The 56,127-nt window shown below is 55.2% G+C and carries 64 protein-coding genes (1 of these 64 cut by a window edge); 28 read left to right on the top strand and 36 right to left on the bottom strand.

All coding sequences use genetic code 11. The features are described from left to right. Window positions 1-54: 54 nt before the first annotated feature. From mlaD to P0119_17985, 6 genes are all read right to left on the bottom strand, one after another. Window positions 55-498, bottom strand: a complete 444-nt coding sequence (mlaD, locus tag P0119_18010) for an outer membrane lipid asymmetry maintenance protein MlaD (protein ID MDF0667942.1) — start codon at window positions 496-498, stop codon at window positions 55-57. Between the two features lie 12 nt (window positions 499-510). Further along, on the bottom strand, window positions 511-1,269 hold the full coding sequence (locus P0119_18005; protein MDF0667941.1) for an ABC transporter ATP-binding protein: 759 nt from the start codon (window positions 1,267-1,269) through the stop codon (window positions 511-513). Between the two features lie 2 nt (window positions 1,270-1,271). Further along, window positions 1,272-2,039, bottom strand: coding sequence for an MlaE family lipid ABC transporter permease subunit (locus tag P0119_18000; protein MDF0667940.1), 768 nt, complete (start codon window positions 2,037-2,039; stop codon window positions 1,272-1,274). Window positions 2,040-2,041: 2 nt separating this feature from the next. After that, window positions 2,042-2,827, bottom strand: coding sequence for a hypothetical protein (locus P0119_17995; GenBank protein MDF0667939.1), 786 nt, complete (start codon window positions 2,825-2,827; stop codon window positions 2,042-2,044). A 38-nt stretch (window positions 2,828-2,865) separates the two neighbouring features. Further along, window positions 2,866-5,052: a squalene--hopene cyclase gene (gene shc, locus P0119_17990; GenBank protein ID MDF0667938.1), complete on the bottom strand. Its 2,187-nt coding sequence runs from the start codon at window positions 5,050-5,052 to the stop codon at window positions 2,866-2,868. 627 nt (window positions 5,053-5,679) lie between these two features. Beyond that, complete coding sequence (locus tag P0119_17985; protein MDF0667937.1) at window positions 5,680-5,937, bottom strand: hypothetical protein; 258 nt, start codon at window positions 5,935-5,937, stop codon at window positions 5,680-5,682. A gap of 438 nt (window positions 5,938-6,375) precedes the next feature. Between P0119_17985 and P0119_17980 the strand changes: the two genes are divergently transcribed. Continuing rightward, window positions 6,376-7,314: a cation diffusion facilitator family transporter gene (locus P0119_17980; GenBank protein MDF0667936.1), complete on the top strand. Its 939-nt coding sequence runs from the start codon at window positions 6,376-6,378 to the stop codon at window positions 7,312-7,314. A 91-nt stretch (window positions 7,315-7,405) separates the two neighbouring features. On the opposite strand, the gene P0119_17975 is transcribed toward P0119_17980, so the two are convergent. The 5 genes from P0119_17975 to P0119_17955 all read right to left on the bottom strand — a co-directional run bounded on the left by P0119_17975 (window position 7,406) and on the right by P0119_17955 (window position 9,370). Then, a complete protein-coding gene (locus P0119_17975; GenBank protein ID MDF0667935.1) occupies window positions 7,406-7,777 on the bottom strand; it encodes a HEPN domain-containing protein in 372 nt (123 codons plus the stop codon). 44 nt (window positions 7,778-7,821) lie between these two features. Next, a complete protein-coding gene (locus P0119_17970) occupies window positions 7,822-8,316 on the bottom strand; it encodes a nucleotidyltransferase domain-containing protein (protein MDF0667934.1) in 495 nt (164 codons plus the stop codon). A 308-nt stretch (window positions 8,317-8,624) separates the two neighbouring features. After that, on the bottom strand, window positions 8,625-8,846 hold the full coding sequence (locus P0119_17965) for a type II toxin-antitoxin system HicA family toxin (GenBank protein MDF0667933.1): 222 nt from the start codon (window positions 8,844-8,846) through the stop codon (window positions 8,625-8,627). Continuing rightward, entirely contained in the window at window positions 8,843-9,049 is a 207-nt protein-coding gene (locus tag P0119_17960; protein MDF0667932.1) for a type II toxin-antitoxin system HicB family antitoxin, read from the bottom strand. The genes P0119_17965 and P0119_17960 overlap by 4 nt, the downstream gene beginning before the upstream one ends. A gap of 90 nt (window positions 9,050-9,139) precedes the next feature. Next, on the bottom strand, window positions 9,140-9,370 hold the full coding sequence (locus P0119_17955; GenBank protein MDF0667931.1) for a restriction endonuclease subunit S: 231 nt from the start codon (window positions 9,368-9,370) through the stop codon (window positions 9,140-9,142). Between the two features lie 814 nt (window positions 9,371-10,184). Here P0119_17955 and P0119_17950 point away from each other — a divergent pair. The 14 genes from P0119_17950 to P0119_17885 all read left to right on the top strand — a co-directional run bounded on the left by P0119_17950 (window position 10,185) and on the right by P0119_17885 (window position 21,061). Further along, window positions 10,185-10,538 carry a hypothetical protein gene (locus tag P0119_17950; protein ID MDF0667930.1) on the top strand — a complete coding sequence of 118 codons (354 nt, stop codon included), beginning with the start codon at window positions 10,185-10,187 and terminating at the stop codon, window positions 10,536-10,538. 42 nt (window positions 10,539-10,580) lie between these two features. After that, window positions 10,581-10,901: a hypothetical protein gene (locus tag P0119_17945; GenBank protein ID MDF0667929.1), complete on the top strand. Its 321-nt coding sequence runs from the start codon at window positions 10,581-10,583 to the stop codon at window positions 10,899-10,901. Window positions 10,902-11,322: 421 nt separating this feature from the next. Beyond that, window positions 11,323-11,577, top strand: coding sequence for a type II toxin-antitoxin system Phd/YefM family antitoxin (locus tag P0119_17940; protein MDF0667928.1), 255 nt, complete (start codon window positions 11,323-11,325; stop codon window positions 11,575-11,577). Window positions 11,578-11,583: 6 nt separating this feature from the next. Further along, window positions 11,584-11,841 (top strand): type II toxin-antitoxin system RelE/ParE family toxin, encoded by a 258-nt coding sequence (locus P0119_17935; GenBank protein MDF0667927.1) that lies wholly within the window; start codon window positions 11,584-11,586, stop codon window positions 11,839-11,841. A 571-nt stretch (window positions 11,842-12,412) separates the two neighbouring features. Then, on the top strand, window positions 12,413-12,751 hold the full coding sequence (locus tag P0119_17930) for a hypothetical protein (protein ID MDF0667926.1): 339 nt from the start codon (window positions 12,413-12,415) through the stop codon (window positions 12,749-12,751). Between the two features lie 184 nt (window positions 12,752-12,935). Then, window positions 12,936-15,173 (top strand): phosphoribosylformylglycinamidine synthase subunit PurL, encoded by a 2,238-nt coding sequence (purL, locus tag P0119_17925; protein ID MDF0667925.1) that lies wholly within the window; start codon window positions 12,936-12,938, stop codon window positions 15,171-15,173. A 21-nt stretch (window positions 15,174-15,194) separates the two neighbouring features. Then, window positions 15,195-16,625, top strand: a complete 1,431-nt coding sequence (gene purF / locus P0119_17920; protein ID MDF0667924.1) for an amidophosphoribosyltransferase — start codon at window positions 15,195-15,197, stop codon at window positions 16,623-16,625. Between the two features lie 20 nt (window positions 16,626-16,645). Then, entirely contained in the window at window positions 16,646-16,999 is a 354-nt protein-coding gene (locus P0119_17915) for a PilZ domain-containing protein (GenBank protein MDF0667923.1), read from the top strand. A 159-nt stretch (window positions 17,000-17,158) separates the two neighbouring features. Continuing rightward, window positions 17,159-17,689 (top strand): TlpA disulfide reductase family protein, encoded by a 531-nt coding sequence (locus P0119_17910; protein ID MDF0667922.1) that lies wholly within the window; start codon window positions 17,159-17,161, stop codon window positions 17,687-17,689. Window positions 17,690-17,852: 163 nt separating this feature from the next. Then, entirely contained in the window at window positions 17,853-18,092 is a 240-nt protein-coding gene (locus P0119_17905; protein MDF0667921.1) for a hypothetical protein, read from the top strand. 47 nt (window positions 18,093-18,139) lie between these two features. After that, window positions 18,140-18,742: a hypothetical protein gene (locus P0119_17900; protein MDF0667920.1), complete on the top strand. Its 603-nt coding sequence runs from the start codon at window positions 18,140-18,142 to the stop codon at window positions 18,740-18,742. Then, on the top strand, window positions 18,739-19,563 hold the full coding sequence (locus P0119_17895) for a tetratricopeptide repeat protein (GenBank protein ID MDF0667919.1): 825 nt from the start codon (window positions 18,739-18,741) through the stop codon (window positions 19,561-19,563). Before P0119_17900 ends, P0119_17895 begins: the two co-directional genes overlap by 4 nt. Next, window positions 19,560-19,997, top strand: coding sequence for a hypothetical protein (locus P0119_17890; protein ID MDF0667918.1), 438 nt, complete (start codon window positions 19,560-19,562; stop codon window positions 19,995-19,997). Before P0119_17895 ends, P0119_17890 begins: the two co-directional genes overlap by 4 nt. After that, the gene (locus tag P0119_17885; protein ID MDF0667917.1) at window positions 19,994-21,061 is read left to right on the top strand and encodes a methyltransferase; all 1,068 of its coding nucleotides are present in this window, start codon (window positions 19,994-19,996) and stop codon (window positions 21,059-21,061) included. Before P0119_17890 ends, P0119_17885 begins: the two co-directional genes overlap by 4 nt. A gap of 311 nt (window positions 21,062-21,372) precedes the next feature. On the opposite strand, the gene P0119_17880 is transcribed toward P0119_17885, so the two are convergent. Together P0119_17880 and P0119_17875 are read right to left on the bottom strand one after the other, a co-directional pair. Beyond that, window positions 21,373-21,846 carry an IS630 family transposase gene (locus tag P0119_17880; GenBank protein ID MDF0667916.1) on the bottom strand — a complete coding sequence of 158 codons (474 nt, stop codon included), beginning with the start codon at window positions 21,844-21,846 and terminating at the stop codon, window positions 21,373-21,375. Next, entirely contained in the window at window positions 21,797-22,201 is a 405-nt protein-coding gene (locus P0119_17875; protein ID MDF0667915.1) for an IS630 transposase-related protein, read from the bottom strand. Before P0119_17875 ends, P0119_17880 begins: the two co-directional genes overlap by 50 nt. A gap of 130 nt (window positions 22,202-22,331) precedes the next feature. Here P0119_17875 and P0119_17870 point away from each other — a divergent pair, with 130 nt between their 5' ends. Together P0119_17870 and P0119_17865 are read left to right on the top strand one after the other, a co-directional pair. Further along, on the top strand, window positions 22,332-22,751 hold the full coding sequence (locus P0119_17870) for a DUF393 domain-containing protein (protein ID MDF0667914.1): 420 nt from the start codon (window positions 22,332-22,334) through the stop codon (window positions 22,749-22,751). A 116-nt stretch (window positions 22,752-22,867) separates the two neighbouring features. Next, a complete protein-coding gene (locus tag P0119_17865; protein ID MDF0667913.1) occupies window positions 22,868-23,740 on the top strand; it encodes a hypothetical protein in 873 nt (290 codons plus the stop codon). A gap of 11 nt (window positions 23,741-23,751) precedes the next feature. Here P0119_17865 and P0119_17860 read toward each other — a convergent pair whose 3' ends face one another. Next, complete coding sequence (locus P0119_17860; GenBank protein MDF0667912.1) at window positions 23,752-25,167, bottom strand: hypothetical protein; 1,416 nt, start codon at window positions 25,165-25,167, stop codon at window positions 23,752-23,754. Between the two features lie 132 nt (window positions 25,168-25,299). Here P0119_17860 and recG point away from each other — a divergent pair, with 132 nt between their 5' ends. The 3 genes from recG to P0119_17845 are packed head-to-tail and all read left to right on the top strand — an operon-like array spanning window position 25,300 to window position 30,252. After that, window positions 25,300-27,840 (top strand): ATP-dependent DNA helicase RecG, encoded by a 2,541-nt coding sequence (recG, locus tag P0119_17855; GenBank protein MDF0667911.1) that lies wholly within the window; start codon window positions 25,300-25,302, stop codon window positions 27,838-27,840. Window positions 27,841-27,847: 7 nt separating this feature from the next. Further along, a complete protein-coding gene (locus P0119_17850; protein ID MDF0667910.1) occupies window positions 27,848-28,171 on the top strand; it encodes a hypothetical protein in 324 nt (107 codons plus the stop codon). After that, a complete protein-coding gene (locus P0119_17845; GenBank protein ID MDF0667909.1) occupies window positions 28,168-30,252 on the top strand; it encodes a sugar-transfer associated ATP-grasp domain-containing protein in 2,085 nt (694 codons plus the stop codon). The genes P0119_17850 and P0119_17845 overlap by 4 nt, the downstream gene beginning before the upstream one ends. Before the next feature lie 73 nt (window positions 30,253-30,325). Here the strand turns inward: P0119_17845 and P0119_17840 are convergent, their stop codons facing one another. Next, the gene (locus P0119_17840) at window positions 30,326-31,816 is read right to left on the bottom strand and encodes a methyltransferase domain-containing protein (GenBank protein MDF0667908.1); all 1,491 of its coding nucleotides are present in this window, start codon (window positions 31,814-31,816) and stop codon (window positions 30,326-30,328) included. A 77-nt stretch (window positions 31,817-31,893) separates the two neighbouring features. Further along, on the bottom strand, window positions 31,894-32,271 hold the full coding sequence (locus P0119_17835) for a cupredoxin domain-containing protein (protein ID MDF0667907.1): 378 nt from the start codon (window positions 32,269-32,271) through the stop codon (window positions 31,894-31,896). A gap of 286 nt (window positions 32,272-32,557) precedes the next feature. On the opposite strand from P0119_17835, the gene P0119_17830 reads away from it, so the two are divergent. From P0119_17830 to scpB, 4 genes are all read left to right on the top strand, one after another. Further along, a complete protein-coding gene (locus P0119_17830; GenBank protein MDF0667906.1) occupies window positions 32,558-33,022 on the top strand; it encodes a hypothetical protein in 465 nt (154 codons plus the stop codon). A 293-nt stretch (window positions 33,023-33,315) separates the two neighbouring features. Next, complete coding sequence (locus P0119_17825; GenBank protein ID MDF0667905.1) at window positions 33,316-34,347, top strand: hypothetical protein; 1,032 nt, start codon at window positions 33,316-33,318, stop codon at window positions 34,345-34,347. A gap of 82 nt (window positions 34,348-34,429) precedes the next feature. Further along, window positions 34,430-35,236 (top strand): segregation/condensation protein A, encoded by an 807-nt coding sequence (locus P0119_17820; protein MDF0667904.1) that lies wholly within the window; start codon window positions 34,430-34,432, stop codon window positions 35,234-35,236. Then, on the top strand, window positions 35,233-36,030 hold the full coding sequence (scpB, locus tag P0119_17815; protein MDF0667903.1) for an SMC-Scp complex subunit ScpB: 798 nt from the start codon (window positions 35,233-35,235) through the stop codon (window positions 36,028-36,030). Before P0119_17820 ends, scpB begins: the two co-directional genes overlap by 4 nt. Before the next feature lie 80 nt (window positions 36,031-36,110). Here the strand turns inward: scpB and P0119_17810 are convergent, their stop codons facing one another. The 11 genes from P0119_17810 to P0119_17760 all read right to left on the bottom strand — a co-directional run bounded on the left by P0119_17810 (window position 36,111) and on the right by P0119_17760 (window position 44,688). Beyond that, window positions 36,111-36,989, bottom strand: a complete 879-nt coding sequence (locus P0119_17810; GenBank protein ID MDF0667902.1) for a fatty acid desaturase — start codon at window positions 36,987-36,989, stop codon at window positions 36,111-36,113. A gap of 241 nt (window positions 36,990-37,230) precedes the next feature. Beyond that, on the bottom strand, window positions 37,231-39,189 hold the full coding sequence (asnB, locus tag P0119_17805; protein MDF0667901.1) for an asparagine synthase (glutamine-hydrolyzing): 1,959 nt from the start codon (window positions 39,187-39,189) through the stop codon (window positions 37,231-37,233). Beyond that, window positions 39,186-39,632, bottom strand: coding sequence for a lasso peptide biosynthesis B2 protein (locus P0119_17800; protein ID MDF0667900.1), 447 nt, complete (start codon window positions 39,630-39,632; stop codon window positions 39,186-39,188). The genes asnB and P0119_17800 overlap by 4 nt, the downstream gene beginning before the upstream one ends. Then, entirely contained in the window at window positions 39,604-39,888 is a 285-nt protein-coding gene (locus P0119_17795; GenBank protein MDF0667899.1) for a PqqD family protein, read from the bottom strand. The genes P0119_17800 and P0119_17795 overlap by 29 nt, the downstream gene beginning before the upstream one ends. A gap of 117 nt (window positions 39,889-40,005) precedes the next feature. After that, a complete protein-coding gene (locus P0119_17790; protein MDF0667898.1) occupies window positions 40,006-41,085 on the bottom strand; it encodes a hypothetical protein in 1,080 nt (359 codons plus the stop codon). Between the two features lie 129 nt (window positions 41,086-41,214). Then, window positions 41,215-41,415: a hypothetical protein gene (locus P0119_17785; protein MDF0667897.1), complete on the bottom strand. Its 201-nt coding sequence runs from the start codon at window positions 41,413-41,415 to the stop codon at window positions 41,215-41,217. A 29-nt stretch (window positions 41,416-41,444) separates the two neighbouring features. Continuing rightward, complete coding sequence (locus tag P0119_17780; protein MDF0667896.1) at window positions 41,445-41,759, bottom strand: tetratricopeptide repeat protein; 315 nt, start codon at window positions 41,757-41,759, stop codon at window positions 41,445-41,447. A gap of 90 nt (window positions 41,760-41,849) precedes the next feature. Continuing rightward, window positions 41,850-42,602: a hypothetical protein gene (locus P0119_17775; protein MDF0667895.1), complete on the bottom strand. Its 753-nt coding sequence runs from the start codon at window positions 42,600-42,602 to the stop codon at window positions 41,850-41,852. A gap of 13 nt (window positions 42,603-42,615) precedes the next feature. After that, complete coding sequence (locus tag P0119_17770) at window positions 42,616-43,218, bottom strand: acyloxyacyl hydrolase (protein ID MDF0667894.1); 603 nt, start codon at window positions 43,216-43,218, stop codon at window positions 42,616-42,618. A 194-nt stretch (window positions 43,219-43,412) separates the two neighbouring features. Further along, window positions 43,413-44,177 (bottom strand): tetratricopeptide repeat protein, encoded by a 765-nt coding sequence (locus tag P0119_17765; protein MDF0667893.1) that lies wholly within the window; start codon window positions 44,175-44,177, stop codon window positions 43,413-43,415. 88 nt (window positions 44,178-44,265) lie between these two features. Beyond that, entirely contained in the window at window positions 44,266-44,688 is a 423-nt protein-coding gene (locus P0119_17760; GenBank protein ID MDF0667892.1) for a hypothetical protein, read from the bottom strand. 190 nt (window positions 44,689-44,878) lie between these two features. Between P0119_17760 and P0119_17755 the strand changes: the two genes are divergently transcribed. After that, the gene (locus tag P0119_17755) at window positions 44,879-46,633 is read left to right on the top strand and encodes a SagB/ThcOx family dehydrogenase (GenBank protein MDF0667891.1); all 1,755 of its coding nucleotides are present in this window, start codon (window positions 44,879-44,881) and stop codon (window positions 46,631-46,633) included. Between the two features lie 24 nt (window positions 46,634-46,657). Next, the gene (locus P0119_17750; protein ID MDF0667890.1) at window positions 46,658-47,512 is read left to right on the top strand and encodes a hypothetical protein; all 855 of its coding nucleotides are present in this window, start codon (window positions 46,658-46,660) and stop codon (window positions 47,510-47,512) included. Between the two features lie 35 nt (window positions 47,513-47,547). Here P0119_17750 and P0119_17745 read toward each other — a convergent pair whose 3' ends face one another. Next, entirely contained in the window at window positions 47,548-47,913 is a 366-nt protein-coding gene (locus tag P0119_17745) for a response regulator (GenBank protein ID MDF0667889.1), read from the bottom strand. A gap of 352 nt (window positions 47,914-48,265) precedes the next feature. On the opposite strand from P0119_17745, the gene P0119_17740 reads away from it, so the two are divergent. Beyond that, complete coding sequence (locus P0119_17740) at window positions 48,266-48,838, top strand: DUF882 domain-containing protein (protein ID MDF0667888.1); 573 nt, start codon at window positions 48,266-48,268, stop codon at window positions 48,836-48,838. Window positions 48,839-49,163: 325 nt separating this feature from the next. Further along, a complete protein-coding gene (locus P0119_17735) occupies window positions 49,164-50,504 on the top strand; it encodes an ArsB/NhaD family transporter (GenBank protein ID MDF0667887.1) in 1,341 nt (446 codons plus the stop codon). A gap of 9 nt (window positions 50,505-50,513) precedes the next feature. Here P0119_17735 and P0119_17730 read toward each other — a convergent pair whose 3' ends face one another. From P0119_17730 to purB, 8 genes are all read right to left on the bottom strand, one after another. Next, window positions 50,514-51,980, bottom strand: a complete 1,467-nt coding sequence (locus tag P0119_17730) for a DUF4403 family protein (GenBank protein ID MDF0667886.1) — start codon at window positions 51,978-51,980, stop codon at window positions 50,514-50,516. 296 nt (window positions 51,981-52,276) lie between these two features. Further along, window positions 52,277-52,579 (bottom strand): cupin domain-containing protein, encoded by a 303-nt coding sequence (locus P0119_17725; GenBank protein ID MDF0667885.1) that lies wholly within the window; start codon window positions 52,577-52,579, stop codon window positions 52,277-52,279. Window positions 52,580-52,819: 240 nt separating this feature from the next. After that, window positions 52,820-53,515, bottom strand: coding sequence for a phosphoribosylformylglycinamidine synthase subunit PurQ (gene purQ / locus P0119_17720; GenBank protein ID MDF0667884.1), 696 nt, complete (start codon window positions 53,513-53,515; stop codon window positions 52,820-52,822). Between the two features lie 29 nt (window positions 53,516-53,544). Beyond that, on the bottom strand, window positions 53,545-53,787 hold the full coding sequence (purS, locus tag P0119_17715; protein ID MDF0667883.1) for a phosphoribosylformylglycinamidine synthase subunit PurS: 243 nt from the start codon (window positions 53,785-53,787) through the stop codon (window positions 53,545-53,547). Continuing rightward, window positions 53,784-54,002, bottom strand: a complete 219-nt coding sequence (locus P0119_17710; protein MDF0667882.1) for a hypothetical protein — start codon at window positions 54,000-54,002, stop codon at window positions 53,784-53,786. Before P0119_17710 ends, purS begins: the two co-directional genes overlap by 4 nt. A gap of 154 nt (window positions 54,003-54,156) precedes the next feature. Next, on the bottom strand, window positions 54,157-54,861 hold the full coding sequence (locus P0119_17705; protein MDF0667881.1) for a phosphoribosylaminoimidazolesuccinocarboxamide synthase: 705 nt from the start codon (window positions 54,859-54,861) through the stop codon (window positions 54,157-54,159). Window positions 54,862-54,884: 23 nt separating this feature from the next. Beyond that, window positions 54,885-55,676 (bottom strand): chlorite dismutase family protein, encoded by a 792-nt coding sequence (locus tag P0119_17700; protein ID MDF0667880.1) that lies wholly within the window; start codon window positions 55,674-55,676, stop codon window positions 54,885-54,887. Next, window positions 55,673-56,127, bottom strand: partial view of an adenylosuccinate lyase gene (gene purB / locus P0119_17695; protein ID MDF0667879.1) — the end only. Its footprint extends 886 nt past the window's final position; only the last 455 of its 1,341 coding nucleotides appear in the window; its start codon lies beyond the right edge, outside the window; it ends in the stop codon at window positions 55,673-55,675. Before purB ends, P0119_17700 begins: the two co-directional genes overlap by 4 nt.

The following is a 56,127-nucleotide window of genomic DNA, read 5'->3' as shown; positions in this document are numbered from 1 at the left end:
TCTCTCCTAGGACAACAGACTGGTCTTTTCCGCCACATCCATAGATAGGTCCGGTTAGTTGACCTTCCCGTGGACGTACTGACTCACCAACTCCTCCAAGTCGAGGCCTGATTCCGTGTCACGAATGACGTCGCCCGGCTTCAGCGGATCTCCCCCTCCACCCGGCGAAAGCGCAAGATATTTTTCTCCGATGATTCCTCGGGTCTTGATCGAAGCGATGGTATCGGAATAGAGTTTCGTCCCAGTCTGGACCGCCAGTGATACCATCGCTCGATCCTCTTTCAGACGGATCGTCTTGACCCGACCCACCTCAACACCGGCGACTTCCACAGTTGCTCCGGCTTTCAGCCCTGTGGCTGAATTGAACAGAGCATCCACTTCGTAGACGTCGCCACCGATCAGTTCCAACTTGCCGAGCTTGATCGAGAGATAGCCTAGACAGACAATCCCGACCAGCACAAACACACCGACGATTAATTCGAGCTTACCTTTTTCCACCGAAAGACTCCTCTATGATCCGTCGAACGCCTTCATCATCGGCACCGTCCCACCGACTGAGATGAATTCTCTGATTTCAGAGTCGGTCGTCCGTTGAAATTCAGCCGGCTCTGCCATCGCGGCTATTTTCCCACGTTTTAACATCGCGACATAATCCGAGATCCCGAATATCTCGGGAATCTCATGGCTCACCATCACGGCAGTGAACCCAAACTTCCGCTGCATGCTCGTGATAAGATCGTGAATCGATTTGGCCATCAGCGGATCAAGACCCGTCGTGGGCTCGTCGAACAGCATGATCTCCGGTTGCATCACCAACGCACGTGCCAGGCCGGCGCGTTTCCGCATGCCCCCGCTGAGTTCCGCAGGGAACTTGTGTCCCATCCCGGCCAGACCCACTTGATCCAACTTCTCTTCCACACGGGCGGTCACCTCCTGACCTTTGATCCTGAGCCTTTCTCTAAGGGGGAACGCCACGTTTTCGAAAACAGTCAGTGAATCGAACAGCGCCGCCCCCTGGAACAGCATCGCAAACCGCTTCCGGACCTCGTTGAGCGCATGGCCGCGGAGCCGAGAAATCTCGACCCCATCGACCCACACTTGTCCGGAATCAGGTTGGAGGAGTCCGATCATATGCTTCAGCAGCACACTCTTGCCTTCACCGCTCCGACCGATGATCGTCGTGAGCTTTCCTTTAGGGACAACGAGATCAATGCCCTGCAAGACCAGCTGACCGCCCAACGTTTTCGTGACTCCCTCGAGCTTCAGCATGCTTACAACAGCAACGACGTCAGGAAATAATCCCAGATGAGAATCAAGACCGATGACAACACGACCGCCTCGGTCGTGGCGGTGCCGAGCCCTTCGGCACTCATCTTGGTGTAAAAGCCTTTGTAGCAACAGACCCAGCTTACGATCAGACCGAAACTAATGGATTTGAGAACGCCGCCATAGACGTCTTTCCACTCGACAGCGGCCTCGATGGAATTCCAGTACGAACCGGCGCTGACACCGAGCAGATCCACCCCAACAAGGTGACCACCGTAGATTCCCACCACATCGAAGATCGCGACCAACAACGGCACGCCGATCAAACCGGCGACGAGTTTCGGCGCGATCAGGTATTGGAGCGGGTTGACGGCCATGGTATCGAGCGCGTCGATCTGTTCCGTGATCCGCATAATGCCGATTTCCGCCGTTATAGCGGAACCGGCGCGCGCCGTCACCATGAGTGCAGCCAAAACCGGACCCAACTCGCGAATCATGCTGAGCGCCACCGCGGAACCTAACAGCCCTTCAGAGCCGAACTTTCGCAGCGTGTAGTAACCTTGTAGCGCCAACACCATCCCGGTGAACGCCGCCGTCAACACGACAACAAACGTCGACTTGTAGCCGATGAAGTGGAGTTGCTTGACGAATTGCATGCCCCGCAACGGCGGACGCGCCAACCAGGCGAAGGACGCCGCCACGAAGATCAGCATCCGGCCCATTTCCGCCACAGAGGTAAGAGCCCATCGGCCCACGAGTTCGAGTAGCGTCATGGTCAAGTAGACGAGAAGCCCTTCTTCTGCCGCTCGGTCGCCATCGCCGCCGCATAACTCCGGAAAAAGGCCGTCAAGGCCTCCGCTGCGACCAGACTCTGTCGACGAAGCCGGCCAAGACCCAAGAGGCATGAAGGAGCGGCCACGACGGTACCGATACCTTTGAGCCACCCAGTGGGCCTGAGAAATAGATTGAAGTCAAGCGGAAGATCTTCGTCCAGAAGATCCGAAACGGATCGGATGATCACAAAGGGAACCTGCGCCCGTTGGGCTTGAGCAGCCAAGGCTGAACTTTCCATATCGAGGCCGATGGCCTGAGTGCTAAGCGCAAACCCTCGCTTGTCCCGAGCACTGCCGATCACGCGATCAGTCGAGACAAACCGCCCGAGATGCGCGGAGGGCACCATGGCATCCACAAACGCCAAGACAAGATTGCGTTCATCGCCCGGCACTTCGATCGCCCGTGATGGCGCTTCGCTGCACTCTCCCCTATGCACCACTTCGCGGCCTACCAACAACGCTCCAATATCAGCCGAAATGAGTGCACAGGCAAATCCCGTTGATATCACGAGACTGAAGGATTGGCCGGCAAGTAGTTGAGCGGCGCTTCGCTGTGCCTTCTCCTGACCTACGCCGGTCTGCGCAAGCCAATATTCCCTGTCCACGATGGTGTGTACGGGAACGGAGAGCCCACCGATTCGTCGTTGAACACCGGAAGGGAAGGCCGACTGAATCGCGCCCATCTCCCATGGAGTGGCGGCAAAGATCGCAATTCGCTTAAGCGGCACGGCTCCCGATGCTAGCGAGGAAAAAGAACCGGCGGGCGTCAATGCTTGGACCGGTAAAAGTCAGTTCCTTGAATGTGATGTCGAAGTTCGTCTGCCCGCATCTTCCCACGAGAACGGAGATTACGGTACATCGCCAGAGCCCACAGCGGGAAATACTGACAATACCAATGATACCGAAGATAAAACACGCGCGGAAATCCCGTGCCGGTATGAGCAATTTCTTCCCATGATCCATCCTTCATTTGACGGCGAAGGAGGAATTGCACTCCCCGCGCGACACTGAAGGAATCAATCGCTCCGGCCGACATCAGGGCCATCAACGCCCATGCTGTTTGCGAGGGCGTGCTCTTCCCCGTACCGTGATGCTCCAGACCGTCCGTATAGGAGAGACAGGACTCACCCCACCCACCGTCAGGATTCTGTTTCGATTCCAGCCAAGCAACCGCCCGGCGAATAGAAGGCGTCGAGAGATCTTCACCGATGGCTCTCAACCCAGCCAAGACAGACCAAGTCCCATAAATGTAATTGATTCCCCACCGTCCATACCAACTGCCGTCTTCCTCCTGCTCTTTCCTCAGAAAAGCCAAGGCCGGTCCGGCGGCTGGATGGCTCTTGTCGTATCCTAATGCGCCGAGCATCTCCAGACATCGCCCGGCTAAATCGGAGGTACTGGGGTCCAACAACGCCTTGTGGTCCGCGAACGGAATATAATTAAAGACAACGCGATTGTTGTCTTTATCATAGGCGCCCCAGCCGCCGTCGGAGCCCTGCATCGCCAGCACCCATCGCATGCCACGACGAATGGAATCGTTCAGTCCCCCTTCCTGGCCCGGGATCTTCACTTTCGACAGCGCCATGATGACCACGGCAGAATCGTCAACATCCGGGTACAATTCGTTCTCAAACTGAAAGTACCACCCGCCCGGTTCCGCGTTTGGCGAGGAGATAATCCAATCCCCCACGACCTTGGTTTGCCTGGACATGAGATACCTGCCCGCCTTTTGGAGCGCAGGATGCTCCTGAGACACCCCCGCCTCGACCAGAGCGTTCACGAGCAACGCTGTGTCCCAAACAGGAGAAAAACAGGGCTGGAGATGAAGGGTGGGGACGACTTCACCGTCGATCATCGCGGAATCGTAGACCTCCAATTCTTCGATCTCGCGAAGTGCCTTGACGACCAGTGGGTCATCAGCGTCGTACCCTAAGCATTCAAGCGCCATGATGGAGTTCGCCATCGCCGGATAAATGGCACCGAGTCCCCCGGACCCTTTGAGATGATCCACCATCCAACAAGTTGCTTTATGCAACGCCTTTTCTCGTAACACCCGCATGGGCATCCGGTCATACAGTTTCAACATCGCATCCAATGCCACGAAGAAGTTATGCGGAGTGAACCAGGCCTGATCCTTATTGAATGGAGGGTATTTCCAATAGCGAACCTCTGCGCGCGGATTGGGGTACAACTCGTCAATGCCTTGTTCGCGCGGGATCCGACAGACCGGTCGGTGCGCGAATACAATGAGCAAAGGAATCAGCACGGCCCGCGACCAATAGGAGATCGCATAGATACTGAAGTAGAACTTCTTCGGCAACAACATCAGTTCGACCGGCATATGGGGAACGCCTTCCCAATCGTACTGATCGAATAGGGCCAGCGTGATTTTCGTAAACACGTTGGCCTGTAGGACGCCGCCCATCGCCAGAATCCGTTCTTTGGCCCGAACCATAAACGGTTCATCCGCCGACACCCCACTCAACTTGAGAGCAAAATATGCCTTGACCGATGCGCTGATCTCCGCCGGGCCACCATAGTAGATCGGCCATCCGCCGTCGGGGAGTTGCATCGCCTTGAGGTATCGGACAGCCTTCACCTCTCGATCAGGATCAACCCGATCGAGAAATCGGCGCAGCATCAAGTACTCGGAGGTCAGAGTGGTGTCTGCTTCCAGCTCAGCAACCCAGTACCCTTCGGCATGTTGGCGGCTGAAGAACCATGATTGACTCCGCCTGATCGCGTCATCCACGGCATCGGGTTGACTGACGGCATGGCCGATGGGCCGACGAGCGACGGAGGAAGAATCCAACGAAGGCAGAACAACAGGCTTATCCGAAACCAATCGAAGCGGAGCGACAGGGGTAAACTCCGTCGCGGGATCGAGTCGTCCCTGAACGGTCGAGAGCAGACTGTCAGAGAGTCGGTTGAATAGCGCCTTAATGATATTCATGAATCTTTACGGCTTGCGCGACAGCACTGAGAGGGGCGAAAAATCGACAACTGGCCATAGTCTCCCTGGGTACACCTCTCCAACACTCCCTCGTATATACGGAAGGCTTATAACAAACGATTGGAGGCGAGTCAAGCGAAGGAGCTGGGAAGTGCCTGAAGTATATATATATTTTATCGGTGTATGCGATGAAGAACATCGCCTCGACAACATCCTAAACTGGAGGTCGAGACGTTCCTCTGTCTCGCGATGACTTGTAACAGTTGACCCAGCTCATCATGGATCTATCGGAGGAGGCCGATCGGCAGACGCCAAGACGGACACAGCCGCACAAAGCGACAGAACTCTTGGGGACCCATCTGCTTCATCGTGGGCCTTCCCGCTCCGTATGATTCATTGCACATCCATCAAAATTCCCTTACCCCATGCGGAGCATTCGCTCGCTCTTTCAAAAGGCTTCCGCCCCTTAGAAAGCGACTCTTTCTTTCCATTGCATACAAATACGCGCATAATCACCATGTCGAAAATGAGATTGAGACTACACAAGGCAACAGAAATACACGTCCGGACGGGGAAGAGGCACGCAGTCTGAAGGGGTAAGGGATTTGAGGCTAGATTGGGGGCTGGTTACCGCATCAAGAGGACAACGAGTGCGATGAAGCTCCACAGAGTAACAGCGAGACGCAGCCCATTGCCGATACCTCTGGCAGGCCCCAACGGATCATCATCCAGCTCCTCCTGCAGACCGTCCTGCATCACTCGTAACCGCCCCTCCTCGACTTTGCTGCTGGGCATGAGCAGCGCTTCCAAGGTCACTTGTGCTAGGGCGAGATTTGCGACCGACTGAGGATGTGTTCCTCTGCCCGGGACTTGCGAAAGTGCCATGATCGCATCCTCCTCGATACAGGGTGTGAAGCGGCCTTCACACCCTGTAGAGCAACAACGATACCGTGGATCATTCCCTTCTGATAGCAAAACTCCTTTCTAGTCCAGACCCCATAATTCCCCGATTAGGTCGCGGGTAGGAACACAAGTCATTGATGAATACCGCTTCCTTTCACTAGGAACATCCACGGTCCAGTAGAAATAGGCAGTTCGCGGGTCTACTCATCAACAGCGCTTTCCCGATTGTCGAAACATTTTTTGGCACGGACTCGGACCACTTTTGCACAGTGATGGATCAAATGGTTTACGCGAATCGGCAGCGCGGAGAGAAAAAATGCCGCGTCGGTACTCGAAAGAAGTTGGTCGTCAAACCTGTTCCCTGATAGAAACCTTCGGCAAGGCTTGCTGCCTCGCGTCTCCCGTGCGAAACTGTCATTCATGACGGCATCGGCTTCGTACACACATCTCCGATCGCGGCTCCAGCTCGCCTTGGCTATCAATGCCGTGATCATTGCGGCTGAGTTTGTCGGCGGCTGGCTACTCAATAGCATCGGTCTCATGAGCGATGCAGGCCATAACCTCGTCGATCAAGGGTCGCTCTTCCTCGCCCTCTATGCCTATCTCCTCACCGCCCGGCCAGCATCGGAAACTCGGACTTTTGGTTACCATCGCGCCGGCATCATCGCGGCGTTTCTCAACAGTTTCATCCTCCTGTTGACTGCATGCGGCATCGCGCTCGTCGGCGTAAAAAGACTCCTGCAACCGGTTCCCATCGACGGTGAATGGGTGATGGCTGTCGCAGCCGTCAGTTTCGTGGCCAATCTTGGGATTGCTCTGCTGCTCCAGCACGGAGCGGAAGACGATCTGAACATTCGGAGCGCATTCTGGCACATGGTCGGAGACGCCTGGGTGTCGCTCGGCGTCATTGTCAGCGGTGCGGCCATTTTCCTGACAGGTTGGACGGTCCTGGATCCGCTCGTGAGCTTGCTGGTGGTGGGCGCGATCGTCCGAGGAGCTTGGCCGATCTTCAAAGAATCGATGGAGGTCTTATTGGAATCGACACCGCCGGGCATCAGTGCATCCCATGTCGCAGCCACGATGGAAGCCATCCCCGGCGTCAAGAACGTGCATGATCTGCACATTTGGGCGGTCGAGCCCCGGCTGGTTATGCTGACCAGCCACGTCATGATCGAACATCATCGCACCCCGCTGGAATTGCTACAGTTGATCCAAAACCGGATCACGACGGATTTCGGCATCAAACACATGACCATTCAACTGGAAACCGAGTGCTGCGATCCCGACGACATCCACTGCGACCTTCGGAAGCTGACCGGACACCACCACGAAACACAGACCTTCGCGCACCATCATTGACCCATTCTGATTGCTTCCAGACATCGCCGCTGAAATCAAAATAGTACGAAAGGCCCGCCACCAGTGACGGAGGTGGTCGATAGTGCGGCTGTTATGGCCGAACATACCGCTGAAGCAAATCCGCAACAAAGGTCTCGACCGCTCTGGCGTTCGAAAGGGCATCGACGGCATCCTCTCGGGAAAACAGCTCCGCAGCAGACTGTTCCTCAGACCCATAAAAGGCGTCCTCTCGCGCATCGGCCAATTCATCAGCAATGCGCACGATATCACGAAGCCGTTCTGCAGGAACGACCTGAGACACAGCCGACTCTACGAGCACGCGGCCTACCCGATGAGCTTTCGGGTATTCAATCCCCGCCACCCGCAGCAGCCCTTTCAGCGCCATTTCGACGGACTCCTGGCATTTTCTGACGGTGCGATGGAAGTGGCCTCGTTCCAGGGACGCATCCGCTTCGGCGAGAATGACGCGAGCATCCTCGATTTAGGCGCGTCCGAACTCGCGGTTCGTCATAACTCGATCACCTCGCCGAACCGCAGCCCCGGTTTCAACAACCAATAGTAGCTGCCGTCGTCGAGAACGATCTTTTGAGAGCCCAACGTCTTCATCCGCGCGCGGAGCTGATCCAGCTTTGTCCTGACGGTCCCGTCGTCATGGAGCACCACCGCATCCTCCACCAGATCCAGGAAGATCGGCTTGGTCTTCTGAAACTCTTCAGGGGTGTAGAGAATGGCCGCTATATCCGGCATATACCCGCGTCGAGTCAGTTCCTCGTATGCGGCGCCCTGTCGGAGTCGTTCCAACACCGGACTTAAAAGCTGATGACGCCGATACCGGCTCACCGGCAACTCGCGGATGACCACGCACACATCCACGTCGCTGTCCGGACGTGCGGTTCCCCGCGCCACCGAACCGAACACCAGCAGAGACCGCACCCGCTCGCCGAATTCCTCCCGCAACAACCGAAGAAACTCCTGCATCAGTGGCTCATACTCCCGCTGCATCGCTTCTCCTTTCGTTTCTCTCACGATCCGCCGCAGCGTAGCCGGTTGTTCCCGATGCCTGCATTGTAGCGGATGCGCGAGGGGATGAACAGAACAGACGCGAGGCTGGTGAGACGCACAAGTTGAGTCGGATGCGTAGGGGTGCGTCCTACATCGAGCGTTGCTTACCAGACAAAGATGTTCGACCCTTTTGCTAGAGGCGAATTGTGGAGAGAGAGTATGTTGAGAAACGCCTGGTAGCGAGATTTGGAACAAAAGCCGGGATCGGTCGAGAAGAAAAGGAAACGCTGGTCGCGAGAAGCGTTTTCCTATAGCAACCCAAGGAACTCCTCCACCGTGAGATCGGCCTGACGAATAATCGCACGAAGCGTCCCTCGGTCCAGCTCTTTATGGTCAGGGACAACGAGTTGGCCGAACGGTTGATCGCGCCGAAGAATCACATGGCTGCCTTCCTGTCGCCGGACTGTGAACCTCGCCCGCTCCAGCGCCTTAATACAGGCTCGCCCCGAGATACTCGGCAGTTTGCTCATACCGCTATCAGCACCGCATCAAAGCGCTCTTCAGGTACGGCGAGCTTGTCTTCCTCTAACGCAGCAACGTAACCACGAATGGCCTCACGGATGTTTGTTACAGCATCCTCCTTGGTCCTCCCTTGGCTTAAGCAGCCAGGCAGACTTGGACACTCGGCCACCCAATAGTCATCCTCCCCACGATAAATGATGACCTGTCTCACGATTCACCTCCCTCGCGAACATAGCCTATGTCCATGTACCGCAACTTTACCATCATTGCAACAATAACCAGCAGGCGCTCAGCGTACCCCTCAACTCGCCACCGCCGGAGCCAGCGCCTCGTGCAGCACGGCTTCGAGGAGGCGGCGGCTGTCGGTGTGGGTCGTGGTGAGCTGCGCTTCGAGCTTGTCGCAGATTGCCATCAGTTCATCGACCTTGGCGACGATGCGGTGCTGTTCGGCGAGGGGTGGAAGGGGCAACGGGAGTTGGGCAAAGTCTGAATCGTTTATCGCGGGATAGGCCGCGCATCTTGCCCTCGACACACTCAACCATGAACGGACTTCGCAGTGCGATCCAAAGATATTTTGAGAGCACCAAACCAAATCCGTTGAGGAGCACAAACGCGGTGCTTGCGATAGGCGACGGAATAATGTCGTTCTCAATGACTGCGATGTTCAGAAGATAAGGTCTGACGCAGAAGTATAGGACATCGCCTGTCCTCACCACTTTACGTGCTCGGCTGGGGGCATCGCTTGCTGACAGTATCTTCGGGTCGGCAATGCAACCGACCTCCTTGTTAATCGCAGTCACGTCGATGTAAGTGAAGTTATTGTCAGGCAAATGAAATCTCGTCGTCTTCAACTCTCGGAAAAGGCTTTTCCTTCCTGAGTTCCTTGGTCTTCACTAACCGTTCCTTCTCCACTTGAATATTCTTCAGCAGTTCTGACACCGGTTCGTCCCTCGGATCTTGCTCAACAAGCTTGCCCCGCACAGCGAGATCGAGGATGAATCGGCGCAGGCGCGGGATGGCGTCTTACGAGGCGCCCAACGCTTCGCTGCACACAATCTTTGGTGTGGGGTGAGGGAGGGAGCGAGGAACCTTGGCGATCCATCCAAGATCTCATGTTCTGTTGGGTGAAGTGATTTGCCAGCGTCCTCAAAAGACTCTCGCCGGTTACGCCGTTGCGACGGGTTCAATTCTCATCACTCCTGCCAGGGTTTCCTTTTTCCTAGTGGCCGGTATTCTTTACCGAGCCGCGTAATGCATATTGGGGGCATCAGTACACCACCACACAAGCGCTTGCACTTTTCAAAAATAGCCGCGTCGGCATGAAGTTTGGGTAGTGCACGGGCAGCATGAAGGCCCGCCGCGCTGCCAGCATCCTTGACACGTCAACGAACGACGAAGCTGCTTTCCCGTCTAATGGGCATCGGCTCGATCTAAGTGACCAGAAAAAGCAACAGATCAAGGAATTGATCGACCGAGGAGAGCCTCTCCCATCGAAATACAGACTTCTGCTTTTTTCTCCTGCGCCAGAAATGGAACTGCTCTGGCATGGCAAGAGCAGTGAAGTGACCAATGTTGTCTTACCGTTTCAGTCCATTGAGCAGATCGACGAACCGCGCGTGCATCTCAATGGCCAGAAGCTCTTTGCCGCTGACGCAATAACCCGGCGTCAATCTCACGGCTGGACCAACAAGCTCATCTGAGGCGACAACAAACTGGTACTGTCATCTTTAAAGAACGGTCCGTTGCGGCGAGAAATTGAAGCAGCTGGCGGTCTGAGCCTTAAAATTGAGTATCGGACGGCCGATGGGAGTATCGGCAACTACTATCCGGATTTCGTTGTGAAGGAGACCGAGTCCGACTACTGGATTGTTGAGACTAAAGGGCGTGAAGACCTGGATGATGTCCAAAAATGGGAGCGCTTGAAGCAGTGGTGTGAAGACGATTCAAAGGCGGAACCAGCACGCCGCTATCATCCGCTTATCGTCCGACAAGAAATATTCGACAAGTATCACCCCAAAACGTTTCTGGAAGCATCTCGTGTGTGTCGTGATCTGGCTGCGTGAATCCACCACAAACAGCGGGAGTGATTTCAGCCCCTTCTGGAAGAACAAAAAGGCGGGGCATGCTTTGTAGTGGCAGCCGGCGGGGTTACTCAACTCAGACCAGGTTGAGGGCAAGCCTTTCTCCAGCGTCCCGCTGCCGAAGATCGGCGGTGATGAATGGAATCGCGAGACCGGATGCCGCTTGGAAGGTAAGAACCGACGCCACATGTAAGGCATCGAGAGTCCGCAACCCGACGGTTTGGACGAGTTCCTCGGCTTGACTCAGAACCAGAGTTCCCCCACCTCACAACAAAAGAGTTCGTGTCCCCTCCAAGCTCACACTGTTACCACTTCCCTCCTTGACCGCCTAAGAGACTCTACAGTACAATTTGCACAGTTCGTACATTCAGTACATAGGGGATGTCTTTCAAAGAAGGAACCCATGGCACATCTTCCTGCTAGTAAGGCCCGACAAGGTTTTGCGGATACGATCAATCGTGCGGCGTATGGAAAGGAGCGGGTCGTGGTTCGGCGGCGCGGGAAAGAAATTGCCGCCGTGGTCCCGATCGACGACTTGCGCCTCTTGGAGGAATTAGAAGATCGGATAGATCTTGCCGATGCCCGGGCAGCACTCGCTGAAACGAAAAAGAAAAGCGCCAAGCCGCTGGAGGCGATTTTGAAGGATCTCGGCTTCTAAGCTTCCATGACCTACTCGGTCCTTCTCGCCCCGCCTGCGGAACGTCAACTCAAAGCGCTCGCCGAAGCGGCTCAGAAGCGAATCATCACCCGCCTGAAAGCCCTGCAATACAATCCTCGTCCCCAGGGCATCCAGAAACTCGCCGGAGAAACCAATCTTTACCGTATACGAGAAGGCAGCTACCGGATCATCTACACGATTAAGGATAAGGAACTGATCGTCCTTGTGGTGAAGATCGACGATCGAAAGGAAGTGTATCGGTGAGCTGCTCGAGGACACAGCCTTGCTCGTCTCGCTATAATGATCTCTGAATGGTGCGGCGCACGAGACAGCCGAACAGGGATCATATCCATTACTGTGTTTCTTCAATTTCCTATCTCACCCCTCGGAAATTCCCAGTGTCTCCCAACCATCCAGGTCGTTCAAGACTGGCACGGGCGGGGCTATTCCTGCGATCTGTTCACCGATCCACCCTGCACAAGCTGTATAGGACAAGAGTGCGCTGGGATATCTCGCGAAGATAACTGTGCCACAGTCAGCTGTTGGAAGAGCACCGCGAGTCGTAGACGATTTGAACGGTGCCGGTGAGTGGGACGAAAGGTTATGTGCGGCGCAGATCGGCTTGCGATACAGCGTCCTGCGTACAGCAAAGCCGTTATCGAAGGGGACGCCTTGTTGTTTCATCTGGACCAATCGATGTTGAAATCGTCGGTGGGTTATGCTGGGATCTGTAGTCTCAGTGGAGAGGATTGAAGATGGAAAGTGGTCGCGGTAAAGTATTGCGTCGGTTCGTGCGCATCAGTCTTACATTTCTTTCACAATGAGGAGGGTCGCGATGGGACGAGTAGGTGCAGTATTGGCGGCAGTTGGTTTGTTGACCTTGGGTGCTGGTGTCAATGTTTGGGCTGCGGAAGATGACGGCAGTCAGGTAAAGATAATCAGTCCGACACAGGGGGCTCTCTTGAAGGGCGGTGATGTTGAAGTGAAGTATGAACTGACAAAGGGCAGCAAGGCGACGCATGTCCATTGTTTCGTAGATGGGGAATATCAGAAGGGATGGAAAGGGACGGTCAAGGGAATGCCACCCGGGACCCGTGAGATTAAGCTCGTGGCGGCAGATAAGGACCACGAAACCTTAGCCGCTGAATCAGCCATTAAGGTGGAAGTACAGTAGACAAACTGGGTTTTACTATCTCAAGTCAACTCAGCGGCGAGGCGCGAGATCTCGTGCCTCGCCGGTCATGCTGCGCAACGTTTGAGACTGCCGTATGCGTCTTCTGGCACTGAACAGTCTATAGATCGGAATATCCCGTGGAAGTCTTTCTCGCTGTGACCGCGACGTCGTAATGCAGGCCGGTATGCCGCTCATCACAAAGGACCTCATCGCCCAGCACAATCTGACGGGCGATGAATATCAACAAATCGTCGACATCCTGGGGCGTGAGCCCAACCTGACGGAGCTCGGCATGTTCTCTGTGATGTGGTCCGAGCACTGCTCCTACAAGAGTTCGCGTGTGCACCTGAAGAAACTGCCGACGACCGGGCCTCGTGTCGTGCAAGGGCCGGGCGAAAATGCGGGAGCAGTCGATATCGGCGACGGGCTGTGCGTGGTCTTCAAAATGGAATCGCACAACCATCCGTCGTTCATCGAGCCCTATCAGGGCGCTGCCACGGGAGTCGGTGGAATTTTGCGTGACATCTTTACCATGGGGGCGAGGCCGGTCGCGCTGCTCGATTCACTGCGATTTGGAGAATTGCACTCGCCCAAGAATCGCCATCTCATGAAAGGGGTCGTCTCCGGCATTGCGGGCTACGGTAACTGCATGGGAGTTCCGACCGTGGGAGGCGAGATCGTCTTCAATGACATTTATGCCCTCAATCCGCTGGTCAATGTGTTTTGTCTCGGTCTTGCCCGTCAGGACAAGATATTCCGTGGCACGGCTGCCGGCGTCGGGAATCCCGTGATCTATTTCGGCTCAAAGACGGGTCGCGACGGGATTCATGGGGCAACGATGGCGTCCGATTCGTTCGATGATCAATCAGAACAGAAGCGGCCGACCGTCCAAGTCGGTGATCCCTTCACGGAGAAATTGTTGCTGGAAGCCTGTCTCGAACTGATGGAACGCGATCTGCTCGTCGGGATTCAAGATATGGGTGCTGCGGGGCTGACGAGTTCTTCCTGCGAAATGGCCTCCCGCGCCGGCAATGGGATCGAGTTGGATCTCACCGTCGTACCTCGGCGTGAGGCTGGTATGACGCCCTATGAGATCATGTTGTCTGAATCTCAAGAGCGTATGTTGATGGTGGCGAAAGCCGGCAAGGAAGACGAATGCCTCGAGATTTGCCGGAAGTGGGATCTGGATGTCGCCGTGGTCGGGAAAGTGACGGCCGATGGTATCTTGCGTGTCCTGGATCAGGGCAAGGTTGTCGCAGAGATTCCGGCGAAGGCATTGGCTGACGACGGGCCTCGATATGAACGGCCCTACCAGCCGCCGGCCTATCAAGATATGCTGACGAACCTGAACTACGACGCCATTTCCGATGTGAAAGATGCGAATGTAGCATTGCTAGCCTTGCTGGAGGCTCCGACGATCGCCAGCAAGCAGTGGGTGTACGAGCAGTACGACCATATGGTGCGGACGAACACCATGGTACGACCGGGGTCCGATGCGGCGGTGGTGCGCATCAAGGGCACGAAGAAGGCTGTGGCAATGACGGTGGATTGCAACAGCCGCTATTGCCTGTTGAATCCCTATGAAGGAGCCCGGTTGGCCGTGGCCGAGGCGGCACGAAATCTTGTCTGTTCTGGTGCCGTGCCGATCGGTCTGACGGATTGCCTCAATTTCGGCAACCCGGAGCGGCCGGATATCATGTGGCAGTTCGCCATGGCGATCGAAGGGATGAAAGATGCCTGCGAGCATTTTCAAATCCCCATCGTGAGCGGGAATGTCAGCTTTTACAACGAAACCAATGGGCTCTCTATTTACCCAACCCCCATGCTGGGCATGGTCGGGCTGATCGATGACGTTGAACGGGCGATGACCCAGTGGTTTAAGCAGGAAGGCGACGATATTATCCTATTAGGCTCCTCACGCGAGGATTTGGGTGGATCGGAGTATCTCAAGGTCGCTCATGCTCGCGAACAGGGATCGCCACCTTATTTGAATCTAAATACGGAAAAGGCTCTCCATGATTGCCTGCTATCGCTGATTCGTGATGGGCTGCTGCAGTCCGCACACGATTGCTCGGAAGGTGGTGTCGCCGTTGCATTGGCGGAAAGCTGTATCTCCGGACCTGATCGGGCTCTGGGTGCTGTGGTAAGATTGACCAGAGGCCGGCTCCGAAAAGACGCCGTGCTTTTCGGCGAGAGTCAGTCGCGAGTGGTGGTTTCTGCAAAGCCTGCCCATCGTCAGCCCATTCTCAATCATGCGAGGCGTTTCGGTGTCCCGGTTGAAATAATGGGAACCGTCACCGGCGGACGGCTGATCGTGTCTGTGGGAGACGAGGGTTCGACTGAACCAATGATCGATCAACCTGTGGCGATGTTGCACGATCGATGGGTTTTTTCTTTGGAGCGAGCGCTGAATCAAGTCTAGTTTTGTGGACTGCGAAGAATCATGATCAAAGAACTGCCGATCGCCTCGCCCGATAAATTTCACGACGAATGTGCTGTGTTCGGTGTCTACGGCCATGAAGAAGCCGCTAATCTGACGTACCTTGGACTGTACGCGCTGCAGCACCGTGGACAGGAGGCGTCCGGGATCGTGGCGGGAGACGGCGACCAATTCTTCATGCAGAAAGGCATGGGCCTGGTCGCCGACATTTTTCACAAATCGGTGCTGGAGAAACTGCCCGGCCATATGGCCATCGGTCACAATCGTTACTCCACTACCGGGGGCCACGATTTGAAGAATGTTCAGCCGTTGACCGTGAATTTCGCGCTCGGGAATTTGGCCTTGGCTCACAACGGCAATCTCATCAATGCGCAGATGCTCCGGCACGAATTGGAAGCCTACGGGGCGATCTTCCAGTCCACATCCGACAGCGAGGTCATTATCCACCTCATCGCACACTCGCGAGCAAACTCTTTTCTCGCACGGATCATCGATGCTTTGAGTCAGGTACGAGGCGCGTTCTCGGTGGTGTTGATGACCGACAACGGTCTTATCGCCGCTCGTGATCCCTACGGCCTCAGGCCGCTGTGCATCGGACGCTTGCGCAGCAGTTGGATTGTGGCCTCCGAGACCTGCGCGTTTGACTTGCTCGATGCCGAGTATGTTCGAGAGGTGGAGCCGGGCGAACTGATTGTCATCAGCGATCAAGGGCTCGACAGCCACCATCCGTTTCCGAAGAAGGATCCGGCCATGTGTGTGTTCGAATATGTCTATTTTTCCAGGCCTGACAGTCGAATCTTTGGGGCAAATGCCGTCTATGCTACACGCAAGGCGCTAGGAAGGCAGTTAGCTGAGGAGTCGTGGGTACCAGCCGATGTCGTTATTCCCGTTCCCGACTCCGGTGTGCCGGCCGCGCTTGGCTATTCCGAAGGGGCGGGAATCCGGTTTGAAACGGGGTTGATCCGCAACCACTATGTCGGGCGGACCTTCATCGAGCCGGAACAATCGATTCGCCACTTCGGTGTCAAGGTGAAGCTGAATGCAATGCCCGAATTGCTGGATGGGAAACGGGTGGTCGTCGTCGACGATTCGTTGGTTCGTGGCACGACGAGCCGCAAGATCGTCAAGATGATCCGACAGGCAGGGGCGAAAGAAGTCCACATGCGGATCAGCTCACCGCCGATCATCTCGCCCTGCTTTTACGGAATCGACACACCGACGAAAAAAGAGCTGATCGCCTCCGATCACTCAACGGAAGAAATCCGCAAGTACATCACCGCCGACAGTTTGGCGTATCTCAGCCTTGACGGCATGTTGAAATCCGCTCCAAGGACGCCCAGTCAATACTGTACGGCCTGTTTTACGGAGCGCTATCCCATCCCATTTACCCGCGCAGAAGAGCTTCAACTGGGCTTGTTCGAATCAGCGCACTGAGTGATTTCTGTGCGGAAGGCATGACGCCTCCAGAGAAAGACGACAAGAACGCGCTGCAGCCACGAGGTAGACGTCGAGTGCCGGTCGACTATCCCGCTTTCTTCACGGGGGATGAGGGATCAGGCCATGGAACGGTGACCAATCTCACGATTGCCGGATGTGAAATCCAGAGTCATGCGCAGCCCCCTATCGGAGCCGGTCTAAGTCTCCGTGTACAAGCTCCTGAGGCTAGGCCTCCGATTGTCATCACCCGTGCCGTCGTCCGCTGGAAGAATGATGATCGATTTGGACTCGAGTTCGTTCGATTTGGGGGTAGGACCAAGGAACAACTCGAGGATATGTTGAACCAGCGTGAAGGCCCTGCCGAAGATTAGTTTTCCCTCTGCGTACGGTTGCTGCTCAAAAAATTGCCATGGTAGGATGCTACATCCAATGGCTGATTGTTCGAGCAGCGGTAACGGTTGTACTATGACGACAAGCATCATGGTCGAGCGTTTGTGAGATCATGAGTGTTCGTTGAAGAGGAGGTCGTGATGAGACGACTGATACTGGCGTTTGGGTTGCTGGTCTTCTCAGTACTGTCTACGGCACCGGTTTCCGCGGCGGGATTATTCAAGGTAGGAGAGAATGCCCCATCCTTCGCCCTTACTGCTATCACCGGTGAAACCGTATCGCTCCAGTCCTATAAAGGTAAAGTTGTGGTGCTGGGACTCTTTCACATCTGTGAGCCTTGCATGATACAGGGGACCGCCTTGCAGAAGGTCCATGAGTCTACGCAAGGCAGGAACGTGGCGGTGTTGGGTGTCAATTCATCGGGCAATGCGAAACGGGAGGTCGGAGAATTCTTATCTGGTTTCCCGGTCAAGATCACGTATCCCTACCTGTTAGATCCAGCGAAGGTGACGGATAAACTGTACGGTGGGGGAAAGTTTATCCCAAATGTGTACGTGATCGACCAAAATGGAGTCATCCGCTGGCAGCGAGTCGGCAATATGGACTTGGCGGGAGCCGACGTGATTGTTGCAGAGGTTGAGAAGCTGTTGGCGGGCGACAATAGGATGTAACAGGTCGACAGCCGAGATTTCTCCTTGCTCGCCGCCTGCGCACGCGGGAATTGATTGCAGTATGAAGATGAGGTCGGTGCTCGGTCGATGCGCCCAGGGGAGAAACCTCGCCTATCGACCTGCGGGGAGTGGAGGAATGAAATGGTGAGGAGACAAAGAAGCGATGGATGAGATGGAGGAAGGGAAACAAAAATTTCTGGAAGTGGTACAGGAAATTGACGGGTCCATCCAAGTCGTGATTCCTGTCACACCCTCGAACAGCATGTTCTTGATTTCGCTGACGAAAGGTTCAAATCGTAAATTTATCACTGTGCCGGAAGACGACATGATCGACTTGCCTAACGACACGAGTATCCGGACGAAGGTCGCCAGGACAATCAAGGGCGCCATCGCGGCTCTGTGATTTCTGTAGTGTCATGAATTCTCGATGATAAGCCGTCGATCCCTGCTATGAAACAAATCTTGCCCGACATCTGGCAATGGTCATGGTTCTCCGACGAGAAGCAGCTCGACTTCAACGGCTTACTTCTAGTGAGCGGGGAACATAAGATCTTGGTAGACCCACCTCCGATGACGGCCGAAGCGAGAGCGGTCGTCCGCCGACATGAGCCGATCGACTACATCATCATCACGAACCGAGATCATGTCCGGGAGGCTGCAGCCTATCAGGCAGAGCTCAAGTGTCAGCTGCGAGTGCCGGAAGCTGATGCCGCCCAGATGGATGTGAAACCAACGACGACCTACAAAGACGGTGGGTTATTACCTGGTGGGATTTGGGCTATCCATCTGAAGGATCAGAAGTCTCCGGGAGAATCCGCGTTGTTTATCGAACGGGGGCGAGGTGTGCTGGTCGTAGGAGATGCGTTGATCGGCAAACCGCCAGGGGCCCTGCGCATGCTCCCTGGGGAAAAGTATGCAGACCTCGCAAAGGCCAGAGAGGGACTTCGCCGTCTTCTGAAATACAACTTCGATAGTCTGCTGGTCGGAGACGGCAGCTCCATCCTTATCGGTGGCAAGCAGCAGGTGGAACAGCTCTTGTCAGTGACGTCATGACATTGCGTAACAGCCTATCCGAAGAATTGAATCGACAAGGCAACGAGCACTTCTCACGAGGATACTACACGGAGGCCTATACCTGTTACGCCAAGGCCTTAGAGTATGATCGGCTGAGCGGTGATCAACGGGCTCTGGTCGCCACCCTTGGTAACCTGGGTAACATCTGTGCCGTCAGCGGACGGCGGGATTTTGCGCAGGCACATTATCAGGAGGTCTTGGAACTGCAAACAGTCCTCGGTGACGAAAAGGGAATCGGGACGACGCTGGCAAATTTGGGGAATCTCCGGGCCGATGCCGGGGAATGGGATCGGGCACGGGCCTATTATTTGGAGGCCCTCGACCTCATGACCAAGACGCATGATGAACCGGCCCAGGCCGTCCTGTTTTCGGACCTTGGTTTGGTGGCTCGTGAAACCGGCCAGTTTGAAGAGGCGATTCAGTTTTACGAACGGTCGTTGGAGTTAATGCGTCGGCTGAGTAATCTGGGTGGTGTCGCGGACGCCTGGCGCATGATAGGCCGCACGTTCTTGGTACAAAAGCGCTACGATGAAGCCATTGCCTGTTGCCAGACCAGCCAATCGGTCGCCGAGCGATTACGCGATGAGCTTCGTGCCGGTGGAGCCAGATACGTGCTGGCTCAATGTTATGAGGAAATGGGGCGCTTGCAGGATGCAGCAGAGCTTCTCGAACAGGTGGTGGACATGGATCGTAAGTATCGCCTGCCGAAACTGGAAGAAAACACACAACGCCTCAAAACACTTCGTGCCCGCCTCCCCGATTGGTATCAGTCGCGGCCTCGTCGAGGGATACAGGCATGACCGAGCCGGCTTCCTCAGCATGGACCCAGCTTCGTGCTGACCTGATGCGGGCTTTCCCCCAGTTCTACGAATTGGAACCCAACGGTCCGCTCGTCATGGATCTTGGTGGAGACGGCTGGCTCTTAGAAGTCAGGCCGGATGGGAAGGTCCTTTGCCAGTATGGGGTGGCGATGGACGAGGTTATCGCGCTCATGTCGGAAGGAACGCCGGAGGATTTAGGAACCGATGAAGTCGCGAAACAGGCCAAGTACTTCCTTCAGCCCGCTGTTTCCAAATATCGCGCGATTCTGCTTCAGTCCGGGTTTGTTGAAGACACCGAAATGACCGATGAGTTCGTGGCGGTCACGTTTGCACGGCCCGTCGATCTGGAGAATCGCGCTAAGGTAGAAGACCTCCTGCGGTGGTGCTGTCGCCAAATCGGAAACGTATCGTGACCCAACCAATCACGACATTCGACGAATTTCGGGACGCTGTCTCAGCCTATCGATTGCCGCGGGTGTTGTTGGCCGCGCTGGAGCTGGATCTCTTTACAACTGTCGGCGACCGATCGTGGGTGATCCCTGATCTTGCCAAGGAACTCAAGGTCAGCGAAAGGGGTTTGAGCATCCTCTGTCGGAATCTTGCAGCGGTCGGGATATTACAGAAAAGAGGAATCAGCTATAAGAATAGCCGGCTTGGGGCAACAGCGCTGAATGCCGACCATCGCGCATATCGAGGTGGCTATTTGAATTTAATCGAACGCCATTGGGTGGACTGGGTACGACTGTTGGAATCCGTGCGGAGCGGCTTGCCGATCGACCATGATGTTCCCGACAGTCCGGACTACCGCCGACAATTCACGTGGGCCATGCACCATAGGACCTTGGAGATTGCCCCGGCGATTGCTGCGCAAGTTGACATGGGTCGCGCGAAAACACTACTGGACCTCGGTGGAGGGCCAGGCACCTACGCGATGGCGTTTCTCGCCAGGAACCCAACACTTCACGCGACCGTCTGTGATCGAGAACCCGCTCTTGAGGTCGCCAAAGAAATCGCCGGCACACACAAAGCGAGGCGGCGACTCTCATATCTTCCGCTCGATTTCTCCAAGGAACCAATTCCTGGTATGTACGATGTGATCTGGTACTCGAATGTACTGCATATTTATTCGCCCGAGGAGAATCAGACTATCTTTCGCCGGGCCTTGGCCTCATTAACGCCCGGTGGTCGATTTATCATCCAAGACGCATTTCTCCACGATCGCGAAGGTTTGTACCCAGTCGAAGCAAGTTTATTTGCTGTGTCGATGTTATTGTTTACGGAAGGCGGAAATACCTATTCAGCCTCGGAGACAGTCAAGTGGTTGAAAGATGCCGGATTCGTTGCAGTCAAATCGCTTCCCATCAAGAAGGGGACGGAGGATTGGGAGGGCGGGATTCTCGAGGCGTCGGCCCATGGCCCACATCCAAAAACGACCGTCCGCCGAATACAATCAAGAGGAAGTAGAAGAGCCCGCTGACAACGTTGGCTATCAAGGATGCCCCCACCTCGGAATCTTTTGTCAGAATCTGAATGATTGTCGCCATGTCCAGTGCCAATCCGATCGTGGCGTAGAACACACAAGCCATGGCAGCCCATCGGAAGCAAAGCCAAATCAATACCGCGAGTGCCAGAGGCACGAGAATGAAAAAGCCGATTCTCCAAGCCATACCTGGTCTTGTGGATGTGTCGTTGCCCAGTAGGAAAAATCCCGTCTCGACGACAAGGGTGCCTATCAGCAGATTCAGCAAGGCGGTTTGTTTCATCTAAAGACTATAGCTAAGCCCATAGTTATGAATAGGCCTTCACGATCTGATCGAGGGTAGCGGTTTCATGGTATTCCCTGCGTTTCTTGAGGGCAGCGAAGTCCTGTTCGATCGGGTTAAAGTCGGGAGAGTACGGCGGCAGGAACAGCAGCGTGGCGCCGGTGGCCTCGATGAGCGCCGCCGTCTCCGACGATGTGTGAAAGGCCGCGTTGTCCATGATCACGAGGTGCTGGGCATTGAGACGCGGGCACAGCCTCGTCTTGAGCCAGGTGTTGAAGACCACCGTATCGCACGTCCCCTCAAACAGCAGTGGTTCTTCGAATCGCCCATCCATACGGGCCGCAATCAGCGAGGTCCGTGGCCGGCGCTGCCCGGAGACCAGGCCGTCCACGCGGTGACCCTTCGGTGCGTACCCATACCGCCGCGCCGTCGACGACGCAAACCCGCATTCATCGATATGGACGGGTCGTTTGCCACGGCGAAAGAACCGCTCGCGCAGGCGCAGGAATTGTTTCCGTTGCTGCGGATCGCGCTCCTGGTACCCGATCCTTTTTTTTATGGGTCAACGCCAGTTTGTGGAGTGCGTTCCAGATGCAATGCCGGGACACCTGGAAATGCCGTGCTCGCTCCGCTTGTGTCCGATCGGGATGGACTTCCACATGACGACGCAAGGCGTCCCAATCCAGTTTGTGGGGTCGTTGTGGGCCGGGACGCTTGTATGCTAGGCCGCCGGGCTTGAGCCAGCGGTAGACGCTGGCCTCGCCCACCTTGAATCGCCGAGCCGCCTCGGCCTTGCTGCCACCACTCCGGACAAAATCCACGACCCGTTGGCGCAAATCTGATGAGCATCTCATGCCCCATGATCGCAAAGTCCACCGTCAATGTCCATCAGTAATTGAGGGCTTGGCTATATAGACTGTAGCGGAAAACGTCGGCAATGGTTGCCTTGTTGCGTTCGGTCTGAAAGTGCTAACCTGCTGCACCATGGAGATCAAGGAACAGATTCCTGGCCGGTCCTCCACGCAAGTCCGCCTACTGATCTACGATGGGGAATGCCGATTGTGCGTGTCCACAAAACAGAAACTTGAAGCGCTAAGAGTTGTGCAAGCAGAATCAGACGTGAGATTCCTTGCGTATCAGAGCGAAGAGGCAAAGAGGATTTTGGGGCCGAACTATCGTTCTGGCCGTCCTGATGCGGCTTTTCTGATTCAACCCTCAGGAGAAGTGCTCCAGGGGCTCGACGCATTTCTCCCGCTTGTCCCCGACCTCCCAAGTGGGAGGCTTCTCCTGTGGTGGTTACGGTTCCCCCCTGCCAAGCGGCTGACCGAATGGGGTTATCGCGTGACTGCACGTCATCGGTATCGATGGTTTGGTCAAACCGCGCCCCTCCGTCGGCAGAACTGACGTAAGCGGTTCCTTTCTTCTTCGAGCCCCCTCCTCCGAGGGGATTCTTCCTACAGCGAGGAATTTACGAACGACCAACCCTCTTTCAGAATGCGTTCAACTTTTGAGGAGGGTTTATGTTACGCAGATGGGACCTGTTGCCGAGTTTTTCCGGTCTAGTCCATGTGACGGATCAACTGCGGGGCCGTGATTACCATAACTCCTCGCAGATTCTGAGCTGGATCGTCTCACTCGCCTTGTGTCTCTCATTTTCTATCGGCCATGCGTGGGGCGAAATCGGGACAGAAGACAAGCGGGAGATTGTAGCTGCAGGGTTCGGGTACCAAATCGGCACCGTCTCAACGATCGCGGTTAAGGTGTATGACGCTGAATCGGGCGACATCTTGTCCAATGAAATCTATGAACTAGCCGTCAAGGAAAGCGATGGTGCGACATCGAACCGCGGGCCTCGGATTTTTGCGGGTGGAGTCGGCCGTGGCGCAACCGATCTCTCCAATTTCGTGCTGCGGGTATACGATGCAAATACTGGAGTGTTCCAATGGGAAGGCCGCCTCAATCTTGTGCAACCCGACTGGAAGGCAGGGGGAAAGGCCGTATCAGTCGCACTGCCGCGGCGAGCAAACGTTACCTGGGTACAATTTGTTGAAGCGACTACGGAACAGCCGGTGTTTTTATTGCGCGCAATGGACGCGGCGACAGGCGTGCTTGTGTGGGAGGACGAGTTTACGACCGTCCGTACACGAATTCCGCGAGCTCAGCCGATTGCGAGTCGATCAATCCAGCCGGACAGCATTCTACCCGCGAATTCCCACACCTTCAACTTCAGAATTCGCATGTATGATCCCAGCGGAAAGAAAGTGCTGTGGGAAGATCAGCTCTCTCAATTGGGAACCGATGAAGAGGCTGCGCAGTCGCATGGCGATCAGGCCGATATACTTCCCGCCTGGCCCGATCTACCGCAAGAAGCGTCCGCAGCGGGATCAATCTAAGCAGAAGATAGTTACGACCGGCTTCGCTCGAAGCTCTCGAGCCACTGTTGGTGGAACTGATCGTAGGAGACAAACAGCTTGTTCTGAAGTGCAGCAGCCATGGTCGACTTGGCTTGTAAAGCCTTCAGCAATTCATCGACGCCGACCATCCCCCATCGCTCAATCAAGTAACCGGTTGCCGAATTAGCCTCTAAGTAAGCCACTGTCGACGTACTGGCCGACAATGCACCCCACGAGCCTTCCAGATAGGTTAAAGGAATGACCTTCAGATCTCCCTGCATGGCCTGATCAAGCTCTGGCCATGCATCTCCGGCTAACTGCATAGCAAGGCCTTCGTTCAACCAGGTCGGCATCGCCCCGCCGCTTGCTGCCAAACGATCGTGGAGCAGAGCGTGGACATACTCGTGACGGAGCACGCTTGCCAACCACTTCCGATCCGTGGTCGCCCCTTGAGTGGGAATCTGGATGCGTCCAAGAGTCGCGTCATAGAGGCCATCGGCCCAAGCCGGGCCTCCGGTCGCCTGTTGAAACGAATCCTTTGCATGGAGGACGACCATGATTGGTTTCGAGGGGAAATGCCCGAACTTCTGTCCAATCTCTCGATAGGCTTCTTCAAGAATCTCCAGGACTGAGGTCCAGGTGCTTTGGTCTTCCTCACCATCGAACTTCACGACAAAGTGCGTACTGCTTCTCGCAGTCATGCGGGATTCAACCGACTGAGTGCGACGAACCTTCGTTGTGACGGCGGTCAGATATGACTGCAATTTCGGGTCATGCCTTGCTCGGCCGGCTGCTTGATCCAAGTGTTTCGCGGCTTCCTGCAGTTCATCTTGTTCTTGTAATAAGTCGGCCATGGCTAGATGGGGAAACGGTTCCTCGGGGGCTACCTTCATCAATTTCATCAGGAATTCTGCATTCAGTTCGCGGTCTCGCTGTTCCCAATAGGCATGGGCAAGATTCATGAGGATCACGGGATTCGAGTCGTCAAGATCCGCAGCTCGCTTGAACGCTTTGACTGAAAGCTGAGTGCCATCGAGTCGTTCCTGATGCAATCCGAGATTGTTCCACAGAGTTGCGACAAAGGGCTTGGTGTTTGCGTCCGACAGGACAGCCGAAGGGAGCTCTTTCAGTTTCGTTTCGGCGAGGGACAAGTTATGTTTTTCGATCTCATCGCGAATGGCTTCCAGGAGGCCCTCGTGAGGGCTAGGCGGCACCACGCTTTGATCGAGTACGCGAACAGATTTCTCCTCGCCTCCGGACGAGCTCGGCTGCGGCGGAGCGGGAGGAGAAGCTATCGGCTCGATGGTTTCTGTGAGCTGCACCGACTGTAGCGGCGGGACAGGCCTCAAGAATAGGTTGTATCCGATCACCGAAACTAGGCCGACTGCAAGCGGTATCAGAATATGTCTGATGTTGCGACGATACATGTGTGCTTGAGGTCGAGTGTAGCACCCTAGGCAAATGTGACCAAGCAATCTGGTGAAACCAGGCTGTGCGCTCGCATGCGAGGGTTACTGGCGCGTTGAGCGGTGAGAAACGCTGTGCTACGATCCGATCATATGCGGACTCCTACTGAATCGAGTCCACACACGCCTTTTCAGGAGTGGTTGGATCGCATCGCACGACCGATCGAGTTTGCGAATCGAGATGATTGCGCCCACCTCAGGGCCCTCACAAATCTGAGTTCCTATATTTCCTCACAAGTCTTGGCTGCTCTTTGCCAAGAGGTCTATCCCAAGGCCATTGAAGCCCGCTTGATTTCATTGCGCGATCTCTTCATCGATTTTCAGTCGGCGCTCCCCTTCGCTGAGCAACGTCGACGATTGCACGCGGCTGCGGTGCTCATTCAGGCGCTTCGAGCGGTTGATCAACCGAAGCCTATTCGGATGAACGCTTCGCCGGCGCAACCTCCCGGTCACTCTGAAATGACGGGTGCCGGCAGATCCGATCTCTGGAATCTTCCGATCAGATTCGTCAAAGGCGTCGGGCCGAAGCGCACCCATGTCTTGCAGCGATTGCATATCACGACAGTGGAGGATGTCCTCTGGACCATCCCGTGGCGCTATGAGGACCGATCGGTCATGACACCGATCGGAAATCTCGTCCCGGGGATGATCGCCTCGATTTGTGGGGTGATCGGAACATGCAAGGCGAAGCGGACAAGACATCGGCGATTGAGCGTCATGGAAGTCGGCATCGAAGATCAGTCCGGTCGAATGCAGGTGGTGTTCTTCAATCAACCGTATTTGGAGGAGATTCTTACGGTCGGGACTCGCGTGATGATGAGCGGGCGGGTGCTTCCAGGGCAACAGGGATGGATAGTTCCGCGAATGGATGTGGCGCAATACGAAATCATCGGGGAAGGTACCGAATCGACGGTGCATGTCGGTCGAATCGTTCCGATCTATCACGAGTCGAAAGGATGGACCTCTCGTCAGATGCGAATGTTGGTGAAGACTCTGTTGATGGACCATGGGATTGAGATCGTTGAGGACTTGCCTGTGCCTCTTCGGATGCGGCGGCGGCTGATCTCGATCCATGAAGCCTTGCACGATGTGCATTTCCCAAAAACCGGCACCGACCTCCAGCTCCTTGAGCGAGGGAAGACGCCGGCGCATCGACGATTGGCGTTCCAAGAACTGCTTCTTCTCCAATTGGCCTTAGCGACCAGACATCGATCGGTACAGGAAGAGCCGAAGGAACTGCGGTTCAATCCACGGACAGCTCTCTTACAACAGCTCGGCCGTCTCTTGCCGTTTCGTCTCACGGCGGCACAGGATCGAGTCGTTCGCGAAATATTTCGGGACATGATTTCGTCGCATCCCATGAATCGCCTGGTACAGGGCGATGTGGGGTCCGGAAAGACGGCAGTCGCCTTGCATGCGCTGGTAATGGCCTGTGGTTCAGGCTATCAGGCCGCGCTGATGGCGCCGACCGAGATTCTAGCGGAACAGCACCATCGAAATCTTTCTAGAACGTTGGAGGCTCTTGGACTTCGCACGATTCTTGTGCGCGGGGGAGAGAAAGCTTCGGTGAAAAAGACACAGGCTGAACGGCTGGCGTCGGGCGACATTCAGGTGGCAATCGGAACTCATGCCCTGACTCAACAGGGGGTGCGGTTCAAGAACTTGGGATTGGCGGTGGTTGATGAGCAGCACAAGTTCGGTGTCCTGCAGCGAAAGACATTGATCGACAAAGGCTACAACCCGGACGTGCTTGTCTTGACGGCCACGCCCATTCCTCGGACATTGGCCATGACGGTGTATGGCGATCTCGATGTATCGGTGATCGATGTCCTGCCGCCAGGACGCAAGCCGGTGCGCACGTTGCTTTTCAATGAAGGGCAGCGGCGGCGAGCCTATCACATTGTGCGCGATGAATTGCGTGCCGAAAGACAAGCCTATGTGGTCTATCCACTGGTGGAAGAATCGGAAAAGACCGACCTCCAGGCCGCGATTCAGGGCGCTGAGCAGTTACAGAACGGGGAATTTGCCGAGTTCCGTGTCGGACTGCTGCATGGTCGCATGAAAGCGACCGAAAAAGAAACGGTGATGGCCGACTTTAAGGCTGGAACGATCCAGGTGTTGGTCGCGACCACGGTGATCGAAGTCGGAGTCGATGTGTCGAATGCGACAATCATCTTGATCGAACATGCCGAGCGGTTTGGCCTCGCGCAACTGCACCAGTTGCGCGGACGCGTGGGGCGGAGCGACCAGCAATCCTATTGCCTCTTGATGACTCAGAATCTGACGGTGGGGAGAGCACAGCTGAGAAGACGTTCCATGGGAAGTGGAGAGTCCCTGTCTTCGGCAAGGGAGCGCATAGAAGCGCTTGTCCGGTCAAACGATGGATTTGTCATCGCCGAGGAGGATTTGCGGATCAGAGGCCCTGGAGAGTTTTTTGGGTTGCGCCAATGGGGGATGCCGGAGTTTCGCGTGGCGAATCTGGTGCGAGACGGTGACCTGCTGCAGCAGGCCAGGCAGGAAGCGTTTGCGCTGTTGAAATCCGACCCAGGATTGAAAGAGCCGGCCCATCAAGGGTTGCGTGACGCGATGCTGAGGAAATGGGAGAAGAAGCTCGAACTTGGATCGATAAGCTAGGACACCGATGGGATTTCTCCAGCGATTAAAAGATGACTTGCGAGCCGGGGTTGCCACGCTGCGCCTGGGGACCGTCCATGCTGCCGGTCGTGCATTAGAGGAGACGGAATTGCTCCGCATGAGGCTGGAGCTCCGCAAGCTCAACCAGCAACTGTCAGATCTATACAAAGACATCGGCGAGCGAGCAATCGACATGAAGGAGCGGGGCGAAACGGCCGAGCGGGTCGTGTATGACGCTGAGATCGTGCGTCTCGTCAAGGAGGTTGGGGTACTCAAGGAGTCGCGAAAGAAACTGGAAGCCGACATGGAAGACATTCGGAACGAGCAATGACCGAGCCTCGTCAGCACGCGCGACGATTTGCCGGTATCGATATCGGTACCCTCACCTGTCGTTTGTTGATTGCGGATCTGGCTCCTGGACAATTTTTTCAAGAAGTCCGATCTGATAGGCGCATTCTCCACCTCGGCGAAGGAGTTGATCAGACCAAGCGCCTGAGTCCAGCCGCAGTGGATCGGGTCATTCACTGTCTACAAGAATGGCGGAAGGTCATCGACGGCTATCATATCGAAGCATCCGCAGTCGTAGCGACAAGCGCGGTGCGTGATGCAGCGAATCGAGATGAGTTTCTTGAACGTGTCGAGCGAGAAACCGGGTTCGCTGTTGAGGTCATTTCAGGTGAGAAAGAAGCGCGGCGGACCTTGCTTGGCATTCGCTCCGGTTTACCGGGTGATGTGACAGACATCCTCGCAGTGGACATCGGTGGCGGAAGTACCGAGTTCATCTTCGATCGCCCAGGACAAAAGCCCATCATGCGATCGATCGATATCGGAGTCGTCCGCCTGTGTGAGCGCATGTTGAGCCACGATCCTCCGACTGATGAGGAAGTACGACAAGCAAGGGAATGGGTTGCACGAGAAACCAAAGCAGCCGTTGCAGACATGGGCGATTATTGGCAATCGACGTTCGTTGGCACCGCTGGTACGATTACCAGTCTCGCTGCCATGGCCCAGAAGCTTTCGACGTACGAACCATCCAGAATCCACAACTATGTGCTCGAACTGAAGACGATTCGAGAACTTGAACACATCCTACTCAGTAGAACCAAGGCTGAGCGAGTAGGTCTGCCGGGGTTGGAACGGAACCGTGAAGAAGTCATCGCCGCCGGCGCGATTATTATTCGGACGATTATGGAGGCGCTTGGACGACAGAGCGTGCTGGTCAGCGATCTAGGGTTACGCGAAGGCGTGCTGATCGACCTCGCGATGAGGCTAGGAGATCCGGAGCCGCAACCTGCATTGCGTCCGACAAGCAACCCATTGAGGTTGATTCCAAGGGAGAACGACACCATGCCTCTCAATGTTGAATGGCTTGTGAACGTGGCGTATGGGACTTGGAAGAATCGCCAGTTTCATGCTTCGTGTATCAACGAAGCGACGACGGGACTCAAGAATCTTGAGGGCTATCGAGGCAAGACGGATGGCCATACCCTCAAGTCGTGCGACGAGTATGCGATGGATGTGCTCGGCCATCGACGCTACGCTCCGTGGCTGTATCTCTATGCCGCAGTGACAGGGAAGTTCAAAAAGGGCTGGATCCCTGACAACTACTTTGGGGCCGTCGTGATTCCCAAATGGCAGGGCGCATATGGGAAGATCGATGAACTGCGCCCCATGAACACGCTCATGTTTCAGAGCCAGGCCTTTCCTGATCTCCTCTCGTACATGAACGGCTTCTTTTTTGACACGACCTACCGGCCTGTGTCGCCGGAATCGGTGAAAGATCTATTGTTTAAGGATCATGATCATGTCGTATTCAAATTGAATAGGTCCATGCGAGGGCGAGGCGTCCATATCTTTGACGCCCAGTCGTTCACTGTGGAGCAGGTCAAAAAGTTGGGGAACGGTCTATTCCAAAGCTTCATCGACCAGCATGCGGCGATGGCGCAATTCGCTCCAGCTTCCGTGGCCACCATCCGGCTGACGACCGTGGTGGAGGAGAACGGAACCGTCTCCGTTCGGGCGTGCAATCTGAGGTTGGGGAGCGGAGCAGACACGCACGTACAATCAAAGAGCCAGATTCTGGTATCAATTGATTTGAAAAGTGGTGCGTTTGGTGATGTCGGTTACACCTCGGACTGGCATGAACTCAGGGCGCACTCAACGAGTCACGTCCCATTTGCCGGAAATATTGTTCCCGCATTTAAAGCCTGTACTCAGACCGTGACTGAACTACATAAGAAGGTTCTCTACGTCCGCTGTATTGGCTGGGATGTCGCAGTAGATCGAGAGAACCATGTCAGAGTGATGGAATGGAACGGGGGCTACCCCGGCCTGAAGTTCAACGAAGCCACGCAAGGACCTTGCTTTGCTGATTTAGGCTGGGAGCGACTAAGAAATGAGCGTGCCAGATAAGTCTAAGAAGCGGCTATGAGATTTATTGTACACATTGAGCTGAGGCCGATTGCGAACGGCTGAGAGCCACGGTTCACTTCTGCGAATACCAGCGATAGCCTTTGTTCTCGGTGAATTGGGCTTTCGGCGCCCCGCCTGGCTTTTCCAGCAGCAGCACTTTGAAGTCCTGGAGACCGAACCATGCAGGATCAGCGAGGTCGTGATAGTGGAGGCCTTCAATCTTGGGGAGCATGTCACCCAAGGTCTGTTGCAACTCCTTCTCGGTATAGGCACGCACCGCAAAGGGGCGGCTAATCGACTGACAGAATCTCTGGATAGTGTACGTCGCGCCGGTGCAGAGGACTTTCGTCTCCGGCTGGAGTCCCAGAAATTGCGGAAGAGAAAGATACCGCTCTTGAAAACCGAGCCAACGTATGGCTTGCCGCAGGTGGCTGTATTGGACTTCGTATTCTGTATGTCCCGGCAGCTTTACGGGCGCGGGCCATCCGTCCTCAATGCCGAACTCGGTGAGAAACGCTCGTCCGCCAGGCTTGAGCACGCGCCACAGCTCGGCGACGAAGCGCATCGGTCCTAAGTTAAAGATCACCGATTCAGGGGGGTCGCTTTCGATCGGGAGGCGGAGCCGTCTGATCCAATCCAGCGCCTCTTGATGTTGTGCAGTTTCTCCGATTCCGCAGATCAGTTCTTTCTTGTCCAGCTGCACTGGTGTCATGTCCGCCATGTTCTCGTTGTCGATCACGAGGTTGATGGAGTGATCGGCGAAGGGGAGCGATTCGGCATTGGCCCGAGCGCCGGAGACATTCCAACCACCGGCTTTGGCTCGAGTGACTTGGAGTTTGAGGAACGGTTGCGCAATGTCGAGCGAGAGGTATGTAACTCCTTGTTTTTCAAAGGGCAACAGGTCCTTGCCAAGCTCCTGCGCGAGGTAGCCAAGTCCCCCGCCGATCTCCAGTAGGACTTTCGGCTTGGGATTAAACCAGCCAAGTCGACGCAGTTGCCGCATGAGGAGCCGCCCGTAGGTCAAGCCAGCCAGTGTTTCGCTCGGTTCACGGAAAAGATGTGAGACGGTGGTTTCGATCAAGTCAAAATGACTGTCATCTTCTTCGCTTTGGCCAAGTTCGTGACGATGGAATTCTTCCAGGTGCTCCTCACCCTCGAACCCTTCCCGCCCCGACCAACCTTCGCGGACCTGTTGCAGAAGGGTATCCCACTTGGCCTTGTGTCGATGGCCTCCTGGTGGGGCAGTCCCGAAATAGCAGAGGGAATAGTTCGGCGTAGCCCATCGTTCAAGGTGCCATAACCCCGGTTGCCCGTCCGGTCCACAGAGCTTCGCGCCATATTGTTCAACGAGCGTACCGACAGTCGTATGGCCGTTCATGGCCTTGAGCATGTCCAGACCGGTGCGGTTCAGCCGGATAAGCGGCAGGTTGTCATCAAGCGGCGCAAGCCACCATTCGTCTGGTTGATGGTGATAGGCAACGAGGTCGGGAATGTGCCAGGCGAGGAGGCTCAGGGTCTCTCCGGTCAAGTTCCAGGGTTCATGGACGGCGGCAGCGGGTTTCATGGCGAGCAACTCTTGGCGATGAGTTCTTGCAGCCTACAGGAGCAATCAGCAATCGTGCAAGATGATGATCGGTGTAGTCACAACTGAGACAATGTTGAGAGATCGTCAGTCACGATCAGCTGACCTCGCATGATGGGATGGATCCCACAGTGATAGAGGTAATGACCGGCCGGCAAGCTCGGCACAGTAAAGTGTCCGCCCGGTGCGATCGTCCCCGAATCGAATAGGCACGGGCTCTCGTCCTTCACGCAGTCATTGTGAGTGACGGTATGGTGGGTCGGTGTCGGATTATCCCAGCGAATGGGTGTGCCGCTGGCCACGGTGGCGGTGGCAGGAACGTAATAAGGTGATCCGTTCTCCATGAGAATCTGCGTGGTTGTCGAAAGGTTGAGGGCCGGCACACCTGCGGCGGCTCCGATCCCTAGGGCAATCGTCACGAGGCGTACTCGGATCACGGCGGGGTTAATCCTTGCCAGACGGTTTGTTCGTAAGAGCCGGGGACGAAGAGGATTCAGGCTCGTTTTCGAGGCGCTCTGACCATAATAGCATGGGATTGAGGCGGAGCGTTCGGGAATCCTTCCACCTTGCTCATCTGCTGGCAAGATCCTTCTCCTTTTGGGTCCGTTGAAAGCCGGAAATGGCCGATCGATGGAAATCAAGATCGGGGTGGTTGCAAGAGCCCGTTCGTTCATGCTAGATGGAGGCCGTTGCGCCGCGCTGAAACGAAGAGGAGGAATCGGAATGGCGAACAAGAAGAAAAAAACCGTAGCGAAACAATCGTCGCGGGCGAAAAAAGCGGCACCGTCGCCGAAGAAGAAGGCGGTCAAGAAAACCGTGAAAAAGCGTGCGGCTGTCAAAGTATCCAAATCGGCTTCGAAGAAAAAGCCCGCCAAGAAAGCGGCCGGCAAAGGTGTGAAGAAGGCCGCGCCCAAGGCCAGTCCACCGAGCGCATCCGCTAAGAAATTCGCTGGTGAAGAGGATGTGGCTCCACCCAAGTCCGTGGCAGTTAAACCGGCCATGCCCATGGAACCGGGGGAGGCCGATCTCGACGATGAGGATGACATCGTCAGCGATGACCTGGAGATGGAGGGCGAGATCGAAGAAGACGACGTCCAAGAAGAATTGGACCTCGACGCCGATGACGACAGAGACACGCTTATTGATAAGTCCGACGATTTGTTGGACGACGATTACCGACACAGCTGATACTCGTCCTTTAGTGATCGTCCCGGCTGCATCTATCATGCGTCCCGTTCGATGCAATTCACCATTGGCGGAAGCAAGGGACGTTAGGTCTGCGTTGATTGCCTCTACACACCGCCGTTGAAACCGATTCACTCCAGCGGCGGTGTCTCATTAGCTCCAGAACATTTTGGTGCTTTCCCCTTTGCAATACGGACAGGATCTTGCTTCGCCTTTGCTTATGTGGAACAGATGTCGGGCTTTGGAAACGGAGATGGTCCCGTTGGTATGTGGCAATGGCGATTGTAAGCGCCCTTATGGCAACTCCACCCGAAGCCGATGCTGTGTGCGTTGCCGAGACACCCGCGAGGGGAATTGACGCCGGTCTTGTGCTCCATCTTTCGTCCACCTGTACGCCGGCTGAGCGGGAAGCCCATGCGGTGCCTGGCGAAGCAATCATGGATGCGATCGCCAAGGGGCGTCCCGTCGATCTTCGTGGTGTGATTGTGCGCGGCGATCTTAGCTTCGATCACCTTGCTGTACAGGCAACGTCACGCTCACCGTTACCGACGCCGGAGATAACGAACCAAGAAGATCGTATCGGTGGCGACGGACAGCGACTCGTTCGCAAAGCACTGAGCCTAAGAGATTCCCTGGTATTGGGCGCAGTGCGCCATCGGTCAGCTGACAGCGCGCTTCGGTTTGAAGGACCGGTGAACTTTTCCCGGTCCCATTTCAGGGAGGGAGTAGATCTCTCGCGGTCAATCTTTCATGAACAAGTCGAACTATCCGCCGCCACGTTTGATAAGGAAACTTATTTCGTTCAGGGACAGTTCGTCCGGCAGATGGACTGTCGTGAGACCAAGTTTGGTTCCAGCACTAGATTTCATCAATCGACGTTTCGAGGTTCGGTGGACTGTACCGGGGCGCTTTTCGACGGCATGGCAGAATTTCTAGAAGTGACTTTCGAGCAACCGGCTACGTTCGAGCGATCGAGGTTCGGCATGGGGACCGGATTTTCCGGGAGTCGCTTCAAAAGTCGAGTCAGCTTCAGTGAAGCGATCTTCAGCCGGGAGACTTTTTTTGGGTTTGCGGCCTTTGAAAATGAGGCGGTATTTTCCGCTGCTCAGTTTCTAGGATCAGTGGATTTCTCAAACGCTGAATTCAGCCAACAAGACGACCTTGCAAAGGCACGTTTCGATCAAGCACCGCTTCTAGCCCGAACAAAGCGTCCTGACTCAGCGCAGCCTGTCGGCTTGTTTCAGGCCAGTAATGGACAGTATGCTCTCACCTTAGCCTTTCTGATCGTGGCTGCCTTGCTTGTCGCATATGCCGTAAGACTCAAATGAAGAGTAGTTGAAGAACATTCGATTGTCCCCAATATATAGGTTCAGGCTTGCCCGTTCCCCCATAAGTTGATATAACGACGTCGTGGACTCACAGGCCGAGGATTTTGAACAAATCGAGCTTCCGTACCAGGTCCGCATCGAAAATTTCGAGGGACCATTGGATTTACTGCTGCATCTCATCAAGAAGAATGAGATCAACATCTACGACATCCCCGTCGCGATAATTGCCCAACAGTACCTTGAGTATTTGGAAGCCATGGAGGAACTCAACCTCAACGTGGCGGGTGATTTTTTAGTCATGGCCGCGACGTTATTGCAGATCAAGTCCAGAATGCTGTTGCCGGCGGATGAGGTGGCCGACGACGACGAAGATGGGCCGGACCCACGAGAAGAACTCGTTCGACGCTTGCTCGAATACAAGACTTTCAAAGAGGCGGCACGTCAGCTCGACCGGCAGGAAACGCTGTGGCGCGAGATCTTTTGGCATGAGCACGCTCAATCAGTCGAAGAAGTTGAGGAGGATCTCCCATTAGAGAACGTCTCGCTGTTCGACCTCGTCGATGCGCTTAAAGAAGTGCTGGAACGGAATCCGGGTAGCAAGCTCATCGAGATTGTTCTCGACAATCTCACGGTTCGCGAGCGGATGAACCTCGTTCTGGAAATGCTCGAAGGCAAAGAATCGGTCTCGTTTGCGGCACTGTTCGAGGGATCGTGCCATCGAATGGTGGTCGTTGTGACGTTCCTGGCGTTACTTGAATTAATGCGATTGCGTGTTGTTCGTGTATTCCAAGGGGAAACATTCGGACCGATTCTGCTTTCAAGGACGTTCTCGTTAGTGCCCGATCCGGCAGAGCTTGATGATGTCGATCTAGAATGGAGGGGAGCATGACTCCACTGATGGTGGATGTGGTTCATCCTGTGCCGGAAGCCGACGCCATGAGTATCGGTGAGATGAATGGATCGACTCATGACCAGAGCTTCGACGACAATCTGGTACAAGGGCTGGGCGAGCTCCAGGCGATTCTGGAAGCGTTGCTTTTCGTTTCGTCCGAACCGCTGTCCTTGACGCGTCTTGTGTCCGTGATGGGGAACGTGTCGAAGGTTGAAGTGGAAGAGGCGTTACGACATCTCGGTCAGGTGCTTGAGCAGGAAGGGCGCGGAGTGCGACTGGCTGTCGTCGCTGGCGGGTATCGTCTTGTCACAAAGCAGGACTACGGCTCTTGGATCAAGAAGCTGGACAAGGCCAAGACGGCGGCAAAACTCTCCAGATCCGCGCTGGAGTCATTGGCGATCATTGCCTACAAGCAACCGCTGGTGCGGTCGGAGATCGAAGAAATCCGTGGGGTGGAAACCTCCGGTGTACTGCGCACGCTGTTGGAGCGAAAACTGGTGAGAATCGTCGGACGTAAGGAAGTCCCCGGCCGTCCAATCATGTATGGAACGACCAAATTTTTTCTTGAACATTTTGGCTTGAGCGATCTCTCGCAGCTCCCCCCACTTCGGGAATTCAAGGAACTGGGTGAGGCAGAACAATCACTTCTTCCGATGGCGGATAGGGATGTTCTGGCTGAGGGCGGAGCGATCGAGACTCTCACGGCAGCTGAGGAACCTTCACCGGACCAAGAACTTCAAACGTTTGCCCCTCTCGATGAGGTATTGGATCCTCTCCCTACCGCTCCATAGCCAACGAATTCCCCTGTGAGATCAGGATGGTACGCCCCGTTTTCGAACTGGCCTCCTGCTCCTCCACATCCGCTTGCCACCTAGAGATTTGAAGATCTGAGATCGGCCGCATTGGCGGTGCGGAGCGACCAGGCTAATCCAAGAAGTGAAAGCGAAAAAATAAGCCATTTCGATGGATCAAAATTATACCAGCGCGGGCCGTTTCGGTAGTCGCTTTGATGGGTGTGGTGATAGTTGTGGTACCCCTCGCCGAAGGTCAAGAGCGAAACCAGCCAGCTATCGCGACTGGAATCCGCTTGACTATGCGGTTGGCTCCCCCAGAGATGACAAACGGAATTGATGCAAAAGGTCGAATTCAGCACGGCAAAGGTTCGACCGACGCCAGCCAGCATAAAACAGCCAATCCCAGCGTCTAACCCACCGTAGAGAAAGCCCACGAGGAACGGGAATGCCAAACCTGAGAGGACGATAGCCGTATAGTAGCGATGTTGCCACATCACGACCGGATCTTGCCGGAGCCGAGTCGCGTATTTCTCATCCGAGTAGCGCTGGTCGGAGAAGAGCCATCCGCAGTGGCTGTGCCAGAATCCTAGTCGAGCGTTGTAGGGATCGGCGTCTTGGTCGCAGGCAGCATGGTGGCGAATATGGTCGGCTCCCCACCGCAGAGCCGATTGTTGCAGCGCCCATCCCCCGGCGATGAGTAATCCAGCCTTGACCCAATCGGGGCACATGAAACTCCTGTGCGAAATCAAGCGATGGTAGCCGACCGTAATGCCTAGTCCGCTGATGATGTAGAGGAGACCAAACATGGTCCAGTCCACCCAGGTGTAGCCATAGACGATGCCGAATGCCGGCACTCCAATAAGGGCGCTCGCCACAATCAGACTGAATAGGAATACTGTCACGTAGACAGGATAGGTACGCCGCAGCACGCTGGCGGATTGTGAAGATGGTGCCATAAGTGAGTATGCAGGAGGGACTATGCTCTATTCACTCAGATGTTGAGACTATGCCGTAGTTGCCATTCAGACATCGGGCGCGATGATCCGAGCAATGTGACTTTGTGTACTTTATCAGGACATGGCAGAAATAGCTACCACTGAAAAGCCCTGTATAGCTTGCACATCATGCTGCTGAACCATCCGCACAACATCACCGGACAGATCACGCCCAACATCAACCGGACACCTCGGCATGCCATCAACAGGAGAAATATGCAGACGAGGGCATATCAAGGACCGGCAGATGGATATCGATGCTCTGCTTCAGGAAGATACTGCGGAACCACAGTTCGACTCCCAAAATCATCCAGAGCGATGCGACATAAAATCGATAGCCCTCGTCTCCCCTTCTGTAACAGTTCGCCATGAGCTGGTAGTCGGCCCACACCTTACCACCATCAACCCATCCCATAGAGGAAACGGACAATGAACGGAATATGGCCATCATCGGTTCGGCGATGAGCGTATGGGCAAAGATACAGGAGAAGTCAGCCTTGTCGACTCTCTCGCGTACCGATACGGGGAGCATTTCTCCAAGGGCGTGACGCAGAATGAACTTGGGCCTGTTCCGCCACCGTTGCTCTTCCGGCAAAGCAAGAGCAAATTCGATGAGCCGTCGATCGTTGAATGGATGACGGTTTTCCAGGCCGAAGGAGGACGAAGCGCGTTCATCCATTTCGATTCCGTGGACACCGAGACCGTGTATCGTCGATCGGAATAGGTCTTGCTGTGCATAGCTGCAATCAGGAGGGACGTAGGAAGCCTGGCGAAGGCGTTCCTGCATCTGCGTTCGGCGCCACATTGCCGGCAACATCCAGTCCGGCATGCTCGTTCGTCCGAGGAGCCGTTTGACAAGAGTTCGACATGATTGTGGAATCAGCGGCAGGAGACCGAATTGCACAAGAGGGAGGGAGAACAGGTCATATGAGAGCTGTTCACAGTGCCACTGGTGATCGCCTCGCAGGCGTCGGAGCAACGATCTCAACTTGAGTTTGCGCAAGAGATCGGCGTAGTGAAAGAAGCTTCCGGTCAGCCATTCATCTCCCCCGGACCCTGTCAGCAGCACGCGACAGCCCTGTCGTTGTGCCGAGCGCCGAAGCGGGGCGTTCATGATGCCGTTGGGATGGTCGGGAAAATCCTGATAGCGGAGCACGTCTTGCACAAAGTCACCCAGGCTTGGCGTCTCTGGGGTGACGTGGTGCGAAAGGAAGGAACCCTGTGCGACGACGTCGTCGATGTATGGGCGTTCATCGCAGGGCAAGCCAGGAAAAATAAGGGAGAATGTCTGGAAGAGATCGTGATCTTGAGGCTGTTGCCGACAGACTGCCTGAAGGGCACTCACCACGGATGAGGAGTCGAGACCTCCGCTCAATTCAAGGCCGATAGGCCTGTGACTGCGAAGGCGGCAGCGTACGGCTTTTTCGAAGAGATCGAGAAAATGCCGGGCATAGTCGTCGTCGTTCAGGTATCTAATCCGGCGCCCCGGGTCGAACGTCCAATATCGCCTTGTCTCGATCCGACCAGCCCGGACAATGAGGATATGAGCCGGCTCAAGCCGGGAGATCCCTTCGTACAGGGTTTCGGCATTCGTGACGACCATGCTGCTCAGAAATTCAGCGATCATCGCCTCGTTTGGCCGTCGGGGAACGGCGGCACGCTCGAAGAACGGCGGAATCTCCGATGCCCAATAGAAACTGGCTCCGTACAGACAATAGTAAAAAGGTTTCAACCCCAGAATATCTCGTGCACAGAACAGCTGTCGACGTGGTCCGTCCCAGATCACCAGGGCAAAGTCGCCGACGACCTGTTCCGGACAATGTTCACCCCAGCGCTGATATGCACGAAGCATCAGTTCCGCGTCGGTGTCGGTGCGAAGATGAACGCCGGCGCTACGGAAGGAAAGGAGGAGGTCTTCGCGATTGTCTATCCGTCCATCCAATGCCAAACAAATAGTTCCGGACTCATCCAGCCACGGTTGACGTTCATAGACCGACTCCGGCGTGGTCTGGAGCATTGCGTGGCCGATGCCGATTGGACCGTTGACCCAGCAATCTGACGCATCGGGCCCTCGGTGGGCCACCTGGTAGGTCATACGCTCCAGAAGGGCAAGTTCAACAGGTCTGCCGTCGAGGTGATAGATCCCGACGAGACCGCTCATGCGGGCCACCGGAACATGAGTGCATAGCGGTTTACCAACGAGAATGTGTCGCCCAACAGGACGCCATCTTGCTCAACCCAAGCATGTCCCTCCAGCTGAGTCTGGTTCTTGCTGACCCCGAGACAAATTGAGACTGGCTGGCGTCTCGCTCGCAATAACCAGAAGAGCAGCAACGTGCGTGGAAGACAGCGACTGTTTCTGTGGCTCACCGCTGCTGCCATATCGGCCAACACTACCAATCGATCTGTCGCGCAGTGCGCATGGGGCGTGAGAATACGACCAAGTGGAGAGGAGGAGGCAGCGCGTGATATGAAGGACGCAATAAGGTGAAGGGGAACACAGGAGAGGGCGACTCGCAGACCAAGTGACAACGCGGTCAATTGCAGGAGGAGCGCCTGTTCGATCAGGGGTAAATCAGCGAGCCGGCGGAGTTTGCTCAGCATCGGTCGTCAGCAACCTTTTGGCTAAGAGCTGATCAATCAAAGCCGTAACGTCCTTTTCAAGCCGTGGGGCATCCACATCATACTCGGCGAGGAGGGTATCGATGGCCGATGAGGTCGAACCCTGTTCGGCAATAAGGTTCCATATACGAGTGCCCACGGCATCCAGTCCGAAATAGGTCCCGGTTTCGAGATTCAATAAGACGGACTCGCCAGCCAATTCACGAAATACCACATTGTGCGCAATACGAAGGTGCATGGAACCTCATCCCTGCCCTTAAGAGCTGCGGCTCACACGATAGTCACCGGTAACTAACCTGTCAAGATGTCTGCGGCGGCATGAGCGGCGTGGACGTGACAGCGAGGCCGAGCGGTTCTACAGCAACTTCGCCAACAGTGCGGCAGCTTCACTTGCTCCGGTCGCGGGCGGAGGCGCGGTTGTTGGTGGGAGATCCAAGACCTCTTTGAGCGCTGCCGGCCACCGGCCCTGTGTGAAGTCGCTCATGGAGAGTTCGACGCCTCTTCCATACCGATGCAAATAGTCCACCAGCGGCTGTTCGTCGGCGAAGTTGTACCGCCGTACATAGATCATGGGAGTCTGTAATGCGACAGCTTCGGCCAAGGTTCCATAGCCTGGTTTGGTCATGATGACATCGACCGAGGCCATCACCGTTTTGAACGAGGGTAGCAGAGATTTGGTGGAGATGAATCGCCTGCTCTCAGACGGGACAGAACCATCGAAGAGAAAACGGTAGCCGCTCAGCGACTCCAATTTTCTAAAAGGGAGTGACTCCAGCGGAATCCCGCCAAAACCGACAAGCACCGTCCGTTCCCCTGGTTCAAGGGACAGAAGTCCGGCGAGTTGCTTGCGCGCCGGAGGCGCCGGTTCGGCGATAGGTCCAATATCGACGAATCGCGAAAAGCCTGCCATCTTGGGGGAGGGTGTGATTCGCAGAGCAAGATCGGCTTGGCCATAGGCATGTCGAATCGCCTGAATGATCGGACGGGCGTCGATCGATGAGGGAGCGACGTACTGGGATAGAACGAGGTCCCAGGTAAAACTGACGAGCGCGACCGACGGAATGGCAGCTAGCTTTCCAGCGGCAAGCGCGAGGTATGGGGTATCGGCCAGAACCATATCTGGATGAGCCACCAGCATGGCTGCGACCTCGGTCCGAAGCCGATCGTCCCACGTCCTGTGGAACCGCTGGTGTTCATCCCAGGTCGCCTCCATGTCGATTGTCATAGGCCCGTCTTGGACGCAACCGACGTCTTGTTGGACGGGGCTCATTTCCCATGGAATTGTAAGCCGATCCACGAAAAATGTAGTTGGGACGGTGGTACGTAGAAGAACACGCAGGTTGGGCACAAGGCGGCCCAACGCATTGAGCACAGGCACGACTTGGGCGGCATGACCAAATCCATGTCCTGAGATTGCAGCCCAGATCAGCGGCATGCGAAGTACGAAGTACAAAGTGAAACCCGCTTCGCCGACTCAGCGAGGCGAGCGTGAAACGCGAGAAAACCGCAGAATAGTACGGGAAAGGACACCTGTGCCTTTCGCCTATCGATCGCCCTACGTGGTTCAACTGCTGGAGTGGTCCGATTCCATCGGGGTAATGTTGTACATCAGCTCAAGATCGAACTCTTCAATCAATTCATTGAATGCTCCCGCTCCCATATCGGAGCGAACTTCTGCCATGACGAGGTCAATGGCGGGGGCAGCATGTTGTCCATATTGGGTGATGGCTGAGTCGATCCGTTTCCTGGCATCCTCGAGGTTCACGCAGAGCCTCCTTTATGATATGGGCTCCTTCATAGTGAGCATAGCAGCTCCTGCATCTCCGGCACCAGGTCCTTGCCACCGTTGGATCGTCCAGAAAGTACCGCCTCTATCCCGGCTGCAAGAATAGGCTTGGCCTCGCCGTTCCTTCCCAGTCTGATCAACGCCCGTCCTAACATCAGATGAGAGACAGCATGCGTCGGATCCAATTGTGTGGCGACAGTAAGATGCTCGACAGCTTCTTCGACGCTGCCGTTCTCCTGAAGGATCTTATTCCCGAGTCCATAGCGGCCGAGGAATCCATTAGGATTCTTGGCGACCATTTGACGAAAAGTGTCAATGTCCATCGATCGTGGTTCCAGTGCTCAGGCGGTACTATACCACTGGAACGGCATCATCAGCCAGATGAGACGTTGGTTGGAGGGACTCCAGTCTTCTTATGGGATTGTGGTCGTCGCGATGGGAACAAGAGAACGCGTGGGTTGTGTGGACGCGGGTCGTTTGGCTTTCACAGTCACGGTGCGAATACCGGTGTCTGGGAGCGGTGCACTGCTGGCCAGATAGAGCTTGGTATCACGAACAAGTTGCGCTGTCAGGTCGGTGAGACAGGCTTCCGTCACGTGTCCCTTGAGCTCATCGAGCATGACGGGCGTGGCGCCGAACAACTTGTAATACACCGTACCGGAGGAGCGAGCTTCATAGCGCGCGATGTGGCCGTCCCAACGTTCGAGCTCAAGGGCGACGCTCGCGGCATACCCATATTCCAGATCGATGAACGGTGAGAGGAGAAACATGGATCCCCCGATGACGATGCCTTTGAAGGCCGAACCCCAGGAATGAGGCTCGATGGTTTCATCGACGGTGATGCGCGCCGAGACGAGCTTGTCTCCGAGCGAATCGGACCTTGTCCCCAGAGGCATTAATGTCGAAAACAGACTGGTTTCTTGGATGCTGCTTAAGATCCGCCGTTCGAGGTCGATGGAAGGATATTGCGACGCCCCGTTTCTTGAGAGCCGAAATGAATTCGTCACGAGCGGGACCCGCTCATCATCGGGCAGCGAGTGCGTAATAGTCTCTTGGAGACCGACTGAGGGTGGGTTGACGTCGATCCATCGGGTGCATCCCGTCATACCGCACAGCATGACCCCTCCAAGACTCAGGACCGACCATCGCAACCCATTCATTGTCATGATCATCGTCTCCTCAGAAATAGAATGAAAACCCGCCGAAGGGCAGGCTTGCATTCAGCCCAAGATTTGGGTATGCCGTACCGGCGTTGGAGATATGGTTGAAGCGGTAACCGACATTGAGGGCGAGGCGTGGCGTGAAAAACCATGAAACTCCCACCCCCCCTGTCAGCATGAAGTTGAATTCAGTGGCTTCTTCGCGAACACGTCCGCCAAGATCCGTCCAGAATGGCCCACCGGCGAATTCCACGTACGGGCGGATACGACCCAAGGCGACGAAGGTGTACTTGATTCTCGGTGTAAAACCGACGCCGTGTGTCAGAAGGGGTTCTTGGAACTCTACGTAGACCATCTCCGCACCAAGTGAGACCTGTCCTCGGTACCAGCTATCGCCGACGGGATCGGTGAGCGTCATCATCCATGACGGCATCAGCGCCGGTCCCTGCTGTTGGGTTGTGTGACGGTCGGTCAGCAGGTGGCCGAACAAATAGCCGGCGGTGAGTCCGACTTCCTGAGTGCCGACAGTGATCGTGGGGGAGATGTCTGCAGCCTGGACGAAGGACGCCGTCATCATCGTTCCGAATACCAGGACACTGAATCGTCGAGCGAGCGAAGCCATCCTGTCTCCACGTCAATATCCTGTCGGCTTGTGTGCGGTGAAACTTGATCAACAGGCGTCCAGGTGTGCTGCTTCAAACGTAGCAGAGGATCGGATTCTGTCCAGAAGGTCGCGCAGTTCGGAGTGATCGGAAATGAAAGAACGTGGACGACGGTCAAAACGGACGGAGCGGATGGAGTTCACGGGTGATAGGACTATCCGGATGGACCAAGCTTGGAGAGGTGGGCGGAGTCGGCTTGAAGCTCCGGCAACGCATAGCGTTCGTCGAGCGCCACCACACGCGCGAGACAGCGCTGAGCGGAGACAGCATCCTGGCTGGTCTCGTAAACCTTGGCGAGAAGGCGGAGCACCGCCGCCTCCGCCGGCTCATTGCCGAGCTTGATGTAGTGCTCCGAGGCGTTGTTCAAGCAGCGTTCAGCTCTGGTGAGGTCTCCCTGGTCGAGATAGCATTTGCCGAGTTGGCTATAGGTAACGGCAAGCCCTTCTTCGTTGCCGACCGTCCGGTGATGATCGAGGGCTTGTTTGAATGACGCAACAGCTTGATCCCACTGGCCCTCACGAGCCTCTTGCAGCGCGAGGTTGTTGTACAGAATGCCGAGGCCGCGGTGGTCTTGTAATTGGTGCAGAAGATCCAAGGCCTCGAGATAGTACGGACGTGCTTTCACCGGATAGTCGGATGCGATATGCAGGTTGCCGAGGTTGACCAAGGTATGGGCCACGGCGGTGAGATTACACTCGGTCCGTTGGATCTGGAGAACCTCTCGATAACACTGTTCCGCACGTGAAAAATCGTTCATGAGTGCGCAGGTGTTGCCGAGGTTCCCAAGAGAATCCGACAGCGCTTGCTGACTGCCGACAGTCCGATCATCGGCCACAGCTGCTTCCCAGGCTACGCGGGCCTGGACCAGGTCGCCACGATGAAGGAAAATCCGCGCGCGATGTTTGTGATCGTCAGACATGGAAACCGTGAAGCATTATTCGTGAAGTGCAGGATGAAGCCATGGCCGAAGTGAGCTGAGAACGACGCTTCACGAGATACGGCTTGAGTCAGTCTCCCCCCTTCGGCGTGTCTCGTTTATATTCAACCTGCAGCTCGTCTTGTTCCTCCAGCCCGAGACCAGCTCGGAAGGAGCCATGCAACTCCGTGATGCACTCGATGTCTCGAGTATTCTTGCCATCATGAGAAGCCAGATAGGCCTCAGACAATTTCAGGCCGGTCTCGAAGTGACGCGCGATTGTCTCCTCTGTCACTTGTTGCCAGGTAATGTAGACACAGAAGGCATGGAAAGCATGGGCGTTAGGATAGCGCTGTGCAAGGGCTAACAAACCCTCATATGCTTCCCTCGCGGTTACACCGGCGTTGCAAGAAAACGTTCCTTCCAACTCAACAGCCGTTTCCCAGTCGGAGGCAAGTTCAGCTTCCGCTTGGCGAAAAGCTTCTTGAGCAGCAAGGGCTGGATCGAAACGCATGAGCTATCCCGGAGTATATTCTTGCAGCATAAACTGGGTTGGGAAAACAGGTCAATTATGAGTCACACCCGGTTCCATTCCTCCTTCCACGAGATAGTGCATAGATCAGGCTGCCAGGTCTGCAGGTCTGCCAACTACGCTACACCATTTTACTTTCCTTTATCTATCTCGTTAGACTGCCTGATCCGCAATGAGTACCAAGTCCTCTTCTCAAGCTGCACGAACCGATCTCCTTCATCGGGTCATTCACTATCACAGGCAAACTAAACACCATTTCAACCGTTACGCCAGGTCTCTTGGATATCTTGATTGGGTGAATCAACCGGATCCATTCCGACGGTTTGAGGGGACTGAGCTGATCTCTTTGCCATTGCTCAAGGTCGATGAGGAACCGTTGTCGCCTGCATATGAAGCGATCTACGAAATGCGGACGGTGACGAGTCAGCCTGTGAACGTACGAACTCTTTCTCGATTTTTTGAATATGCCCTTGCGTTGTCGGCCTGGAAAAAGGCTGGAGAGTCGGAATGGGCGCTGCGGAGTAATCCCTCGTCCGGAAACTTGCATCCCACAGAAGGCTATGTGGTCTTGTCTCAGACCAAATGGCTCGATCTACAGCCGGGGCTGTATCACTATGCACCAAAAGAACATGGACTCGAGCGGCGGGCTGAGTTTCCTGCCGACTTGGTTGACCGTCTCCTGAGGCCTTTTCCTCAGAATGTTTTCCTCTTTGGACTCACGTCGATTCATTGGCGCGAAGCCTGGAAGTATGGTGAGCGGGCGTTCCGCTACTGCAATCACGATGTAGGCCATGCGATCGGAAGCACCAGGATCGCCGCCGCCACACTTGGCTGGAACATGACCCTGCTGGATAGTGTGGACCAAGACACGGTGGCGACGTTGCTCGGGACAGACCGCAAGGAAGACTTTGGAGGGGGGGAACCGGAACACCCCGACTGTCTGGCAGTCGTGTGGCCTCCTGGGAATGTAACACGGGAGGCGTTGGACCTGAAACATGCAGGAGTGCAGGTGCCGCTGTTTCTCGATACGGCGATTGTGAAGGAGCTAGCCAATGGAGCATGGCATGGGAAGGCGAATCGATTGAGTCACGAGCACGGGGTCCATTGGGACATTATCGATGAGGCAGCCGAGGCTTCATGGAAAACTGAAGCAAACCGGAGCTCAGTTTCTTTGAGCCTGCGACCGAGCAATGCTCTTCACCCCTTCCTATCCACTCCTCACACTCCATCGGCCGGTCAAATCATCCGGCAACGCCGAAGCGCCGTCGCGTTTGACGGCAAGACATCAATTTCCGCAGCCACGTTTGTTCACATGATGCAACGGGTCATGCCGTGTGCTGAACTTCCGCAGTTGGAACGGCCCATACCATGGGATGTGTGGCCCTATGATCCAATAATTCATCTTCTAATATTCGTCCATCGAGTCGATGGCCTCACGCCGGGATTGTATTTTCTCGTGCGGGATAGGAGAAGGTTGTCGTTCATTCAGCAGGCAATGAATCCAGAACTGACCTGGACCATGGCGCCGGACTGTCCTGAGGGGCTGCCTCTTTATTGGCTACTCGAAGGCGACGCGAAGAGACTCGCGGCGCAGATCAGTTGCCATCAGGACATTGCCGGCGACAGTGCCTTCTCGTTCGGCATGTTGGCCGAGTTCGAGGGGACCTTGCGGGAGCGAGGGGCCTGGTGGTATCCACGCATGTTTTGGGAAGCGGGATTGCTCGGGCAGGTCTTGTATCTGGAAGCGGAAGCAGCAGGAGTGCGGGCAACGGGAATCGGCTGCTTCTTCGATGACCCGGTCCACGAGATCGTCGCGATCAAGAATTTAACCTTGCAATCGCTTTATCATTTTACGATCGGTGGTCCGGTGGAAGATCGACGTCTGCAGACCTTGCCACCGTACCATCATCTGGGGCCTCGTTCATAAGCCTCGATGGCCGTGAGGTAGTTCATGTTCAAGATCAAGAAGAAGGCCGACAAGCCGAAGCGGGTGGTGCTCTATAACATTGTCGAGGACTATTCGGAGTTCGACGCTCCGGGAAATGTCACCCTGTGCGCGATGACGGAACCGGAGGATCTTGCTGCCCATGCCAAGATTCTGTCTGAGAGCTACGATGTCCCACCTGAGACGATGACAGCCTTGCTGACCAGAGGTGGAACCTATGTGTATCCGCAGGTCGGCGGCATCCTCACTCGAGGATTATTTGCCTGCCGGATTGACCCAACCGGCCAAGAGCCGAAACAAACCTGGACACTGGACTTGATGCAGTTTGCCGAGACGGAGCAAGTGGCTCGATCCAGAATATTGTCGATGATCGATGCGGCGTGGGAGGTTTTTCGGAGAGGGCTCCCGGACGAGTTGCAAGCCAGATTGCAGCAGAAAAATTTGGGGCTGGATTACCGAATGTTGGATCGCGCCGTAGCCAAAAGCGGAGATATCAAGTACATCGATTTCCGAAAGGACTGGTCACCGCATTTCAAGCGACTCTGCATCATGCCGGACGGCCGGCTTGTTGAAACGGGGGGATTGCAAGAGTTTGCCGAGCTGCATGGCATCGCTGTAGACCAGGCAAAGGCGCTGATCGAGCAAGGCGGTACGCTCGAAGTGAACGGCGAGGTGTTAGCTTGTCAGATCGTGAACGGTCAGGCGGCTGTGGCCCGGTTTAGCGCAAAGAACTACGCCAAGGCGAAGGACTTGGTAACTTCGAAAGGTCTGCATTTGCTGGACGCCCTCAGTGAAGTGGGATACAACGATCCAGCGATGATGCGGGGCCTGGCGCGGAAAGAATTGGCGGGCAAACAATAATTTCGCGCAGGACGCGACCGGCATTATCCAAATCTTCAGGCGGCGGCGAGTTCTTCCTTGACGGCTTCAAGGAGTTTGTTGAGGTCGAACGGCTTTTCAAAGGCGCGACGCGCACCGAAGAGCTTGGCAACGTCCAGGAAGTTATGATCGCCTTGGGCTCCCGTGATGGCGATCACTTTGGCGTCGAGATATTCGCGGGTGAGTTGAAGAGTCGCCTCAAGACCATCCGTTTCCGGCATCAACAAGTCCATAATCACGAGGTCGACCGGCTCCTTCTGGTAGAGCGTGAGCCCTTTGCGTCCATCCTCCGCTTCAAGCACACGGTGTCCTGCCCTGACAAGGACCTCTTTCAGCAGCCCTCGGATGGATTGTTCGTCGTCAATGACGAGAATGGTGGCCATACATGCTTTACCGATTTTTTCTGATCTTACCTGGGGCCTGCGACACAGTCTAGAAAGAAAATGATTTTGGAATAGGTGTAAGAGGTGGAATATAGATGAGTCCAATTGGCCTCATAGTTGGCGAGACCCGAAATCCCACCGATGTAATGCAGGCAGCGCTCATTCTATAAAATACGAAGGCAAATACATACAGATTTAATTAAATAATGGATGAATTTACATACACGTCATACGGAATGCTGGGCTTATTTTATGACTAGGGACAATCCTATTTGACCCAGTTATTGATTTTTGCTACAAGGACACCATTTCTTGTAATCACCGCCGCCCATACTTTACGGGAGCTGTCTCAGTGAACACTACAGATCAGTCCACATTGGCATGGACTCGTCGTGCGTTTCTCCACGTTTCCTTGGTGGGGACTCTACTCCTGAGTGGACGATTGGTTCGTCCACAGCCAGTGCAGGCTCGTGAGCTTCCGGAGGGCAGGCTGGCGTTGGTGAATGTGTGGACAAACGAGCGCTTGGATGTCACCTACCGAGACGAAGACGGGAACTATGACCTTACCGCCCTTGATGATGTAAATTACCTCCTGCGCTGCCATTACACGGGTGAAGTCGGAGCGATCGACGTGCGCGTGCTGGAGCATGTAAATTTGGTGCAGAACAAGCTCGGCATCCAGGAAGAAATTCGTGTGATTTCCGGTTTTCGGTCTCCCGAATACAATGCCATGTTGGTTCGGACAGACCGACATGTCGCCAAAAACAGCTTACACATGCAAGGACAAGCGATCGATCTTCTAATCCCCGGTGTTCCTCCTACGAAGCTTCGCCAGGCCGCGCTCGAACTGCGGTACGGCGGGGTCGGATTCTACAAACGTTCCAGCTACGTGCACTTGGATTCCGGCCCCTTTCGGCATTGGTAGTTCTCGTTCCTGGGCGCAGCAAATCCTTCCTTCTTACCACACATCGGTTCATGACAAGGATCTTGACGGTCATTGCATCCGAACCGGTGTTATCGCTCACCCACTCTGTGCCTTCCACAAGACGATCAAGGTCGTCCCGTTGTAATGGTCAGCTCGAGGGACACCACATTATCTAACGGCTCCAGCCGTGCTTAGAAATGAGCACATGCTCGACCTGATGGCGTCGGGTGAACTATGAGAAAGCCGACTCTGATTGCATTGTCGCGACCTGCACCGGATAATGTGTGGATTTCTGAGCAATGCGTTTTTAGCACCGAGGAGTTGGATGTCTTCTCTCACTGTCGCCCTTCTCATTTTCAGCATCTGTTACCTGCTGATCGTCACGGAGCGGCTCCACAAGACGATTGTGGCGTTGTCCGGCGCGGCGTTAATGATCGTGTTCGGCGTGGTGTCGCAGGAGGAGGCGTTTTATTCCCACGAATTCGGCGTCGATTATAACGTCGTCTTTCTGCTGATCGGCATGATGGTCATCGTCAACATCGTGCGGGAGACAGGTCTCTTCGAAGTCCTGGCCATTTGGGCGGCGCAGCGCGCGGACGCAAAGCCGTTTCGCCTACTGGTCCTGCTGGCCCTGTTGACAGCCGGGCAATCGGCCATGCTCGATAACGTCACCACCGTCCTGCTGATGGCACCAGTCACCTTGGCGATTGCAAAACGGTTGGAACTGGATCCGATCCCATTTCTGCTGACCGAAGCCCTCGCTTCCAATATCGGTGGAACTGCCACGCTCGTCGGTGATCCACCCAATATTATGATCGCCAGCAAAGCCGATCTCAGCTATCTCGATTTCCTGTTCGTCATGGGACCGATCGCGGTCGTCATCATGGCCGTCTTCGTGGGTTCGATATGGCTCATCTTCGGTCGATCGATGACGGTAGAACCCCATCTGCGAGCGGCCGTTCTCGCTCTGAGCTCAGGGGAAGCGGTGTCGGATAAGGATTTTTTGCGTCGCTGTCTGTTCTTATTGATCGTCGTCAACGTGGGGTTTTGTCTCCACTCTCTGGTTCATCTGGAGCCGGCTACGATCGCGCTGCTTGGAGCGAGTCTATTCATGTTGATCGGCCATGCGAGACGAAAGCCGGAGGATGCCGAAGAGTTGACCTATTTGGCTGAAGTCGAGTGGAAGACCATCTTTTTCTTTATCGGCCTGTTTATCCTGGTGGGGGGGTTGGTTAAAGTGGGCGTGATCCGTTATCTGGCTGATCAACTGGTGGCGGTGACACGCGGGAATCTCACCGGGTCGACCATGGCGGTGCTGTGGGGATCGGCAGCCCTCTCCGCCGTCGTGGACAATATTCCCTATGTCGCCGCCATGAATCCGTTGATCGTCGATCTCGCCCGGTCGCTACATCCGGAGATTCCCGAGTACGTCGCCTTGGTCCATCAACCGGACATCATCCCACTCTGGTGGGCATTGGCCTTGGGGGCTTGTTTAGGTGGTAACGGCACGATCATCGGCGCGAGCGCCAACGTGGTGATCGTGGACATCGCGCGAAGAGCCGGTTACCGGATTACCTTTTGGCAGTTCTTGAAGTTCGGGTTTCCAGTCATGGTCGGGTCCGTGGCGCTTAGTGCGATCTACCTCTGGCTGCTGTTTCTGCGGTGAGCCGGATTACTACTTATCATCGACCTTCAGATTGAGTGATCCGTCACTCATCACCCGAACGTACAGAGTGTTCACATCGGCGAACACGCCGATGCCTTGTACCGAGGCGATGCTCCCATACGTGGTGAGAGTCGAACTTAGCGCTCGATTGAGCACCTTTGTCAGGAGGTCACGCATGCGGTCGATCGCCGGAGCCACACCGAGCACGGCTTCATCCGTAACGAGTCCTCTGATGGAAGAACGGGTGAGCCAATCGGGGCCGCGCTTCTGGAGGAACTGTTCGGAATCGAGGTCCAAGCGGAGGCCACTGATCTGAACGGACTGGGTAAACGGGTTGATTTCAGGCTTCCCCACGAAATACAGGTGGCCGGTGGCGTCTCCCGTAAACGCAATCCGCAGAACAACTTGATTGCCACCACGGCCCAAAATGGCCGCATCGGTGATGTGAATGAAGTCTCCTTTCACGGCGACACGTTTCCCCTGCAACCGCGTTGCAAGCGATCGGGACAGCGAGGGATAGTCCAGTGGGATGTCAGCGACGACGTGGAAGCCAGTGGAAGCCAGCCGGTTCGCAAGTGTCCTGGGCAGCGTGCTATACAACTGGGCATCAGCGGCGCCATGGAATCCAGTGGAAGCCGGTTCGGTTTCAAGTTGAGGAAGCTCCCCGCCAGCAGATGGTGGTTCGGCACCGAACACGAGAACTGGTTTCGCGGCTATATGAATAGTGTCCTCGATGAGGTCTCCACCCCCTGAAGAGAAGCCGCTGCGCCACACGTGACCGATGTTGAGCAGGAGCCACGCGTCCGGTTCTAGTTGTATGGGGTTGCGCAGCGTGTGCCAGACATCTTCCACCCGGGATCTGGCTGTCAACGTGTTTATACGTGCGACCGCGTTGCTCAGTCCACCTCGTACTCGCTCTGTCAGCTGATTTTTGACTTCCTGAAACACATCGGTATCGGTGATGCTGATTTTGCAAGGGTCAATGGTGTCCAGCGTCACCCCGGTTACTGATGCTGACACGCCGTAATTCGGTGTCATGCCAACGGTGAGCTTCCCATTGAGCGTTGCTCTTTTAGGCCATTCGATGCCATCGCCACATTGAAGTGGATGGGCTCCAATCTTATAGCGAAGGGCTGTGCTGATGAATAAACTAGAACTAAGTGGTTCGATGCCCTTCCACCAATCGTGGATCACTCTCCCAGGATTCGTGCCGATGGCTTGAGGGGAACCTGAAGGTGCCACAGCAAAATCATCCCGCTCAGCATAATACTTATACTCGGCCCCTTTAGGATGCTTGATGGAGTTCCTCCAATGATCGAACTTTTTGGGAATCATGCTGTCATCGTTGGCAGCATGGATGAATGGCGACAGGTCCACCTGAACGGGAAAGCTGACGGTGGACTCTGTGGTTGGCGAGAGGGGGTTCGGGATTGCCGGCAGTAGTGTCGGCGGCGGTGGGTGAACGACATGCGGCATAGCGAGACAACCCGTTAATGACAGCAACAAGGATAAGACAACGAGAGAGTTGCCTCTGGAATTAGGAAACATCTACTTTCCCCCTTTAGATGGCTACCGACAGTGAGGTGCGTGGCCTCAAACCGTCTCAAGCCTGCGGAAAGTGAGTCTAGCGGTGAGAAACGGGCGCTAGGATAGCAGAAACAGATACCTATTTGTCAGGCCTAAAATTGAGGAGGATCTGCCCGGGTTCCGTAGTAGGTCGAAATCTCACAGGCCCCACGTTGTGTGGAAACGGTGCTTCGCACACTTTTCTTCTAATCGTACCCATACAGCCAGTGCGTCATAGAGGAGGAAATATTCTTGACGGAATGGCGAACAGATTTCGGAATAAACACTTCGTCGCCCGGCTCTGCGATGATCTCTTCTCCGTCGATGGTCAGCCTAAGCTTCCCATCCATAACGGTTACGAGCTCGCTCGCCGAATGAACGAAATCATTCCACTCCCTGCCGGGAGGATCGGTAAACAGGTCACAGGAATACCCCCGCCGGTGCCAGTCTTGCGCGACCTGGTCACGGTCGAGCGGCACTGAGAATTTCTGATGGGTACGATAACGCATTGAACCACGTTATTTCGGATTACGGTTAGCTCCTTGTCTTGAATCGTATAGAGAACCGGCAGTCGCCTTCCCTGATGCGGTAGAGGTTGTCCCTTTCCGGAGAATGCCCTGACGCTGTGGATGAAAATTGTGCTGCAGGGTCTTCAGGCTCGGGATGAACCGTTTCTGAATCGCTTCGGTGAGCGTTTTGAGTTGACGCTCCGTAGGAGGCGAGAAGGACCGAGTAGGCACTCCTAATCTTCACACCTTCTTGATCCCCGCTACTATTGACGACAGAACAGCCCGCCCGTCTTCGTTGCCCAAAACCGATTCGGCACAACGTTCCGGATGCGGCATCATGCCCAACACATTGCCTTCGGCATTGCGGATGCCGGCAATATTATCGAGCGAGCCGTTCGGGCAAGCTTCCGGCGTCACCTTCCCGTCGGCCGTACAATAACGGAAGATGATCTGTGCATTGGCTTGAAGCCCGGCTAGCGTCACTGGATCGGTGTAGTAGTTCCCATCCGCGTGAGCGATCGGGATCTTGAGCACTTGTCCGGACCTGCACACATTCGTAAACGGCGTCGCAGCATTCTCCACTTTGACGCAGGTCTCGCGGCAGATAAAATGCAACGACCTATTCCGCAACATGGTGCCCGGCAGTAGTCCTGCCTCGAGGAGAATCTGGAATCCATTGCAAATCCCGAGCACTAACCCACCTCCGGAGGCAAATTCTTTCACCGAGTTCATCACCGGAGAAAACCGCGCAATCGCTCCAGTCCGGAGATAGTCACCGTACGAAAATCCGCCGGGCAGGATGATGGCATCCACACCGGCCAAAGAAGTTTCCTTGTGCCAGATCATCGTCACATCTTGTCCCAGCACGTCCTTGAAGACATGCTCGCAGTCGTGATCACAATTGCTACCGGGGAAGACAACGACGCCGATTTTCATAGCCCAACAAGAAGGACGTTGAGGTTCAGTCAGCTTTGCAATTCGTACCGATACTCTTCAATGATGGTGTTCGCCAATAACTTTTCACACATGCCTTTGATCTCGGCCTCAGCCTTGGTCCTATCGTTTTGATCAAGATCCAGCTCCATGTACTTTCCTACGCGAACATTTGCGACATTCTTGAATCCCATGGAATCCAGCGCATGTTCGATAGCTTTGCCTTGCGGATCCAAGATGCCCTGCTTCAACGTTACATGAATTTTGGCTTTCACGACTTGGTCTCCCGCTTTTCATCGGCTTCGTTCAACCGATCCACATATTTCTTGATCCACAAGATGGCCGCGATGGTCAGTCCGCCGGCAAATACCAGCCCAACGAACGCCCACCGCCAGGGCGACTCGTTCAACCGATAGGCCATCACTCCAACGATGGCCGCCCAAACCACCACCGATGCGATCAGGCCATAATTCAGATATGCCCTCAGCATCTTTTCCCTTTCTCCTCCCCTTTCTCTCTTGAAGGGGATGGCGGGGTTGTCCTCAACTGCGCGCATGCAACGAGCATCGCCCGATCTGTTCGCACTCAAATCAGTCCCGCATGCGCGTTGCGCGAGCAATGAGGATGATCCCGCCGTCCCCTTCTCACCCGCAAACCCTCTTCAACACCTCCTGATATGCCTCCTCGATCTTCCCCATATCCTTTCTAAACCGATCTTTATCCATCGACTCACCGGTCGTCATGTCCCAGAAACGGCAGGTATCCGGAGAAATTTCGTCTGCCAGAATCAGTTTATTGTGAAAGACTCCGAACTCGAGCTTGAAATCGACGAGCTGCATCATCCGCTCAGCGAAGAAGGGTTTGATGACCTTATTAATCCCGTGCCCCAGTTCACGCAACTCACGCAACACGCCTGGCGTCGCAACATTCATCAGCCGCAGGTGATCGTCATTGACCAACGGATCGCCAAGAGCGTCGTTCTTGTAATAAAACTCAACCACCGCCGGATCCACCCGGTTCCCCTCCTTCAGTCCGAGCCGTTTGGCCAAACTGCCCGCCACGACGTTTCGGATCACGACTTCGACGGGTACGATCCTGACTCTCTTCGTAAGCATTTCACGGTCATTCAACCGCTCCACAAAGTGTGTCGCTATCCCAGCTTGCTCCAAGAGCCGAAAAAGCCGCTCCGAGACCTTGTTGTTAATGACGCCTTTGTCGACGATGGTGCCGCGCTTCTGTGCGTTGAACGCCGTCGCATCGTCCTTGAAATACTGCACGATTTGGTCGGGATTTCCCGTCGAAAAGATCTTCTTCGCCTTGCCTTCGTACAGAAGCTCGCCCGTCGCCATGATCGGACCTCACATGGTTCAACTTACTGCGCCAACAGTTCTACAACCTCGTCCAACGATTTCATCGTACCGAGTAGGATCGGATGTCCGAATCGCCGCGTATAGCGGAATTCTTGCACTTTTTCGAGCGACAGCACCAGGCTGTGGAAGTCTTCCAGCTTGGAGGTTTCAAAATAGGTAATGAAGTCCTGATCGTCCAGTCCGCTGGAGTGATAGAGCTTCCGTTGGACCGTCTTCAAGTAGGGCAGCGTGGCGGTGGTATGTTCTTGCATCATCGCGGCCCGTTTCTCCTGATCCAGCCCCCACCAGTCGGCCGATTTCCGGATCGGAATCACAATCGCAAAGGGTTTCTTGCCGGGCTCACTGATGGCATTCAAGTCAGCCTTCATCTGATCCGAGAAGCCCGGCACATAATTCGGCTTCTTGGTGAGCCCGTGCATGATCCCGACCGTTTTGAGCTGTTTCCCAAATTGGCTGCTCTGCAGATCCAGGAGAAACTCCTGAGTCTCGTAGAATTCCGCAGCATGAATACGGAACATGAGGTCGCCTTGATCGGAAAGTCCTCGAAGGAGGTACAGATCGATTGCCACATGCTCTCGATGCTGTTCCACCACACCTTTCAGCGAGGTCAGACGGACGATCCGCGTCGCTGGGTCCTGCTTCGTCCACTCCTCATTGAGCGCGAAGATGGCGAACGTGCCGTAGGCTCCCGGTTCAGTGAGAAGCTTCTCTCGATCCGCCGCCTGAGCGTTCGATCCCCAGGAACCAACCATCAACCAAATCAGCACCAGCCACCTGACAGGTAACCGAGTCATGATCTCGCTCCCTTCGTTCTGATGTCGGGCGATCGTTGCCTGTTGCGTCCGAACACCCGCCGATAGATCTGATCCAGGTGGCGCAGATAATGTGTCGGGTTGAAACAGGCGGCAATTTCACTCTTTGTGAGATGCTGTGAAATAAAAGGGTCTTTGAGGACCAATTCTTGTAGTGCGCCCCCTCCCCTCCAGGATGCCATGGCATTGCGCTGAACCGCTTCGTACGATTCCTTTCGCTGCGCCCCCTTCTCAACCAAGGTCAACAGTAACCGCTGCGAATAAATGAGTCCGCCCGTCAGTTCGAGGTTCCGCCTCATTCGATCCGGATAGACGACCAAGTGCTTCATCAGATCCGTCACCTTGGCAAGCATGTAGTCGATCAAGATTGTACTGTCCGGCATGATCACCCGCTCGACGGACGAATGGCTGATGTCGCGTTCATGCCAGAGTG

Origin of the sequence: Nitrospira sp. (genome assembly GCA_029194665.1) — a bacterium.
GTDB lineage: Bacteria > Nitrospirota > Nitrospiria > Nitrospirales > Nitrospiraceae > Nitrospira_D.
The sequence above is the reverse complement of the archived record's forward strand: the minus strand, read 5'-3'. Positions and strand labels throughout refer to the sequence as shown.

What these genes read in the sequence shown, in the direction of transcription:
- P0119_18005 (MDF0667941.1), bottom strand. Translation starts at nt 1,269, where the DNA reads ATGCTGAAGCTCGAGGGAGTCACGAAAACGTTGGGCGGTCAGCTGGTC.
- P0119_18000 (MDF0667940.1), bottom strand. Translation starts at nt 2,039, where the DNA reads ATGACGCTACTCGAACTCGTGGGCCGATGGGCTCTTACCTCTGTGGCG.
- shc (MDF0667938.1), bottom strand. Translation starts at nt 5,052, where the DNA reads ATGAATATCATTAAGGCGCTATTCAACCGACTCTCTGACAGTCTGCTC.
- P0119_17985 (MDF0667937.1), bottom strand. Translation starts at nt 5,937, where the DNA reads ATGGCACTTTCGCAAGTCCCGGGCAGAGGAACACATCCTCAGTCGGTC.
- P0119_17980 (MDF0667936.1), top strand. Translation starts at nt 6,376, where the DNA reads ATGACGGCATCGGCTTCGTACACACATCTCCGATCGCGGCTCCAGCTC.
- P0119_17970 (MDF0667934.1), bottom strand. Translation starts at nt 8,316, where the DNA reads ATGCAGCGGGAGTATGAGCCACTGATGCAGGAGTTTCTTCGGTTGTTG.
- P0119_17965 (MDF0667933.1), bottom strand. Translation starts at nt 8,846, where the DNA reads ATGAGCAAACTGCCGAGTATCTCGGGGCGAGCCTGTATTAAGGCGCTG.
- P0119_17950 (MDF0667930.1), top strand. Translation starts at nt 10,185, where the DNA reads ATGAAGGCCCGCCGCGCTGCCAGCATCCTTGACACGTCAACGAACGAC.
- P0119_17940 (MDF0667928.1), top strand. Translation starts at nt 11,323, where the DNA reads ATGGCACATCTTCCTGCTAGTAAGGCCCGACAAGGTTTTGCGGATACG.
- P0119_17935 (MDF0667927.1), top strand. Translation starts at nt 11,584, where the DNA reads ATGACCTACTCGGTCCTTCTCGCCCCGCCTGCGGAACGTCAACTCAAA.
- P0119_17930 (MDF0667926.1), top strand. Translation starts at nt 12,413, where the DNA reads ATGGGACGAGTAGGTGCAGTATTGGCGGCAGTTGGTTTGTTGACCTTG.
- purL (MDF0667925.1), top strand. Translation starts at nt 12,936, where the DNA reads ATGCCGCTCATCACAAAGGACCTCATCGCCCAGCACAATCTGACGGGC.
- purF (MDF0667924.1), top strand. Translation starts at nt 15,195, where the DNA reads ATGATCAAAGAACTGCCGATCGCCTCGCCCGATAAATTTCACGACGAA.
- P0119_17915 (MDF0667923.1), top strand. Translation starts at nt 16,646, where the DNA reads ATGACGCCTCCAGAGAAAGACGACAAGAACGCGCTGCAGCCACGAGGT.
- P0119_17910 (MDF0667922.1), top strand. Translation starts at nt 17,159, where the DNA reads ATGAGACGACTGATACTGGCGTTTGGGTTGCTGGTCTTCTCAGTACTG.
- P0119_17905 (MDF0667921.1), top strand. Translation starts at nt 17,853, where the DNA reads ATGGATGAGATGGAGGAAGGGAAACAAAAATTTCTGGAAGTGGTACAG.
- P0119_17900 (MDF0667920.1), top strand. Translation starts at nt 18,140, where the DNA reads ATGAAACAAATCTTGCCCGACATCTGGCAATGGTCATGGTTCTCCGAC.
- P0119_17895 (MDF0667919.1), top strand. Translation starts at nt 18,739, where the DNA reads ATGACATTGCGTAACAGCCTATCCGAAGAATTGAATCGACAAGGCAAC.
- P0119_17890 (MDF0667918.1), top strand. Translation starts at nt 19,560, where the DNA reads ATGACCGAGCCGGCTTCCTCAGCATGGACCCAGCTTCGTGCTGACCTG.
- P0119_17875 (MDF0667915.1), bottom strand. Translation starts at nt 22,201, where the DNA reads ATGAGATGCTCATCAGATTTGCGCCAACGGGTCGTGGATTTTGTCCGG.
- P0119_17870 (MDF0667914.1), top strand. Translation starts at nt 22,332, where the DNA reads ATGGAGATCAAGGAACAGATTCCTGGCCGGTCCTCCACGCAAGTCCGC.
- P0119_17865 (MDF0667913.1), top strand. Translation starts at nt 22,868, where the DNA reads ATGTTACGCAGATGGGACCTGTTGCCGAGTTTTTCCGGTCTAGTCCAT.
- P0119_17860 (MDF0667912.1), bottom strand. Translation starts at nt 25,167, where the DNA reads ATGTATCGTCGCAACATCAGACATATTCTGATACCGCTTGCAGTCGGC.
- recG (MDF0667911.1), top strand. Translation starts at nt 25,300, where the DNA reads ATGCGGACTCCTACTGAATCGAGTCCACACACGCCTTTTCAGGAGTGG.
- P0119_17850 (MDF0667910.1), top strand. Translation starts at nt 27,848, where the DNA reads ATGGGATTTCTCCAGCGATTAAAAGATGACTTGCGAGCCGGGGTTGCC.
- P0119_17845 (MDF0667909.1), top strand. Translation starts at nt 28,168, where the DNA reads ATGACCGAGCCTCGTCAGCACGCGCGACGATTTGCCGGTATCGATATC.
- P0119_17840 (MDF0667908.1), bottom strand. Translation starts at nt 31,816, where the DNA reads ATGAAACCCGCTGCCGCCGTCCATGAACCCTGGAACTTGACCGGAGAG.
- P0119_17830 (MDF0667906.1), top strand. Translation starts at nt 32,558, where the DNA reads ATGGCGAACAAGAAGAAAAAAACCGTAGCGAAACAATCGTCGCGGGCG.
- P0119_17825 (MDF0667905.1), top strand. Translation starts at nt 33,316, where the DNA reads ATGGCAACTCCACCCGAAGCCGATGCTGTGTGCGTTGCCGAGACACCC.
- scpB (MDF0667903.1), top strand. Translation starts at nt 35,233, where the DNA reads ATGACTCCACTGATGGTGGATGTGGTTCATCCTGTGCCGGAAGCCGAC.
- P0119_17810 (MDF0667902.1), bottom strand. Translation starts at nt 36,989, where the DNA reads ATGGCACCATCTTCACAATCCGCCAGCGTGCTGCGGCGTACCTATCCT.
- asnB (MDF0667901.1), bottom strand. Translation starts at nt 39,189, where the DNA reads ATGAGCGGTCTCGTCGGGATCTATCACCTCGACGGCAGACCTGTTGAA.
- P0119_17800 (MDF0667900.1), bottom strand. Translation starts at nt 39,632, where the DNA reads ATGCTGAGCAAACTCCGCCGGCTCGCTGATTTACCCCTGATCGAACAG.
- P0119_17795 (MDF0667899.1), bottom strand. Translation starts at nt 39,888, where the DNA reads ATGCACCTTCGTATTGCGCACAATGTGGTATTTCGTGAATTGGCTGGC.
- P0119_17790 (MDF0667898.1), bottom strand. Translation starts at nt 41,085, where the DNA reads ATGCCGCTGATCTGGGCTGCAATCTCAGGACATGGATTTGGTCATGCC.
- P0119_17780 (MDF0667896.1), bottom strand. Translation starts at nt 41,759, where the DNA reads ATGGACATTGACACTTTTCGTCAAATGGTCGCCAAGAATCCTAATGGA.
- P0119_17775 (MDF0667895.1), bottom strand. Translation starts at nt 42,602, where the DNA reads ATGACAATGAATGGGTTGCGATGGTCGGTCCTGAGTCTTGGAGGGGTC.
- P0119_17770 (MDF0667894.1), bottom strand. Translation starts at nt 43,218, where the DNA reads ATGGCTTCGCTCGCTCGACGATTCAGTGTCCTGGTATTCGGAACGATG.
- P0119_17765 (MDF0667893.1), bottom strand. Translation starts at nt 44,177, where the DNA reads ATGTCTGACGATCACAAACATCGCGCGCGGATTTTCCTTCATCGTGGC.
- P0119_17760 (MDF0667892.1), bottom strand. Translation starts at nt 44,688, where the DNA reads ATGCGTTTCGATCCAGCCCTTGCTGCTCAAGAAGCTTTTCGCCAAGCG.
- P0119_17755 (MDF0667891.1), top strand. Translation starts at nt 44,879, where the DNA reads ATGAGTACCAAGTCCTCTTCTCAAGCTGCACGAACCGATCTCCTTCAT.
- P0119_17750 (MDF0667890.1), top strand. Translation starts at nt 46,658, where the DNA reads ATGTTCAAGATCAAGAAGAAGGCCGACAAGCCGAAGCGGGTGGTGCTC.
- P0119_17745 (MDF0667889.1), bottom strand. Translation starts at nt 47,913, where the DNA reads ATGGCCACCATTCTCGTCATTGACGACGAACAATCCATCCGAGGGCTG.
- P0119_17735 (MDF0667887.1), top strand. Translation starts at nt 49,164, where the DNA reads ATGTCTTCTCTCACTGTCGCCCTTCTCATTTTCAGCATCTGTTACCTG.
- P0119_17730 (MDF0667886.1), bottom strand. Translation starts at nt 51,980, where the DNA reads ATGCCGCATGTCGTTCACCCACCGCCGCCGACACTACTGCCGGCAATC.
- P0119_17725 (MDF0667885.1), bottom strand. Translation starts at nt 52,579, where the DNA reads ATGCGTTATCGTACCCATCAGAAATTCTCAGTGCCGCTCGACCGTGAC.
- purQ (MDF0667884.1), bottom strand. Translation starts at nt 53,515, where the DNA reads ATGAAAATCGGCGTCGTTGTCTTCCCCGGTAGCAATTGTGATCACGAC.
- P0119_17710 (MDF0667882.1), bottom strand. Translation starts at nt 54,002, where the DNA reads ATGCTGAGGGCATATCTGAATTATGGCCTGATCGCATCGGTGGTGGTT.
- P0119_17705 (MDF0667881.1), bottom strand. Translation starts at nt 54,861, where the DNA reads ATGGCGACGGGCGAGCTTCTGTACGAAGGCAAGGCGAAGAAGATCTTT.
- P0119_17700 (MDF0667880.1), bottom strand. Translation starts at nt 55,676, where the DNA reads ATGACTCGGTTACCTGTCAGGTGGCTGGTGCTGATTTGGTTGATGGTT.